This is a genomic window from Streptomyces sp. NPDC041124, assembly GCF_055592385.1.
On record NZ_JBVIYR010000011.1, the window covers coordinates 281,897 to 329,645 of the forward strand.

Annotated in this window: 37 protein-coding genes and 5 pseudogenes (1 of these 42 only partly in view); 23 read left to right on the forward strand and 19 right to left on the reverse strand. The window is 72.7% G+C overall.

All coding sequences use genetic code 11. The features are described from left to right. The 7 genes from ACZ6A9_RS27960 to ACZ6A9_RS27990 form a co-directional block, all read right to left on the reverse strand. Positions 1 to 818 carry the 5' portion of a 4-coumarate--CoA ligase family protein gene (locus ACZ6A9_RS27960; RefSeq protein WP_468990647.1) on the reverse strand. 763 nt of this gene lie to the left of the window's left edge, so the window shows 818 of its 1,581 coding nt (coding positions 1–818); it begins with the start codon at positions 816 to 818; its stop codon lies beyond the left edge, outside the window. A 34-nt stretch (positions 819 to 852) separates the two neighbouring features. Then, the gene (locus ACZ6A9_RS27965) at positions 853 to 2,016 is read right to left on the reverse strand and encodes an acyl-CoA dehydrogenase family protein (protein ID WP_468990650.1); all 1,164 of its coding nucleotides are present in this window, start codon (positions 2,014 to 2,016) and stop codon (positions 853 to 855) included. 108 nt (positions 2,017 to 2,124) lie between these two features. Beyond that, the gene (locus ACZ6A9_RS27970; RefSeq protein ID WP_468990651.1) at positions 2,125 to 3,969 is read right to left on the reverse strand and encodes an acetyl/propionyl/methylcrotonyl-CoA carboxylase subunit alpha; all 1,845 of its coding nucleotides are present in this window, start codon (positions 3,967 to 3,969) and stop codon (positions 2,125 to 2,127) included. 5 nt (positions 3,970 to 3,974) lie between these two features. Beyond that, positions 3,975 to 5,573: an acyl-CoA carboxylase subunit beta gene (locus tag ACZ6A9_RS27975; RefSeq protein ID WP_468990654.1), complete on the reverse strand. Its 1,599-nt coding sequence runs from the start codon at positions 5,571 to 5,573 to the stop codon at positions 3,975 to 3,977. Then, the gene (locus tag ACZ6A9_RS27980) at positions 5,570 to 7,252 is read right to left on the reverse strand and encodes an acyclic terpene utilization AtuA family protein (RefSeq protein ID WP_468990655.1); all 1,683 of its coding nucleotides are present in this window, start codon (positions 7,250 to 7,252) and stop codon (positions 5,570 to 5,572) included. The genes ACZ6A9_RS27975 and ACZ6A9_RS27980 overlap by 4 nt, the downstream gene beginning before the upstream one ends. Further along, positions 7,249 to 8,046: a TIGR03084 family metal-binding protein gene (locus ACZ6A9_RS27985; RefSeq protein WP_468990658.1), complete on the reverse strand. Its 798-nt coding sequence runs from the start codon at positions 8,044 to 8,046 to the stop codon at positions 7,249 to 7,251. Before ACZ6A9_RS27985 ends, ACZ6A9_RS27980 begins: the two co-directional genes overlap by 4 nt. Before the next feature lie 270 nt (positions 8,047 to 8,316). Next, positions 8,317 to 9,294, reverse strand: a complete 978-nt coding sequence (locus tag ACZ6A9_RS27990; protein ID WP_468990660.1) for an EamA family transporter — start codon at positions 9,292 to 9,294, stop codon at positions 8,317 to 8,319. Between the two features lie 234 nt (positions 9,295 to 9,528). Between ACZ6A9_RS27990 and ACZ6A9_RS27995 the strand changes: the two genes are divergently transcribed. Next, positions 9,529 to 9,981 (forward strand): NUDIX hydrolase, encoded by a 453-nt coding sequence (locus ACZ6A9_RS27995; protein WP_468990663.1) that lies wholly within the window; start codon positions 9,529 to 9,531, stop codon positions 9,979 to 9,981. A 43-nt stretch (positions 9,982 to 10,024) separates the two neighbouring features. Here ACZ6A9_RS27995 and ACZ6A9_RS28000 read toward each other — a convergent pair whose 3' ends face one another. Continuing rightward, positions 10,025 to 12,889, reverse strand: a complete 2,865-nt coding sequence (locus tag ACZ6A9_RS28000) for an FAD-binding and (Fe-S)-binding domain-containing protein (protein WP_468990667.1) — start codon at positions 12,887 to 12,889, stop codon at positions 10,025 to 10,027. 289 nt (positions 12,890 to 13,178) lie between these two features. Between ACZ6A9_RS28000 and ACZ6A9_RS28005 the strand changes: the two genes are divergently transcribed. From ACZ6A9_RS28005 to serC, 7 genes are all read left to right on the forward strand, one after another. Next, a complete protein-coding gene (locus ACZ6A9_RS28005) occupies positions 13,179 to 15,296 on the forward strand; it encodes an ATP-binding protein (protein WP_468990670.1) in 2,118 nt (705 codons plus the stop codon). After that, complete coding sequence (locus ACZ6A9_RS28010; RefSeq protein ID WP_468990672.1) at positions 15,293 to 15,700, forward strand: roadblock/LC7 domain-containing protein; 408 nt, start codon at positions 15,293 to 15,295, stop codon at positions 15,698 to 15,700. Before ACZ6A9_RS28005 ends, ACZ6A9_RS28010 begins: the two co-directional genes overlap by 4 nt. After that, on the forward strand, positions 15,697 to 16,044 hold the full coding sequence (locus ACZ6A9_RS28015) for a DUF742 domain-containing protein (RefSeq protein ID WP_190100774.1): 348 nt from the start codon (positions 15,697 to 15,699) through the stop codon (positions 16,042 to 16,044). The genes ACZ6A9_RS28010 and ACZ6A9_RS28015 overlap by 4 nt, the downstream gene beginning before the upstream one ends. Then, a complete protein-coding gene (locus tag ACZ6A9_RS28020) occupies positions 16,025 to 16,666 on the forward strand; it encodes a GTP-binding protein (protein ID WP_468990674.1) in 642 nt (213 codons plus the stop codon). The genes ACZ6A9_RS28015 and ACZ6A9_RS28020 overlap by 20 nt, the downstream gene beginning before the upstream one ends. Continuing rightward, positions 16,663 to 17,898 carry a cytochrome P450 gene (locus ACZ6A9_RS28025; protein WP_468990678.1) on the forward strand — a complete coding sequence of 412 codons (1,236 nt, stop codon included), beginning with the start codon at positions 16,663 to 16,665 and terminating at the stop codon, positions 17,896 to 17,898. Before ACZ6A9_RS28020 ends, ACZ6A9_RS28025 begins: the two co-directional genes overlap by 4 nt. Continuing rightward, positions 17,895 to 19,145: a cytochrome P450 family protein gene (locus ACZ6A9_RS28030; RefSeq protein ID WP_468990680.1), complete on the forward strand. Its 1,251-nt coding sequence runs from the start codon at positions 17,895 to 17,897 to the stop codon at positions 19,143 to 19,145. The genes ACZ6A9_RS28025 and ACZ6A9_RS28030 overlap by 4 nt, the downstream gene beginning before the upstream one ends. 114 nt (positions 19,146 to 19,259) lie before the next feature. Beyond that, a complete protein-coding gene (gene serC, locus ACZ6A9_RS28035) occupies positions 19,260 to 20,378 on the forward strand; it encodes a phosphoserine transaminase (protein WP_468990683.1) in 1,119 nt (372 codons plus the stop codon). An 80-nt stretch (positions 20,379 to 20,458) separates the two neighbouring features. Here serC and ACZ6A9_RS28040 read toward each other — a convergent pair whose 3' ends face one another. Both ACZ6A9_RS28040 and ACZ6A9_RS28045 read right to left on the reverse strand, forming a co-directional pair. Next, positions 20,459 to 21,280 carry an ABC transporter permease gene (locus tag ACZ6A9_RS28040; protein WP_468990686.1) on the reverse strand — a complete coding sequence of 274 codons (822 nt, stop codon included), beginning with the start codon at positions 21,278 to 21,280 and terminating at the stop codon, positions 20,459 to 20,461. Continuing rightward, the gene (locus ACZ6A9_RS28045; protein ID WP_468990690.1) at positions 21,277 to 22,245 is read right to left on the reverse strand and encodes an ATP-binding cassette domain-containing protein; all 969 of its coding nucleotides are present in this window, start codon (positions 22,243 to 22,245) and stop codon (positions 21,277 to 21,279) included. Before ACZ6A9_RS28045 ends, ACZ6A9_RS28040 begins: the two co-directional genes overlap by 4 nt. 89 nt (positions 22,246 to 22,334) lie before the next feature. Between ACZ6A9_RS28045 and ACZ6A9_RS28050 the strand changes: the two genes are divergently transcribed. Beyond that, positions 22,335 to 23,162: a TetR/AcrR family transcriptional regulator gene (locus ACZ6A9_RS28050; protein WP_468990694.1), complete on the forward strand. Its 828-nt coding sequence runs from the start codon at positions 22,335 to 22,337 to the stop codon at positions 23,160 to 23,162. A 15-nt stretch (positions 23,163 to 23,177) separates the two neighbouring features. Here the strand turns inward: ACZ6A9_RS28050 and ACZ6A9_RS28055 are convergent, their stop codons facing one another. Next, positions 23,178 to 24,161, reverse strand: a complete 984-nt coding sequence (locus ACZ6A9_RS28055; protein ID WP_468990697.1) for a TolB-like translocation protein — start codon at positions 24,159 to 24,161, stop codon at positions 23,178 to 23,180. An 88-nt stretch (positions 24,162 to 24,249) separates the two neighbouring features. Here ACZ6A9_RS28055 and ACZ6A9_RS28060 point away from each other — a divergent pair, with 88 nt between their 5' ends. The 3 genes from ACZ6A9_RS28060 (at position 24,250) to ACZ6A9_RS28070 (ending at position 26,669) form a co-directional block, all read left to right on the forward strand. Then, positions 24,250 to 24,930 carry an SGNH/GDSL hydrolase family protein gene (locus ACZ6A9_RS28060; protein WP_468990700.1) on the forward strand — a complete coding sequence of 227 codons (681 nt, stop codon included), beginning with the start codon at positions 24,250 to 24,252 and terminating at the stop codon, positions 24,928 to 24,930. A gap of 111 nt (positions 24,931 to 25,041) precedes the next feature. Next, positions 25,042 to 25,671: a Uma2 family endonuclease gene (locus ACZ6A9_RS28065; RefSeq protein WP_468990703.1), complete on the forward strand. Its 630-nt coding sequence runs from the start codon at positions 25,042 to 25,044 to the stop codon at positions 25,669 to 25,671. Between the two features lie 5 nt (positions 25,672 to 25,676). Further along, entirely contained in the window at positions 25,677 to 26,669 is a 993-nt protein-coding gene (locus ACZ6A9_RS28070) for an aldo/keto reductase (RefSeq protein WP_468990706.1), read from the forward strand. 133 nt (positions 26,670 to 26,802) lie between these two features. Here ACZ6A9_RS28070 and thpR read toward each other — a convergent pair whose 3' ends face one another. Next, a complete protein-coding gene (thpR, locus tag ACZ6A9_RS28075) occupies positions 26,803 to 27,375 on the reverse strand; it encodes an RNA 2',3'-cyclic phosphodiesterase (protein WP_468990709.1) in 573 nt (190 codons plus the stop codon). A gap of 113 nt (positions 27,376 to 27,488) precedes the next feature. Between thpR and ACZ6A9_RS28080 the strand changes: the two genes are divergently transcribed. Beyond that, a complete protein-coding gene (locus ACZ6A9_RS28080; protein ID WP_468990713.1) occupies positions 27,489 to 28,127 on the forward strand; it encodes a Uma2 family endonuclease in 639 nt (212 codons plus the stop codon). On the opposite strand, the gene ACZ6A9_RS28085 is transcribed toward ACZ6A9_RS28080, so the two are convergent. Together ACZ6A9_RS28085 and ACZ6A9_RS28090 are read right to left on the reverse strand one after the other, a co-directional pair. Continuing rightward, a complete protein-coding gene (locus ACZ6A9_RS28085) occupies positions 28,100 to 29,464 on the reverse strand; it encodes an MFS transporter (RefSeq protein WP_468990716.1) in 1,365 nt (454 codons plus the stop codon). The two genes, ACZ6A9_RS28080 and ACZ6A9_RS28085, sit on opposite strands and share 28 nt — an antisense overlap. Positions 29,465 to 29,514: 50 nt before the next feature. Further along, positions 29,515 to 29,952, reverse strand: a complete 438-nt coding sequence (locus ACZ6A9_RS28090; RefSeq protein ID WP_468990720.1) for a MarR family winged helix-turn-helix transcriptional regulator — start codon at positions 29,950 to 29,952, stop codon at positions 29,515 to 29,517. A gap of 110 nt (positions 29,953 to 30,062) precedes the next feature. Here ACZ6A9_RS28090 and ACZ6A9_RS28095 point away from each other — a divergent pair. After that, a pseudogene (locus tag ACZ6A9_RS28095) lies at positions 30,063 to 30,197 on the forward strand (ribbon-helix-helix protein, CopG family); the annotation flags it as partial. A 17-nt stretch (positions 30,198 to 30,214) separates the two neighbouring features. Here the strand turns inward: ACZ6A9_RS28095 and ACZ6A9_RS28100 are convergent. Beyond that, positions 30,215 to 31,660, reverse strand: coding sequence for an NCS2 family permease (locus ACZ6A9_RS28100; protein ID WP_468990724.1), 1,446 nt, complete (start codon positions 31,658 to 31,660; stop codon positions 30,215 to 30,217). A gap of 203 nt (positions 31,661 to 31,863) precedes the next feature. Here ACZ6A9_RS28100 and ACZ6A9_RS28105 point away from each other — a divergent pair, with 203 nt between their 5' ends. The 6 genes and pseudogenes from ACZ6A9_RS28105 to ACZ6A9_RS28130 form a co-directional block, all read left to right on the forward strand. Then, a complete protein-coding gene (locus tag ACZ6A9_RS28105; RefSeq protein WP_468990730.1) occupies positions 31,864 to 32,121 on the forward strand; it encodes a DUF2530 domain-containing protein in 258 nt (85 codons plus the stop codon). Between the two features lie 146 nt (positions 32,122 to 32,267). Continuing rightward, positions 32,268 to 34,670, forward strand: a complete 2,403-nt coding sequence (locus ACZ6A9_RS28110; protein ID WP_468990733.1) for an HAD-IC family P-type ATPase — start codon at positions 32,268 to 32,270, stop codon at positions 34,668 to 34,670. A gap of 138 nt (positions 34,671 to 34,808) precedes the next feature. Further along, positions 34,809 to 36,710, forward strand: coding sequence for a Na+/H+ antiporter NhaA (nhaA, locus tag ACZ6A9_RS28115; RefSeq protein WP_468990736.1), 1,902 nt, complete (start codon positions 34,809 to 34,811; stop codon positions 36,708 to 36,710). A 27-nt stretch (positions 36,711 to 36,737) separates the two neighbouring features. Further along, positions 36,738 to 37,444 (forward strand): annotated as a pseudogene (locus tag ACZ6A9_RS28120) (IS701 family transposase); the annotation flags it as partial. Positions 37,445 to 37,919: 475 nt separating this feature from the next. Beyond that, entirely contained in the window at positions 37,920 to 39,188 is a 1,269-nt protein-coding gene (locus tag ACZ6A9_RS28125) for a ricin-type beta-trefoil lectin domain protein (RefSeq protein WP_468990738.1), read from the forward strand. A 59-nt stretch (positions 39,189 to 39,247) separates the two neighbouring features. Beyond that, positions 39,248 to 39,676 (forward strand): annotated as a pseudogene (locus ACZ6A9_RS28130) (transposase); the annotation flags it as partial. On the opposite strand, the gene ACZ6A9_RS28135 reads toward ACZ6A9_RS28130, so the two are convergent. Then, entirely contained in the window at positions 39,673 to 40,650 is a 978-nt protein-coding gene (locus tag ACZ6A9_RS28135) for an alpha/beta fold hydrolase (RefSeq protein ID WP_468990741.1), read from the reverse strand. The pseudogene ACZ6A9_RS28130 and the gene ACZ6A9_RS28135 sit on opposite strands and share 4 nt — an antisense overlap. Between ACZ6A9_RS28135 and ACZ6A9_RS28140 the strand changes: the two genes are divergently transcribed. After that, entirely contained in the window at positions 40,649 to 41,128 is a 480-nt protein-coding gene (locus ACZ6A9_RS28140) for a MarR family winged helix-turn-helix transcriptional regulator (protein WP_468990744.1), read from the forward strand. The genes ACZ6A9_RS28135 and ACZ6A9_RS28140 overlap by 2 nt on opposite strands. A gap of 127 nt (positions 41,129 to 41,255) precedes the next feature. Here the strand turns inward: ACZ6A9_RS28140 and ACZ6A9_RS28145 are convergent. The 3 genes and pseudogenes from ACZ6A9_RS28145 to ACZ6A9_RS28155 form a co-directional block, all read right to left on the reverse strand. Continuing rightward, positions 41,256 to 41,411 (reverse strand): annotated as a pseudogene (locus ACZ6A9_RS28145) (IS630 family transposase); the annotation flags it as partial. Positions 41,412 to 41,792: 381 nt separating this feature from the next. Further along, positions 41,793 to 44,960: a sacsin N-terminal ATP-binding-like domain-containing protein gene (locus ACZ6A9_RS28150; RefSeq protein ID WP_468990748.1), complete on the reverse strand. Its 3,168-nt coding sequence runs from the start codon at positions 44,958 to 44,960 to the stop codon at positions 41,793 to 41,795. Between the two features lie 248 nt (positions 44,961 to 45,208). Then, the gene (locus ACZ6A9_RS28155) at positions 45,209 to 45,517 is read right to left on the reverse strand and encodes a helix-turn-helix domain-containing protein (protein WP_468990753.1); all 309 of its coding nucleotides are present in this window, start codon (positions 45,515 to 45,517) and stop codon (positions 45,209 to 45,211) included. Positions 45,518 to 46,115: 598 nt separating this feature from the next. On the opposite strand from ACZ6A9_RS28155, the gene ACZ6A9_RS28160 reads away from it, so the two are divergent. Both ACZ6A9_RS28160 and ACZ6A9_RS28165 read left to right on the forward strand, forming a co-directional pair. Continuing rightward, positions 46,116 to 46,973: an alpha/beta fold hydrolase gene (locus ACZ6A9_RS28160; protein WP_468990755.1), complete on the forward strand. Its 858-nt coding sequence runs from the start codon at positions 46,116 to 46,118 to the stop codon at positions 46,971 to 46,973. Positions 46,974 to 47,333: 360 nt separating this feature from the next. Further along, positions 47,334 to 47,749 (forward strand): annotated as a pseudogene (locus tag ACZ6A9_RS28165) (M23 family metallopeptidase); the annotation flags it as partial.

Sequence of the window (47,749 nt, forward strand, 5' to 3'; positions counted from 1 at the left end):
GCCAGCACGATGGGCGGGGCGACGTACAGGCCGGTGATGCGGTGGTTCTGGATGGCCGCGAGGAACGTCTCCAGGTCGAAGCGGGGGAGGACGACGACGGTGGCGCCCTGCCGCAGGGGGGCGTTCATGAGGGCGGTCAGGCCGTAGATGTGGAAGAAGGGGAGCACGGCGAGGATGCGGTCGCCGGGGCCGGCCGTGATGGACGGCTGGAGCTGGGCGAGGTTGGTGGCGATCTGCCGGTGGGTGAGCATGACGCCCTTGGGGACACCGGTGGTGCCGGAGGAGTACGGCAGCGCGGCGACGTCCTCGGCGGGGTCGATGTCGACGACCGGCTCGGGGGCCGTGGAGGCCAGCATGTCGATCAGGGAGCGGTGTCCGGGCGCGCTGTCGCAGACGAGGACCTCCTCGATGCCGCCCGCGAGTTCGGCGGCTCGGCGCGCGGTCCGCAGCAGCGGGGAGACGGTGACGATCCAGCGGGCCGCGCAGTCCGTCAGCTGCTTGGCGAACTCCTCGGCGGTGGCCAGGGGGTGGACGGTGGTGACGGAGGCGCCCGCGCGGGTGGCCGCGTAGAAGGCGGTGGGGAAGGCGATGGTGTTGGGGCTGTGCAGGGCGAGCACGTCGCCCTTGCGTACGCCCGCCTCGGCCAGTCCGGCGGCGACCCGCCGGTGGAAGCGGTCGACCTGTTCGTAGGTGAGGGTGGTGCCGTCGGTGCCGTCGATCAGTGCCGGGGTGTCCCCGAACTCGGCGGCCCGGGCGAGCACCGCGTCGTGGATGGGGAGGTCGACCGGGGGGACGTCTGCGTACTCGCTTCGGAACATGGTTCCTCCAAGACGGCCGGTGAGGCTGCCGGGCCTAGTACGACTTGGGCAGGCCCAGGGTCTGGTGGGAGACGTAGTTGAGAATCATCTCCCGGCTGACCGGGGCGATACGAGACACGCGCGCGGCCGTTATCAGCGAGGCGAGCCCGTACTCGCGGGTGAGGCCGTTCCCGCCGAGGGTGTGCACCGCCTGGTCGACGGCCTTCACGCAGGCCTCTCCGGCCGCGTACTTGGCCATGTTGGCGGCTTCGCCGGCGCCGATGTCGTCCCCGGCGTCGCACAGGTGGGCGGCCTTCTGCATCATCAGGCGGGCCATCTCCAGTTCGATGTGCGCCTGGGCGAGGGGGTGGGCGATGGCCTGGTGGGCGCCGATCGGGACCTTCCAGACGGTGCGTTCGCGGGCGTACTCGACGGCCCGGGCGAGGGCGTAGCGGCCCATGCCGATGGCGAAGGCGGCGCCCATGATGCGTTCGGGGTTGAGGCCGGCGAACAGTTGCAGCAGGCCCGCGTCCTCGTCGCCGACCAGTGCTGCGGGAGGCAGCCGCACGTCGTCGAGGACCAGCTCGAACTGCCGCTCGGAGGCGTTGAGTTCCATGTCGATGGCGTGCCGCTGGAAGCCTTCGGCGTCGCGCGGCACGATGAACAGGCAGGGCTTGAGGTTGCCGGTGCGGGCGTCCTCGGTGCGGCCGACGACGAGGGTGGCGTCGGCGGTGTCCACGCCGGAGACGAACACCTTGCGGCCGGTGAGCAGCCAGTCGCCGGTGCCGGCGTCGCGCCGGGCGGTGGTGGTGATGCGGTGGGAGTTGGAACCGGCGTCGGGTTCGGTGATGCCGAAGGCCATGGTGCGGGTGCCGTCGGAGAGGGCGGGCAGCCATTCCCGCTTCTGTTCCCCGGTGCCGAAGCGGGCGATGACGGTGCCGCAGATCGCCGGGGAGACGACGAGCATGAGCAGGGGGCAGCCGGCGGCGCCCAGTTCCTCCAGCACGATGGAGAGTTCGGAGACGCCGCCGCCTCCTCCGCCGTACTCCTCCGGGAGGTTGACGCCGAGGTAGCCGAGTGCGGCGGCCTCCGCCCAGAGTTCCGCGGGGTGTTGGCCGCAGGAGACGGCGTTGGTGAGGTAGTCGCGGCCGTACTTCGCGCCGAGGGCGGCGACGGCTGCGCGGAGGGCCTTGTGTTCTTCGGATTCGATGACGGGCATGAGCGCTCCTAAGGGGGAAGGGCTTCAGGTCGTCGGGAGGGTGCGGGTTTCCCCGGGCTGGTCGCGCCCACGCGGCGGCGGCCGCATATCGGGCACAGCCCCGCGCCCCTAGGGGGTTGCCTCGACGACCGCCAGGAGGGCGCCGACCTCGACCTGCTGGCCGGGGGTCACGTGGAGGGCGCTGAGCGTGCCCGTGGCCGGGGCGGTGATCTTGTGCTGCATCTTCATCGCCTCCAGCCACAGCAGGGGCCGGCCGGCCTCTACGGTCGTGCCCTCGGTCAGTCCTTCGGCGATGCGGACGACCGTGCCCGGCATGGGGGCCAGCAGGGAGCCGGGGGCGTGTTCGGTGGTGGGGTCGGGGAAGCGGGGCAGGGCGGTGAGGGCGGTGGCGCCCACGTACACGCGGTCGCCGTAGCGGCTGACGCCGAACCTGCGCCGTACGCCGTCCACGTCGAGGATCACGAGGCCCGCGTCGGCGTGGACGACCCGCACCCCGTCGGCGGCCAGGCCCTCGCGCGTGTGCCGGTAGCGGACCTCGTGCTCCTCGCCCGCCATGGCGTACCGCTTGATCTGCGGCTGCGAGTGGAGGTTGCGCCAGCCGCCGAGGCGGGAGCGGCCGTGGGCGTCGGCGAGGGCGGCGGCGAGCGGGGCGTACGGGTCGGGGGCGGGGGTGGTCAGCTCGGGCAGGTGGCGGTCGTAGAAGCCGGTGTCCATCCGGGCCGCGGTGAACTCCTCGTGGCGCAGGGAGCGGACGAGGAGGTCCCGGTTGGTGACGGGGCCGTGGATCTCGGCGCGGTCGAGGGCGGAGGCCAGGGTGCGGATCGCCTCGGCGCGGGTGGGCGCGTGGGCGACGACCTTGGCGAGCAGGGGATCGTAGTGGACGCCGATGTCGTCGCCGCCGGTGCACCCGGTGTCCAGGCGCACGCCGTCGGGGACGGTGAGGCGGTGCAGCCGGCCGGTCTGCGGTGCCCACTGGTGGGCCGGGTCCTCGGCGTAGAGGCGGGCCTCCACGGCGTGTCCGCGCGCGGGCGGGGGGTCGAGGTCCAGGGCATGGCCCTCGGCGACCCTGATCTGCCCGGCGACCAGGTCGATGCCGAACACGGCCTCGGTCACCGGGTGTTCGACCTGGAGGCGGGTGTTCATCTCCAGGAAGTGCGCCCGGCCGTCGGCGACGAGGAACTCCACGGTGCCGGCGCCGACGTAGGAGACGGCGCGTGCGGCGCGTACGGCGAGGGCGTGCAGTTCCTCGGTGAGCCGTGCCGGGAGCCCGGGGGCCGGGGCCTCCTCGATGACCTTCTGGTGGCGGCGCTGGAGGGAGCAGTCGCGGGTGCCGAGCGCCCACACCGTGCCGTGGGTGTCGGCGAGGACCTGCACCTCGACGTGGCGTCCGCCCTCCACGTAGGGCTCGGTGAACACCTCGCCGTCGCCGAAGGCGCTCGCGGCCTCCGCGCGGGCGGCGGCCAGTTCGCCGTCCAGGTCGGCGAGGCGCCTCACGACGCGCATCCCGCGTCCGCCGCCGCCCGCGGCCGCCTTCACCAGCACCGGCAGGTCGGCCTCGGTGACCTCGCGCAGGGGCTCGATGCCCATGAGTTCCTTGGCGCGCGTCTTGGACGCCATCGCCTCGATCGCCTCCGGGGGCGGCCCGATCCAGATCAGGCCGGCGTCCTGGACGGCCCGCGCGAAGCCGGCGTTCTCGGAGAGGAAGCCGTAGCCGGGGTGCACGGCGTCCGCGCCGGCCGCGAGGGCGGCCTTCACGATCAGGTCGCCGCGCAGGTAGGTGTCGGCGGGCGCCGCCCCGGGGAGTCGTACCGCCGTGTCCGCGACGCGGACGTGCAGGGCGTGCTCGTCGGCGTCCGAGTGCACGGCGACCGTGCTGATGCCCAGCTCACGGCAGGTGCGGGCGATGCGGCAGGCGATCTCGCCCCGGTTCGCCACCAGTACGGAAGTAATCATGACCCTCACATCCGGAAGACGCCGAAGCCACCGCGCGCGCCCTCGTAGGGGGCGGTGTGGATGGCCGACAGGCACAGGCCGAGGACGGTGCGGGTGTCGCGCGGGTCGATGACGCCGTCGTCGTACAGCCGCCCGGACAGGAACATGGGCAGTGACTCGGACTCGATCTGCTGCTCCACCATGGCGCGCAGCGCCGCGTCCGCCTCGTCGTCGTAGGGCCGTCCCTTCGCCACCGCCGACTGCCGGGCGACGATGGACAGGACGCCGGCGAGCTGTTGCGGGCCCATGACGGCGGACTTGGCGCTGGGCCAGGCGAAGAGGAAGCGCGGGTCGTAGGCGCGGCCGCACATGCCGTAGTGACCGGCGCCGTAGGAGGCGCCCATGAGGACGGACAGGTGGGGGACGCGGGAGTTGCTGACCGCGTTGATCATCATGGCGCCGTGTTTGATGATGCCGCCCTGTTCGTATTCCTTGCCGACCATGTAGCCGGTGGTGTTGTGCAGGAACAGCAGCGGGATGTCGCGCTGGTTGGCGAGCTGGATGAACTGGGCGGCCTTCTGGGACTCCTCGCTGAACAGGACCCCCTGGGCGTTGGCGAGGATGCCGACGGGATAGCCGTGCAGGCCGGCCCAGCCGGTGGTGAGGCTGGTGCCGTAGAGGGGTTTGAACTCGTCGAAGTCGGAGGCGTCGACGATCCGCGCGATGACCTCGCGCGGATCGAAGGGGATCTTCAGGTCGCCCGGGACGATGCCGAGGAGTTCGTCCTCGTCGTACTTGGGTGGTGCGGCGGGTCCGGGATCGGGGTGCGCCTTGCGGTGGTTGAGGCGGGCGACGACCCGGCGGGCCTGGCGGACCGCGTCCCGCTCGTCGACGGCGAAGTGGTCGGCGAGGCCGGAGACGCGGGCGTGCATCTCGGCGCCGCCGAGGGACTCGTCGTCGCTCTCCTCCCCGGTGGCCATCTTGACCAGCGGCGGGCCGCCGAGGAACACCTTCGCCCGTTCCTTGACCATGATCGTGTGGTCGGACATGCCGGGGACGTACGCGCCGCCGGCGGTGGAGTTGCCGAAGACGACGGCGATCGTGGGGATGCCGGCGGCGGACAGCCGGGTGAGGTCGCGGAAGATGGCGCCGCCGGGGATGAAGATCTCCTTCTGGGAGGGCAGGTCGGCGCCGCCGGACTCGACGAGGCTGATCACGGGCAGCCGGTTGGCGAGGGCGATGTCGTTGGCGCGCAGGGCCTTGCGCAGGCTCCACGGGTTGCTGGCGCCGCCGCGCACGGTCGGGTCGTTCGCGGTGATGAGGCATTCCACGCCCTCGACGACGCCGATGCCGGTGACGAGGGAGGCGCCGACGGTGTAGTCGCTGCCCCAGGCCGCGAGCGGGGACAGCTCCAGGAAGGGCGTGTCGGGGTCGAGGAGCAGTTCGACGCGTTCGCGGACGAGCAGCTTGCCGCGCCCGCGGTGCCGCTCGACGTACTTCTCGCCGCCGCCCGCGAGGGCCTTGGCGTGCTCGGTGCCGAGTGCGGCGAGTCTGGCGAGCATGGCGTCACGGTGTTCCCGGTACTCCGGGTCGGCCGTGTCGAGCGCGGATGCGAGGACCGTCACAACAGAGCCTCCGGGATGTCGAGGTGCCGGGACCGCAGCCATTCGCCGAGTGCCTTGGCCTGCGGGTCGAAACGGGCCTGCGCGGCGACGCCCTCGCCGAGGATGCCCTCGACGAGGAAGTTCAGGGCGCGCAGGTGGGGCAGGACGTGCCGGGTGACGGGCAGGCCGGTCGTCTCGGGGATGAGCTCCCGCAGCCGCTCGACGGTCAGTTCGTGGGCGAGCCACCGCCAGGCGTCGTCGGAGCGGGCCCAGACGCCGACGTTGGCGTTGCCGCCCTTGTCGCCGCTGCGGGCGCCGGCGAGGAGGCCGAGGGGTGCCCGTCTCGTGGGCCCGGCGGGCAGCGGTTCGGGGAGCGCGGGGTCCGGTACGCCGTCGGGTACGGCGGTGTCGTGGGGTGCGTCCACGGTGATGCGGCGCCCGTCGTGGAGGACGGCCACCTGGTCGACGTCGCCCTGGGGGATGTACACGTCCTCGAAGACCCCGTAGGGCGAGCCCTTCCCCGGTGGTGCCACCACGTGGAAGCCGGGGTAGCTCGCCAGGGCCAGTTCGACGGCGGCCCCGCTCAGCACCCGCCCGACCGCCTCCTGCCGGGGGTCGCGCACGACGAGCCGCAGCAGCGCGCTGGCGGTCTCCTCGGTGCCGGCGTCGGCCCGGTCGGTGCGGGCCAGTTCCCAGCGCACGTCGGCGGGCGGCGACTTGGCGAGCGCGTCGCCCATCTGCTCCTTCACCAGGCCGGCCTTGGCCTCGATGTCGAGCCCGGTGAGCACGAAGACGACCTCGTTGCGGAAGCCGCCGAGCCGGTTGCGGCCGACCTTGAGCGTGGGCGGCGGGGCCTCCCCGCGCACCCCCTCGACGCGCACCCGGTCGGGCCCCTCCTGGGCCAGCCGCACGGTGTCCAGGCGCGCGGTGACGTCAGGACCGGCGTAGCGGGCGCCGCCGGTCTCGTAGAGCAGTTGCGCGGTGACCGTGCCGATGGCGACGAAGCCGCCGGTGCCGGGATGTTTGGTGATGACGCTGCTGCCGTCGGCGTGGATCTCGGCGAGCGGAAATCCGGGCCGGCGCAGGTCACGGGGGTCGCGCTCGCCGAAGAAGGCGTAGTTGCCGCCGGTGGCCTGCGTCCCGCACTCCAGGACGTGCCCGGCGACGACGGCGCCCGCGAGCCGGTCGTACTCCGTCGGCCCCCAGCCGAAGTGGGCGGCGGCGGGCCCGGTCACCAGGGCCGCGTCGGTGACCCGCCCGGTGACGACCACGTCGGCGCCCGCGCGCAGGCACTCCGCGATGCCGAAGCCGCCGAGGTAGGCGTGGGCGGCGAGGCTGCCGGGGTGGCGCGCGGTGAGGTCGTCGCCCTCGACGTGGGCGACCCGTACGGGGAGGCCGAGCCGGTCGGCGAGCGCCCGTACGGCGTCGGCGAGCCCGGCAGGGTTGAGCCCGCCCGCGTTGGTGACGATCCGGACGCCCCGCTCGTGGGCGAGTCCGAGGGTCTCCTCCAGTTGCCGCGGGAAGGTGCGGGCGTATCCGGCGGAGGGGTCCTTCAGCCGGTCGCGGGCGAGGATGAGCATGGTCAGCTCGGCGAGGTAGTCGCCGGTGAGGACGTCGACCCCGCCGCCGGTGAGCATCTCGCGGAGGGCGTCGAAGCGGTCGCCGTAGAAGCCGGAGAAGTTTCCGATGCGCAGGGTCACCGGGTGTCCTCCCCCTTCGGCAGGCGTCCGCCGCCGGGCGGGCCGGCGAAGGCCTGGGCGATGTCCAGCCAGCGGTCGGCGTCGGGGCCGTCGGCGGTGAGGGCGAGGTCCGTGCGGTGGGCGCGCTGGGTGACCAGGAGGCAGAAGTCGAGCGCGGGGCCGGTGACCCGCTGGGGCGCGTCCTGGGGGCCGTAGGTCCATGTCGCGCCGTCCGGCCCGGTGAGTTCGACGCGGAAGGGTCCGGCGGGCGGGGTGAGCCCGTGCGCCCCGTAGGCGAAGTCCCGGGTCCGCACCCCGAGCCACGCCACGTGCCTGAGCCGGGCGGTGGGAGGCCGCCGCACGCCGAGCGCGTCGGCGACGTCCTGTCCGTGGGCCCAGGTCTCCATCAGGCGGGCGGTGGCCATGGAGGCGGCCGACATGGGCGGCCCGTACCAGGGGAAGCGTGCCCCGGCCGGCGCCTGACGCAGCGCCTTCTCCAGTGCCGCACGCCCTTCCCGCCACCGCGCGAGCAGGTCGGGGGGCGCGGCCCGGGCGTACTCCTCGGCCCCGTCGTCCACGAAGGTGTGCGGGGCGTTCAGGGCGCCCTCCACCAGTGCCCGGAAGCCGTCGGCGTCGGTGACGGCGAGCAGCGAGGAGTGGTCGGTCCAGGCCAGGTGGGCGATCTGGTGGGCGACGGTCCATCCGGCGGCGGGCGTCGGCAGCGCCCACTGCTCCGTCTCCAGCCCGGCCACCAGCCGGTCGGCCTCCTCGCTCTCCTCACGCAGATCGTCGATCACGGGCGTCGGATCGGACACGAGGCGCTCCCCTCGGAACACGGACACGGTGGTGTGCTGCGCGGTTGCGTGGAGCATGGCATCGGAGCCGAAAACAAGCAATCATGCTTGCATGAATTTTTCTCGCGACCGAATCCCAGGCGACGGACCACACCGGGCCCACCGCCCGGCCTTCCGCCGGGCCTTCAGGGAAGCGGATTCGGCGTCACGTGCCAGATGGTGACGAGCTCCGAGCGCGGCGTGACCATGTACACGAAGAAGCCACCGGCGACGAACGCGTGCTTGGCCCCCTCATCCGCGCCTGCGATCGCCCTCCGCTCCCCCGCCCGGAGCGAACGCCGGGCGCCCCTTCGCCTTCCCCCGCCCCACCTGCGTCCGCACCGCCCCCATGCTCGCCGCGATGACCAGGGCGATGGCGGCGGCCTCGGTGGCGGAGAGGGCCTGGTCGAGGACGAGGAAGCCGGCCGCCGCGGCGAGGGCCGGTTCCAGGCTCATCAGGATCGCGAAGGCGGAGGCGGGCAGGCGGCGCAGGGCGAGCAGTTCGAGGGTGTACGGCAGGACGGAGGACAGCACCGCGACCGCCGCGCCCAGGGCGAGGATCGTCGGGTCGAGGAGCTTCGTGCCGGACTCGGCGACGCCCAGCGGCAGGAAGAGGAGCGCCGCGACACCCATCGCGAGGGCGAGCCCGTCCGCCTGCGGGAAGCGGCGGCCGGTACGGGCGCTGAAGACGATGTACGCCGCCCACATGGCGCCGGCGCCCAGCGCGAAGGCGACGCCCAGCGGGTCGAGGCTGCCGAAGCCGCCGCCCCCGAGGAGGAACACGCCGGCGAGGGCGAGGGCGGCCCACACGAGGTTGATCGCCCGCCGGGAGGCGAGGACGGACAGTGTGAGCGGGCCGAGGACCTCCAGGGTGACCGCCGGGCCGAGCGGGATGCGGGCGACGGACTGGTAGAACAGCCCGTTCATCGCGGCCATGGCGACACCGAAGGCGATCACCGTGCCCCAGTCGGCGCGCGAGTGCCCGCGCAGCTTCGGCCGGCACAGCACCATCAGCACGACCGCCGCCACCAGCAGCCGCAGCGTCACCACCCCGAGCGCACCGGCCCGCGGCATCAGCGTCACCGCCAGCGCCCCGCCGAACTGCACGGAGACCGCGCCGGCGAGCACCAGCCCGACCGGGCCCAGTGAGCCGCGCCCGCGCGGGGCGCCGGCCGGCGTGGGCACCGTGGCGGACGCGGTGGACGGGGTGGCGGCGCTGGGGGTGGTCACGGGCCGGGCCTTCCGGGGACGTCGGGGTACACACTGCCTGCTGCACACGCGTGCACGTCTCACAGGACTGTCCGGTCCAGGGTATGGGCCCGGGTCAGTACCGTGAAACGGTTATAGACCTGACGATGCGGCCGCCGGTCCGCCCCGGTCAACTCCGTCCCGTCCCGTGGACCCCCGCCAGGTACCGTTCCCCTTGGTGCCCCCCGCGTCCGTCCCCACTTCATCCGAGGCCCCGTGCGACGAGTTCTTGTCCGTCTCTGGCGACTCCTGCGCCCCGTGCAGCCCCGCCTCATGTGGCTGCTGCACGCCAAGTTCGTGGTCGGCGTGACCGGCGTGGTGCGCGACGACGAGGGGCGGGTGCTGCTGCTGCGGCACCGGATGTGGCCGCCGGGCCGCCAGTGGGGCCTGCCGAGCGGCTTCGCCCGCAAGGGCGAGGACTTCCGGGACACCGTGGTGCGCGAGGTCAGGGAGGAGACCGGCCTCGACGTGGAGGTGGGCCGCCTGGTCATGCTGAACAGCGGCCTGCGCACCCGCATGGAGGTCGCCTTCGAGGCCCGCCTGCTCGGCGGCGAGCTGCGCCTCGACCCCTTCGAGATCCTCGACGCCCGCTGGTGCCGCCCGGACGACCTCCCGGAGGGCGTACAGCCGGTGTGCGGTCCGCTGATACGGGGCGGGACGACTCCCTGACGGCACCGGCGGGTCAGGCCGGCGGGGTGCGGGCCGCGGCTGCTCACCCGTCGTCGAGGGCCGCCGCCAGGACCTCCGCCAGGTGGCGGCCCCGGACACCCGCGAGGTGGTCCAGTTGTGTCCGGCAGGAGAAGCCGTCGGCCAGGACGACCGCCTCGTCCGGGGCCTCGCGCACCGCCGGGAGGAGCTGGTCCTCCGCGCAGGCGGCCGAGACCTCGTAGTGGCCCTTCTCGAAGCCGAAGTTGCCGGCCAGGCCGCAGCAGCCGCCCGCCAGGTCGCCGGTGAGGCCGGCCCCGGCGCGGAGCCGGCGGTCGGGGTCCTCGCCCAGGACCGCGTGCTGGTGGCAGTGGGTCTGGCCGGTGACGGGACGGTTCACCGGCGGTGGGGTCCAGTCGGGGGCGTGCCGCTCCAGGGTCTCCGCGAAGGTGAGGACGCGGGCGGCGAGCCGCGCCGCGCGGGGGTCGTCGTGGAGGAGTTCGGGGGCGTCCGTGCGCAGGGTCGCGGCGCAGCTCGGTTCCAGGACGACCAGGGGGGCGTCGGTGGCCAGCACCGGTTCCAGGAGGTCGAGGGTGCGGGTGAGGACCGCACGGGCGCGGTCGAGCTGGCCCGTGGAGAGGTAGGTGAGGCCGCAGCAGACCCGGGCCCTGCGGGCCGTCAGCAGGGACAGGGCCGAGCGGGAGCGGGCGTCGCCCACCCGGCCGCCCGGTCGCAGGGTCGGCGGGAGCGCCACCCGCAGTCCCGCCGCCTCCAGGACCCGTACGGCCGCCCGGCCCACCGACGGTGAGAGGTGCTCGGTGAAGGTGTCCGGCCAGAGGACGACCAGCGTGCCGTTCCCGCCGGGCACGCCCCGTCCCCGCCACCACCGCGTGAACGTCTCCGACGCCAGCCGGGGGATCTCCCGCTCCCCCGCGATCCCGCCCAGCCGTTTCGCCACCCGCGCCGACGGACCGAAGGAGGCCAGCGCGTTGACCACCCCGGCCGACCGCGTACGCGCCACCCAGCCCAGCCACTGCGGCAGCCGGCCCATCGCGTAGTGGGCGGCGGGGCGGCGGCGGCCCGCGTAGTGGTGGTGGAGGAACTCCGCCTTGTAGGTGGCCATGTCGACCCCGACGGGGCAGTCCGAGCGGCAGCCCTTGCAGGACAGGCACAGGTCGAGGGCGTCCCGCACCTCGGCCGAACGCCAGCCGTCGGTCACCAGCTCGCCGGCGAGCATCTCGTGCAGCAGGCGGGCGCGCCCGCGCGTGGAGTGCTCCTCCTCGCCCGTCGCGCGGAACGACGGGCACATCACCGCCGGTCCCGACACCGACGTCGTACGGCACGTGGCGACGCCCACGCAGCGGCGTACCGCCGCCGAGAAGTCGCCGGCGTCGGCGGGGTAGCCGAAGACGACGTCCACCGGTTCGCGCGGGAGGACGGAGAAGCGGAGGTCCGTGTCCAGGGGCGCCGGGCGGACGAGCATGCCGGGGTTGAGCAGGTCGTCGGGGTCCCAGAGGGCCTTCACCCGTTCGAAGAGGGCGACCGTCCGCGGGCCGTACATGCGCGGGAGGAGTTCGGCCCGCGCCCGGCCGTCGCCGTGTTCGCCGGAGAGGGAGCCGCCGTGGGAGACGACCAGGCCGGCCAGTTCCTCCGAGAAGTGCCGGAAGCGGGCGATGCCCGGCGCGGTCAGCAGGTCGAAGTCGATGCGGACGTGGATGCAGCCGTCCCCGAAGTGCCCGTACGGGGCGCCGCGCAGACCGTGGTCGGCCATGAGCGCCCGGAAGTCCCGCAGGTACGCACCGAGCCGGGCGGGCGGCACCGCGCAGTCCTCCCAGCCGGGCCAGGCCTCCGTGCCGTCCGGCATGCGCGTGGCCGTGCCGCTCGCGTCCTCCCGGATGCGCCACAGCGTGCGCTGCCGGGCCGGGTCGGTGACCACGAGGGCGTCCAGGGCGTCGGCCGCGCGGACGATGCCCTCCGCCCGGGCGCGGGCCTCCGCCTCCGTGTCCCCGCCGGTCTCCACGAACAGCCAGGCGCCCCCGCGGGGGAGGTCCGTGCCGGACGGCACGAGATCGGCCGCCATGCCCTCCACGGTCAGCGGCCGGTACCGCAGCAGGCCGGCCGCCGCCTCGGCCGCCCCGCTCTCGTCCGCGTACGCCAGCACGGCGAGCGCCCGGGCGCGCGGTGCCGGTACGAGGTCCACCACCGCCTCGGTGACCACGCCCAGCGTGCCCTCCGAACCGCAGAGGGAGCGGGCGACGTCGGCGCCCCTCTCGGGCAGCAGGGCGTCCAGCGCGTAGCCGGAGATGCGGCGCGGGAGGTCGGGGAACGCCGTGCGCAGGAGGGCGAGTTCGCCGTCCACCAGGTCCCGCAGTCCCGCCGGTGCGCCCGAGAAGTCCCGGCCGGGGCGCAGCCGCTCCCCGCGCGGGGTGAGGACCGCGAGCTCGCGCACGTTGTCGGCCGTCGTGCCCCAGGCCACCGAGTGGGAGCCGCAGGAGTTGTTGCCGATCATGCCGCCGAGGGTGCAGCGGCTGTGGGTGGAGGGGTCCGGTCCGAAACGCAGGCCGTGCGGGGCGGCGGCCTCCTGGAGGCGGTCGAGGACGAGCCCCGGCTGCACCACGGCCGTGCGGGCCCGCGGGTCGAGGGACAGCAGACGGTTCATGTGGCGTGTGAAGTCGAGCACCACACCCGTGCCGGTCGCCTGGCCGGCGATCGACGTGCCGCCGCCGCGCGGCACCACGGGGACGCCGTACGTCCGGCACACCGACAGCGCCGCCGCCACGTCGTCGGCGTCCCGCGGGGCCACCACGCCGAGCGGCACCCGGCGGTAGTTGGAGGCGTCCATGGTGGTCAGCGCCCGCGCGGTCACGGAGAAGTCGACCTCGCCGCGCACGGCGGACCGCAGCGCGGCCCGCAGTTCCCGGAGATCCGTCATGCCCTCAGGATGCCCCCGCGGGCACCGGCAGCGGGCGGCGGCGCACACGGTCCAGGCACCCCGGACACCCCTGAAACACGTGATTTACCGAATGCGACTGCAGAATCTTCCCAAGGCGATCACGAACTCTCATATAGTGACCGCGAGTTGCGCGCAGTTGTCGGACCTCGTTCGGAGAAGCGACCCCGAAATCAGGTCCGGCGTCCCCATCGAACCCGCCCGAGGGCCGCGCAGACACGACGGCGCACGCCCGCGGACCGACCGAGGACCCGACCGAGGACCCTGATTGATGACCTCCCCCCTGCTCCCCGGCGACCGCCCCACCCCCCGCAGCCTGGTGCCCGTCCCCCTGATCACCGCGGCACTCTCCGCCCTCGCCGTCCTCGCTGCCGTCTTCCTCGTCCCGGACGAGGCGATCGCTGCCACGACGGTGATCGGCACGATCGCCGCCGTGCTGCTGAGCGCGGCCGCCGCCGTCGCCACGTACGCCGTGCTCTCGGGGCGCGCGGCACGGACCCGGCTGGAATCCGTCACCCAGGACGTCGGACGGCTGCTCCAGGAACGGGCCCGGCTGGCGGAGGACTCCCGCCGCCAGCACGAACGGCTGACCGGTGAACTGACCCGCGAACGCGCCCGCCTGTCCGCCGAGCTGGACCAGGAACGGGCCCACCTCGCCGAGACCCTGGCCGCCGAACGCGACCGGCTCGCCGGGCAGCACGGCGACGACCTCGCGCGGTTGGAGCGGGAGCACGCCGAGGAGCGCTCCCGGCTCACCGCGGCGCACACCGCCGAGCTGGAACGCCTCGCCGAGGAGCACGCCGCCAAGCTGCACCTGATCACCGAGGAGCACACGGCCCACACCGCCCGGACGGCCCGCGACCACGTCGACGAGCTGAAGCGGCTGGACGAGGAGCGGACCGAGCTGACGGCCGAGAGGGAACGGCTCCGCGAGCGGAACGAACGGCTGGCCGCCAAGCTGCGCGAGGCCAACGGCGCGCGTGCCGCCGCCGTGTCCGCGACCGCCAACGCGGCCGGGCGGATGCAGGCCCTGTCCACCGGCATGCTCGCCGACCTGCGCGCGATGGAGGAGAAGCACCACGACGAGGAGGTCCTCGCCGACCTGCTCCACCTCGACCACCGCACCGCCCAGGCGGGCCGGCTCGCCGACTCCGTCGCCGTCCTCACCGGCGCCCGCTCCGGCCGGCGCTGGGCCCGGCCCATCGCCATGGAGTCGATCCTGCGCGGCGCCATGGGCCGGATCAGCGGCTACCAGCGGATCCGCGTCCACTCCGCCAGCGACACCGCCGTCGCGGGCCACGCCGCCGAGGGCGTGATGCACGCGCTCGCCGAACTCCTCGACAACGCGGCGAACTTCTCGCCGCCGACCGCCGAGGTCCACGTGTACGTCGAGGAGGTCCCGGCGGGCGTCATCGTGTCCGTCGAGGACAGCGGCCTCGTCATGGGCGAGGCCCAGCTGCGCCGCGCCGAGCGCGCGGTCTCCGGCGAGTTGACCGAGCTCGGTGGTCTGACCGGCACCCGGCTGGGCCTCGCCGTCGTCGGCCGGCTGGCCCGCCGGTACGGACTCCGGGTGTCCTACCGTCCCTCGGCCCGCGGCGGCACGGGCGTGCTGATGCTCGTACCGCAGGACATCCTCGTCCCGGCGGACGCGGCCCCCGCCGCCCCGCTCCCGCCGGCCGCCCCGTCCGGCCGCACCACCCCGCCGGCCGCCACCCCCGGTCGCGTCACCCCGCCGGCCGCCACGGCCCCGAAGTCCCCGGCCGGCTCCCACGCCTCCCCCGCGGACGCCGCGGACGCCACGGACACCGGCCTCCCCCAGCGCCGGAGCAGCAGCCGGCACGGCGACCGGGACAGCGCCCCGGCCACCGCAGCCGCCCCCGGCCGCCCGGAGCCCGAGACCACCCACGCCGCCGCGCACAGCGGTGGCACCACGACCGGCACGGGCGCCGGCACCGCGCCCGCCGAGCGGTCCGCGTCCCGCGGAGACGGCGCGCACGCCACCGTCTCCTACGCCGCGTCCCGCGCGGGGTCCGACCTCGACCCCGACCCGGTCCCCACCCACGAGTCCCCGTCCCCGGAGGGCGACGCGGCACCCCTGGTGCTGCCGCGCCGCCGCCGGGGCCGGACCCTGGCCGAGGCCGAGCGCTCGCGTTCCGGCAGCGGCAGTCCCGCCGCCCCCCGGCCCGCCCCCACGGCCGAGGAGACCAGGGCACGCACCGCGCGTTTCAGCAGTTTCCGCCAGGCCGTCCGCACCCCCACCCCGCACGAGACGGCCGACCCGGACACCGGCACCACCGCGGACGCCCCCGGCGCCACGCCCACCACCCCCGACCAGACCCCCGAAGCACGACCCACCCCCGCGACCCCGGAAGGCGACACGACCTCATGACCGGCACGACGACCGCCGACGAGAAGCTCACCTGGCTCCTGGAAGGACTGCTGGAGCGCACGCCGGGCGCCCGGCACGCGCTCGTGCTGTCCCGGGACGGCCTGAAACTGTGCCGCACCCCGGAGCTGTCCGCCGACCAGGCCGACCAGCTCGCCGCGATAGCCGCCGGCATCCAGTCGCTGTCGCACGGCGCCTCGATCGAGTTCGGCGACGGCAGCGGCGGGGTGCGGTCGGCCATGACCGAGTTCTACGGCGGCGTGCTGTTCATCGTGGAGGCCGGCGCGGGCGCCCACCTCGCCGTCGTCACCAGCGAGGACGCGGACGCCGGGCTCATCGGGCACAACATGAGCGAACTCGTCGAACAGCTCGGTGAGCACCTGACCGCGCTGCCCCGCACCGCATGAGCCGGCCTGGCAGGGACGACGCCCCCGACCGGCTGTACACCCTCACCGGAGGCCGCAGCCGGTCCGGTCCCGACAACCCCTTCGACCTGGTGACCCTGGTCGTCGCCGAATGCGATCCGGTGCCCGGCATGCAGTCCGAGCACACGGCGATCCTGCGGCTGACCGAACGCCCCACGGCGGTCGTGGAGATCGCGGCCGAGATGAAGCTGCCCGTCAGCATCACCCGGATCCTGCTCTCCGACCTCCTCGCGGCGGGCCGGGTCAGCGCCCGCCACCCCCGCAAGGCCGCCGTACCCGACCCCGACATCCTGGAGCAGGTGCTCGTTGGACTCCGCAACCTCTGACACGCGCACGGACACGGCCGCCGAGAGCCGTGCACCGCTGGGCGCGTCGGCCGACAACGGCCTGAAGATCGTGGTCGTGGGCGGCTTCGGCGCCGGCAAGACGACCATGGTCCGCTCGGTCAGCGAGATCCGTCCCCTCAACACCGAGGAGACGATGACGCAGGCCGGTGAGGCCGTCGACGACACCAGCGGGGTCAGCGCCAAGACCTCGACCACCGTCGCCTTCGACTTCGGCCGCATCACCCTCGACGCGCACAACGTGCTGTACCTGTTCGGCGCGCCCGGCCAGGAACGCTTCTGGTTCCTGTGGGACCGGCTGTTCTCCGGCACGCTCGGCGCGGTCGTGCTGGTCGACACCCGGCGCATCGACGACTCCTGGTACGCCATCGACCGGCTGGAGAAGCACGGCACGCCGTTCATCGTGGCCTGCAACGACTTCGGCGGCGCCACCTTCACCCCGCAAGCGATCCGCGAGGCCCTCGACCTCGACCCGCACGTGCCGCTGGTGAACTGCGACGCGCGGTCCCGGGAGTCCAGCAAGATCGTGCTGATCACGCTGGTGGAGCACATCCAGAGCCTGTACGCCGACCCGGCCCGAGCCCCCCGTCAGGAGCTGGTGTGAGCCCCGCCTCCCTCCCCAACGCCGTCCGTTTCCAGGGGTCCCTGCTGCAGGACGACCCGGCCCGCGTGTACCGGGAGCTGCGGCGCGAGCACGGCAGCGTCGTCCCGGTGGTGCTCGACGGCGACGCACCGGCCTGGCTGGTCCTCGGCTACCGCGAGCTGCACCAGATCACCGGCGACCCGGTGCTGTTCAGCCGTGACTCCGAACTGTGGAACCAGTGGGAGAACATCCCCGACGATTGGCCGCTGCTGCCGATGATCGGCCGCAGGCAGCCGTCGATCCTCTACACCGTCGGCGAGCGGCACCGCGAGCGGGCCGGGATGCTGGTGTCCGCGCTGGAGGCGGTCGACCCGTTCGAACTGCGCGGCTACGCCGAGAAGTTCGCCGACGAACTCATCGACGGCATCTGCACCGGGGGCAGCGCCGACATCATCGCCGAGTTCGCGATGCTGCTGCCGGTGCGGGTACTGGCCCGGCTCTACGGCTTCCCCGACGAGGCCGGCCCCGCCCTGGTCACCGCCCTGAACGACATGATCGACGGGCGGGAGCGGGCCCTGGCGGGCCAGGTCCACCTGTTCACCTCGATGACGGAACTGGTGGCGGACCGCGCCGAGCGGCCCGCCGAGGACGTCACGTCCCGGATGCTCGCCGACTCCTCCGGCTTCACCCAGGAGGAGGTCTGCCAGGACCTGATGGTGATGATGGCGGCCGGGCACCAGCCGACCGCCGACTGGATCGGCAACTCGCTGCACCTGATGCTCACCGACAACCGCTTCGCGGCCTCGCTGTTCGGCGGCCGCAACAGCGTCGCCGAGGCGATGAACGAGGTGCTGTGGGAGGACACGCCGACGCAGAACGTGGCCGCCCGCTGGGCGTCCCGCGACACCCAGCTCGGCGGGCGCCGGATCCGCGCCGGTGACATGGTGCTGCTCGGCCTGCAGGGCGCCAACTCCGACCCCCAGGTGCGCACCGACGCCTCGGCGCTGACCGGCGGCAACGGCGCCCACTTCTCGTTCGGTCACGGGGAGCACCGCTGCCCGTTCCCGGCGCAGGAGATCGCCGAGGTGATCGCCAGGACCGGCATCGAGGTCGTACTGGACCGGCTGCCGGACATCGACCTCGCGGTGCCGGCCGCGAAGCTCACCCGCCGCCCGTCCCCGTGGCTGCGCGGACTGTCCGAACTCCCGGTCACGTTCACTCCCACTCCCGCCCATGGAGGCACGCGCGCATGACGGCTGCTACGGACACCACGACGCCGGACGCCGGACAGACCCGTATCGCCCTCGACCCCTTCGTCTCCGACCTGGACGGCGAGAGCGCGGCGCTGCGGGCCGCGGGGCCGCTGGCCGCCGTGACGCTGCCGGGCGACGTACCGGTGTGGGCGGTCACGCACCACGCCGAGGCGAAGAAGCTGCTCACCGACCCGCGTCTGGTGAAGGACATCAACGTGTGGGGCGCCTGGCAGCGCGGCGAGATAGCCCCCGACTGGCCGCTGATCGGGCTGGCGAACCCGCCCCGCTCCATGCTCACCGTGGACGGCGCCGACCACCGCCGGCTGCGCACGCTGGTGGCGCAGGCGCTCACCCCGCGCCGGGTGGAGCGGATGCGGGAGCGGATCACGGAGCTGACCGAGGGGCTGCTGGACCAGCTGGCCGCACAGCCGGGTGACACGGTCGACCTCAAGGCCCTGTTCGCCTACCCGCTGCCGATGTACGTGATCGCCGACCTGATGGGTCTCGCCGAGGAGCGGCTGCCGCGGCTGAAGGAACTCTTCGAGAAGTTCTTCTCCACGCAGACCCCGCCCGAGGAGGTCATCGCGACGCTGACCGAGCTGGCGCAGATCATGACGGAGACGGTCGCGAGCAAGCGCGCGAACCCGGGCGACGACCTGACCTCCGCGCTGGTCCAGGCGTCGGAGGACGGGGACCACCTCACCGACGAGGAGATCGTCTCCACGCTCCAGCTGATGGTGGCGGCCGGTCACGAGACGACGATCTCCCTCATCGTCAACGCGGTGGTCAACCTCTCCCTCCACCCCGAGCAGCGGGAACTGGTGCTGTCCGGCCGGGCCGACTGGTCGGCGGTGGTCGAGGAGACCCTGCGGTACGCCACGCCGACGTCGCACGTGCTGATCCGGTTCGCGACCGAGGACGTACCGGTGGGTGACACGGTCCTGCCGGCCGGGGACGCGCTGATCGTGTCGTACGCGGCGATCGGCCGGGACGAGCAGGCGCACGGGCCGACGGCGGGCGATTTCGACATCACCCGGGAGAGCGCCAACCGGCACATCTCCTTCGGTCACGGCCCGCACGTGTGCCCCGGTGCCGCCCTGTCCCGCCTGGAGGCCGGTGTGGCGCTGCCGGCCCTGTACGCCCGCTTCCCCGGCCTGGACCTGGCGGTCCCGGCGGGCGAGCTGCGCAACAAGCCGGTGGTCACCCAGAACGACCTGTTCGAGCTCCCGGTGAAGCTCGGCGGCTGACCTCCGCGGGGCGGTGGACGGGCCTTCCCGGGCCCGTCCACCGCCCGCCCCCGGCCCGTCTCAGCGGACGGACGATGTTTCGCCCGGGTTTCCCTCAGCCGATAGGCTCCGTCCGTGGCTGAGATCCAGATTCCCGCTGACATCAAGCCCGCCGACGGACGTTTCGGCGCGGGTCCCTCCAAGGTGCGGACGGAGGCGCTGGACGCCCTGGCCGCGACCGGCACGTCCCTGCTCGGCACCTCCCACCGCCAGGCCCCGGTGAAGAACCTGGTCGGCAAGGTGCGCGAGGGCATCTCCGAGCTGTTCTCCCTCCCCGACGGCTACGAGGTGGTCCTCGGCAACGGCGGCTCCACCGCGTTCTGGGACATCGCCACCCACGGCCTCATCGAGAACAAGTCGCAGCACCTCACCTTCGGCGAGTTCAGCTCCAAGTTCGCCAAGGCCGCGAAGCTCGCCCCGTGGCTCGCCGAGCCCACCGTCGTCTCCGCCGACCCGGGTACGCACCCCGAGGCGACCGCCGAAGCCGGCGTGGACGTCTACGCGTTCACCCACAACGAGACCTCCACCGGTGTCGCCATGCCCATCGAGCGGGTGGCCGGCGCCGACGAGGGCGCCCTGGTCCTGGTGGACGCCACCTCCGGCGCGGGCGGCCTCCCGGTCGACATCGCCGAGACGGACGTCTACTACTTCGCCCCGCAGAAGTCCTTCGCCTCCGACGGCGGCCTGTGGATCGGCGTGTTCTCCCCCGCCGCGATCGAGCGCGCCGAGCGCGTGCACGCCTCCGGCCGGCACGTCCCGGAGTTCTTCTCGCTGCCCACGGCGATCGACAACTCCCGCAAGAACCAGACGTACAACACCCCGGCGCTCGCCACCCTCTTCCTGCTCAACGAGCAGCTGGAGTGGCTGAACGGCCAGGGTGGCCTCGACTGGTCCACGGCCCGCACCAAGGACTCCTCGAGCCGTCTGTACACGTGGGCGGAGGCGTCGAAGCACGCCACCCCCTTCGTCACCGACCCGGCCAAGCGCTCCCAGGTCATCGGCACGATCGACTTCACCGACGAGGTCGACGCCGCCGCCGTCGCCAAGGTCCTGCGCGCCAACGGCGTCGTCGACACCGAGCCCTACCGCAAGCTCGGCCGCAACCAGCTCCGCGTCGCGATGTTCCCGGCGATCGACCCGTCGGACGTCGAGGCCCTGACGAAGTGCGTCGACTACGTCATCGAGCAGCTGTAGGCAGCCGCCTCCACGAAGGGCGCCCGGTGGACGGTCCACCGGGCGCCCTTCGTCCCTGCACCCCCGGGCCGGGGCTCACCTCACCGGCTGAGCCGCTGGAACCTCCGTACCGCCAGCGGCAGGAAGACGGCCGTCAGGACGAGGGGCCACACCCCGGCCATCAGCAGCGCGTGCTGTTCGACCCAGGAGTCGCCGCCGCCGGCCGGGGTGCCGAACAGGTCGCGGGCCGCCGCCGCCGTGGAGGAGATCGGGTTCCAGGCGGCCACCCAGCCCAGCCAGTCGGGCATGAGCTGCGGGGCGACGAAGATGCTGGAGATCATCGTCAGCGGGAAGGCGACCGCGAACAGGCCGCCCGCGGCCTCCGGGTTGGGCACCAGCAGGCCCAGCCAGACGCCGAGCCAGATCAGCGCGAACCGCAGCCACAGCAGCAGTCCGAACGCCGCCAGGAAGCCCCAGCCGCCGTCCGGGCGCCAGCCCATGACCAGCGCGGTCAGCATCAGGATGGCCAACTCGGCGCAGGCGACGATCAGATCGGTCACCCCGCGCCCGGCCACCACCGCCGAGGACGCCATCGGCATCGAGCGGAAGCGGTCGATGACGCCCTTGGTGGAGTCGTGGACCACGACCGTCGCGGTGTTGATGAAGCCGAACGCCATCGTCATCACGAACATCCCGGGCATCAGGAAGTCCTTGTAGTCACCGCCGCCGGGCACCTGCATCGCGCTGCCGAAGACATAGCCGTACAGCAGCACCGACAGGATCGGGAAGCCCAGCTGCCAGGCGATGTTGACCGGCTGGCGCCGGTAGTGGGTCAGGCTGCGGCGGACGAGGTTCCAGCAGTCCGCCAGCGCCCAGTACACGCGGCCGCGGGGGGAGGGTCCGGTCAGGTCCAGCGCGCTCATGCCGCCACCTCCTCCTTCTCCGTGCGGTGTCCGGTCAGGCGCAGGAACACGTCGTCGAGGCTGGGCCTGCGCAACCCGATGTCCTCCACCCGCACGCCCTCGTCCTGCAGGGTGCGGGCGACGTCGGTCAGCGCGGCCACCCGGTCGGTCACGGGGGCGTGCACCCGCAACTCGGTGTCGTCCGACTCGGGTTCGCCGTCGGCGACCCGGGCGACCACCTTCACCACGCGGGGGATGTCCGACCGTTCGCCGACCACGACCTCGATCCGGTCGCCGCCGACCAGGTTCTTCAGCCCGTCCGGGGTGTCGTCGGCGATGGCCCGGCCCTGGTCGATGACGGTGATCCGGGAGGCCAGCCGGTCGGCCTCCTCCAGGTACTGCGTGGTCAGCAGCACGGTCGTCCCGCCGGCCACCAGCGCCCGCACGGAGTCCCAGACCTCTCCCCTGCTGCGCGGGTCGAGGCCGGTCGTCGGCTCGTCCAGGAACAGCACGGCCGGCGTGAGGATCATCGAGGCCGCCAGGTCCAGCCGGCGCCGCATGCCGCCGCTGTAGTCGCCGACGCCCTTGTCGGCGGCGCCGGCCAGGTCGAACTGCTCCAGCAGCTCGGCCGCCCGCGCCCTGGCCCGCCTGCCCCCCAGGTGGAACAGCCTGCCGAACATCTCCAGGTTCTGCCGTCCGGTGAGTACCTCGTCCACCGCCGCGTACTGCCCGGTGAGCCCGATGCGCGCCCGCACCTCGCGCGGGCTGCGGGCCACGTCGAGCCCGGCCACGGTCGCCCGGCCGCCGTCGACCCGGATCAGCGTCGACAGGATGCGTACGGCGGTGGTCTTGCCCGCGCCGTTCGGTCCGAGCAGTCCGTGCACCGTGCCCTCGCGGACGGCGAGGTCGAAGCCGTCGAGAGCGCGCTTCTCGCCGTAGCGCTTCTCCAGCCCTTCAGCCCGGACCGCGTAACCGTCGTCGTTCATGGGTCCCCCCTCTCTCCTTAACTGGGTACACCGTACCCGATTGCGCGTACGGCGTACCCAGTTTTTCGGCTCGGATCTAGACTGCGCCCATGAGCAGCGGCGGGAGCGGTACGCGGACCAGTGGCAGCGGCGACATCGCGCGCACCCTCGACCTGCTGTGGGACACCGGGCCGCGGCCCAGCCGGGGGCCGAAACCGGGCCTGACCCTGGAACGGATCGTGGAGACCGCCGTCGACGTCGCCGACCGCGACGGACTCGGCGCGCTGTCGATGCGCCGCATCGCCACGGAGCTCGGCACCGGCACGATGTCCCTGTACCGCTACGTCCCCGGCAAGGCCGAACTGCTCGACCTGATGCTGGACCGGGTGCAGCGGCCCTCGGAGAACCCCGCGGCCCCCGGCGACGGCTGGCGCGCCGCGCTGGAGTCCCTGGGCCGGGCCGCCCTCGCCCTGTACCGCCGGCACCCCTGGCTGCTGGAGGTCAACCAGTCCCGCCCGATCCTCGGCCCGAGCGCGCTGGACGGCATGGAGCGGGTGCTCTCCCGGATCAAGCCGATGGGCCTGTCCGACCCGGAGCTGGTGTCGGCGATCATCATGATCGACGGGTACGTCGTCGGGGCCGCCCGTACGCAGCTGTACCAGGAGGAGGCGGAGCGCAGTTCGGGGCTGACGGACGCGCAGTTCTGGGAGGCGCAGCGGCCGGCCCTGGAGCAGGCCATGGCCAGCGGGCGCTACCCCGTCCTCGCCGGTCTCTCCGAGGACACCTTCGGCTCCGACTTCGACCACTTCGAGTTCGGGTTGCAGCGCATCCTGGACGGCCTGGAGGAGTTCGTCGCCCGGCGGGCGGCGGGAGCGGAGGACCGGCCGGCGCCCGGCCCGGAGGAGGACCGGCCGGCACCCGGCCCGCCGGCGAGCTGACCGGCTGCTCCCGGCTCAGCGCCTGCGGCGGCGCAGGCGGCCCAGCCCGAAGAGGGCCGCGACGACCACCGCCAGCGTGACCGCGCCGATCTTGACGGTGGTCCCGTCGCCGCCGCCCGCGACGCCCTTCCCGTCCTCCGTGCGGGCACCCTTCCCACCACCGCCCCCGTCCCCACCGGCGCCGGGCGCCTCGCGGGACTCGACCGGGCTCTCGGCGCCCTCGGAGCCGTACAGGATCCGGGAGCCGTCGGCGGAGAAGGTCACCGACTCCCCCTGCCCCTGGAGCGGCACGCTCAGCCGCCCCTCGCGCCGGAGCCTGCCGCCGTTCCAGGCGTAGTGGATGCCGCCGAAGTAGCCGCGTACGGCGAGGTGCTCGCCGTCCGGGGAGAGCGCGGCGTCGGTGGCCCACAGCTCGACGGGGGCGACCGGCCGGAAGACGTTGTCCCCGGACGGGGAGAGCTTCTCGGGCCCCTCGTACAGGTGCCCGCCCTCCTCCTTCTTGTCGACGATGTAGACGCGCCCGGTCTTCGGGTGCACGACCATCGACTCGGCGTCCCGGGCCCCGTCGGAGTACTTCACCACGTACTGCGTGGCGCGCACGGTCGCGTCCTTCAGCTCCTTCGGCTCGGGCAGTTCGTAGATCCAGACGTAGGGCCACGTACCGCCGAGGTTGTCCCCGATGTCGCCGACGAAGATCCTGTCGCCCGGTCCGACGGAGATCGCCTCGACGTCCCGGGGCGTGCCGACGCCGGTGAGGGTGAGACGGGCGACGGTCTCACCGGTCGCGCCGTCGACGGCGTACAGGTAGGGGCCGTCGTCGCTGTCGTTGTGGGTCCAGTAGACGCCGGGGTGGAGGCGGGACGCGGCGAGCCCGCTGGACTCGGTGATGCGCGGGTCCCTGACCGTGAAGCCCTCGTCGCCGTCGGCGGCGGAGGCGGCGGGCGCGGCGAGCGCGCCCGTGAGGAGGGTCGCGGCGAGCAGGGCGAACGGTCTGCGCATGGGCCAAGACTGCCATGGCGCAGCGGACTTCACGGCGGGTGTCCGGTCTCACATCGCGGCCGCCGGGCCGATCCACGATGATGATCGTGTGCTCAGGTTCATGCCCGTAGGTGACTCGATGACGATCGGGAGCGCGGGTGAACACACCTGGCGCTACCGACTGTGGCAGCACCTGTGCACCGCGTACGGTGGTCCGTTCACCCTGGTCGGCCCGCGCGAGACGCTCCACGACCCGTCGACGGACGCCCCGACCTCCTACGCGTACGCCGACCCGGACTTCCCCCGCGCCCACCTGGCGGGCTGGGGCGAGGGCTGGCACCACATGACCCCGCTGATCGGCGAGGCCGTGCGCTCCTGCCGGGCGGACGTGCTGCTGGTGTCGCTGGGCCTGATCGACCTGGGCTTCTACACCAACGCCGAGCAGACGGCGGGCAACGTGCGGGCGTTCGTCGCCGAGGCGCGGGCCGCCCGGCCGCGCGTCCGTGTCGCCGTGATGCCGGTGATCCGCAACATCCGGGTGGAGGCGGACACCTCCTTCGCCGAGCAGGTCACGCACTTCAACGAACTCCTCGCGAAGACCGTCGCCGACCTCGACGAACCGCGCTCCCCGCTGCTGCTCGTCCCGCCGCCGGAGTCGTACGACTTCCACACCGACACCTACGACGGCACCCACCCGAACGAGACCGGCGAACACAAGATCGCCGGGGCCTTCGCCGAGGCGCTGTGGCAGGAGTGGGACCTGGGCGGGCCGTACGACGGAGCGGAGTGACCGTCCCGCCCGTCCGGCATGCGCGGCCCGTCCCGTGTCCTGCTCACCGTGCGTATCGTTGTACCGCGCGGCCGCACTCGTCCGTGGGCGGCCGGGGAGGAGCGCGCCACGATGACCGTCCTTGACGACAGGATCGCGATGGCCGAGAGCGACAACACCCAGAGCTTGGACGAGTGGTTCGAGCGGCTGGAGCGGATGCCCGTCCCCGAAGGGTTCAAAGTCGAGATCGTCGGGGGCACCGTCTACATGACACCGCAGCGTGACACCCATTGGACCATCATCTTCAAGATGGCGATGGCCGTTGAAGCCCGGTTCGGGAAGGACGCCCTGGTCTTCTCGGACGTCCGCATCGACTTTCCGGGGCACGAGAACGGCCTCTGTCCCGACGTGGCCGTCCTCCGTGCCTCCGCGGAGAAGGACGAGGGAAACCACTGGCGCTACGAGGACGTCAGGTTCGTCTTCGAGGTCATCTCCGAGGGCACGGCCGCCAACGACTACGGTCCGAAGAAGGCCGCCTACGCGACCGCCGAGGTCCCTCTCTACGTCATCGCCGACCCCTACCAGGGCCGCTGTTTCGTCTACACCGACCCCAAGGACGGCGACTACCTCACGCGGACGAGGGTGGACTTCGGCGACGACATCGATCTGACCGGCACCGTGGCCGACCTGACCCTCCGCACCGACGACTTCCCCCGGGACCGGCCCCTCTTGCATAGAGCGCACTCCAAGCCGTTGGCTTGATGAACATGAAGTACACGCAGCTCGGACGCACAGGTCTCAAGGTCAGCCGGCTCGTCCTCGGGACGATGAACTTCGGTCCGCAGACCGACGAGGCCGACAGTCACGCCATCATGGACGCGGCGCTGGACGCCGGCATCAACTTCTTCGACACCGCCAACGTGTACGGCTGGGGCGAGAACAAGGGCCGCACCGAGAACATCATCGGCAGCTGGTTCGCCAAGGGCGGCGACCGCCGCGACAAGGTGGTCCTCGCGACGAAGGTGTACGGGAACATGGGCGCCGACGGCGAGGCCTGGCCCAACCACGACAAGCTGTCCGCGGTGAACATCCGGCGCGCGGTCGACGCCTCGCTGAGGCGGCTGGGCACCGACTACATCGACATCTACCAGTTCCACCACGTCGACCGGGACACCCCGTTCGAGGAGATCTGGCAGGCGGTCGACGTCCTGATCCAGCAGGGCAAGATCCTCTACGTCGGCTCCTCGAACTTCCCCGGCTACAAGATCGCCCAGGCCAACGAGATCGCCGCCCGGCGCGGCGGCACCATCGGGCTGGTCAGCGAGCAGTGCCTGTACAACCTCGCCGAGCGCCGCGCCGAGATGGAGGTGATCCCGGCCGCCCGCGACTACGGGCTCGGGGTGATCCCCTGGTCGCCGCTGCACGGCGGACTCCTGGGCGGGGTGCTCAAGAAGCAGGCCGAGGGTGGCCGCCGCGCCTCCGGGCGGGCCGCCGACGCCCTCGCCGACCCGACCGCACGGGCGCAGATCCAGGCGTACGAGGACCTGCTCGACAAGCACGGCATCGAGCCCGGCGAGGCCGCGCTGGCCTGGCTGCTCACCCGGCCCGGGGTCACCGGCCCGATCGTCGGTCCGCGCACGGCCGGGCAGCTCGCGTCCGCGCTGCGGGCGGTCGAGCTGGAGCTGAGCGAGGAGCTGCTGACCTCGCTGGACGAGATCTTCCCGGGGCCGGGACCGTCCCCCGAGGCCTTCGCCTGGTAGACGGCGGGCCCGCCGTGCGGGCCGGCGTCGGCGCTACCTGCCCAGCGCCGACGCCAGCCCCACGACGACGAACATCAATACGAGCGCACCGGCCATGATCCGGTTCCGGGTTTTCGGGTCCACGCCGTCGAGCCTAACCGGCCGCGCCCAGTGCCCGGCGGGCGACCGCCTCGTAGCGCGGCTGCTCGCCCGGGACCCCGGACCTCGGCAGGTGGCTGCGCACCAGCACCAGCTCATCCACGGTCCAGGTGCGGGAGCGGAGGCCCTCCAGGGCGTCGAGGTACGGCCGCACGCCGACGCCGTCCCGGCTGCGGGCCAGCGTCAGGTGGGCCGTGTAGCGGCGGTGCCCGTCCATCGGCACGCCCGCCTTCCGCGCGGCCGCCTCGGCCCGCCCGGCCAGCAGCCGCATGGCCGCGAGGTCGCCCTCCGCGCCGGCCCACAGGGCCTTCCCCCGCCCGAACTGGCCTCCGCCGCGCAGCGCCAGCCCGAACGGCTCGGTGCGGGCGGCGGCCCGCGCCAGGCGCTCCGTCAGCCCGGGCACCAGCTCGTCGCCGACCTCCCCGTAGAACGCCAGCGTGAAGTGCCACCCGGCCCGCTCGGTCCACCGCATCCCGTCCGCCCCGGGCAGCTCCCGCAGCCGCCCGACCTCGACGGCGAGCTCGTGGACCACGTCCTCGGGGGGCAGCACGGCGGCGAAGAGTCTCATGCACCCAGTCTCACAGGGGAACGCGCGTGCGCTCCCGCGTGTCCCGGTCGCCGTGCGTATCGTTGTACCGCGCGGGTGCACGCATCGAGCGGCAGCCGGGGAGGAGCGCCACGATGACCGTCCTCGACGACAGGATCGCGATGGCCGAGAGCAGCGACGAGCTCACACTCGACACGATGTTCGAGTGGCTGGAGAAGATGCCCGTCCCCGAGGGTTACAAGACCGAGATCGTCGGGGGGCACATCTTCATGACGCCGCAGCGGGACACGCACTGGGAGATCATTCTCGACATCGTCGAACAACTGCGCGTGAAGTACCCGCGGAAGCGAATCAAGTCCGACGTCCGCATCGACTACCCGGGGCATCTCAACGGCTTCGCCTCCGACGTGACGCTGCTGGCCGAGGGCGCGGCCCAGAACGCCGAAGGCCGGTGGCGCTGCGAGGACGTCGAGTTCATCGCCGAGGTGATCTCCCGGAGCACCGCGGGGAACGACTACGGCCCCAAGAAGGACGCCTACGCCGCCGCCGGCGTGCCGGTGTACCTGGTCGTCGACCCGTACACCGCCGAGTGGCACCTGCACACGCTGCCGGAGGACGGGAAGTACCACGGCAGCGTGTGCTTCGGCTTCGGCACCGAGATCGATCTGGCCCGGACGGCCGTCGGTCTGGTCCTCGGGACCGACGAGTTCCCCCGCGACCGGCCGGGGGCGCGGCCCGGGGGCGATCACGCCACCGGCGCCAGCGCCTCCTGACGCTCCCGGGGCACGAACCGCACGCGCGGGTGGCCCCGGTCCCAGCGCACCGACAGCCGCAGGCCGCCGAGCCGGGCCAGGATCAGGCCGATGACGGACGCCGCGGCGACCGCGACCGCGCCGCCGGCCGCGAAGCCGACGCGGGCGCCGTAGGTGTCGGTGATCCAGCCGACGATCGGGGCGCCGACCGGTGCGCCGCCGAGGAACACCATCATGTAGAGGGCCATGACACGGCCGCGCATGACCGGGTCGGTGGCCATCTGGAGGCTGGTGTTGGTGGTGACGTTGACCGTCATCGAGACCAGCCCCAGCGGGACCATGATCAGGGCGAACATCCACAGCCGCGGGGACGCCGCGGCCAGGATCTCCAGCGCGCCGAACGCGATCGCGGCCATGATCAGCAGCCGCAGCCGTGCTGTGCCGCGCCGGGCGGCGAGCAGGGCGCCGGAGACGGAGCCGACCGCCATCAGCGTGTTGAACATGCTGTAGACGCCCGCGCCGCCGTCGAAGACGTCGTCGGCGAAGGCCGAGAGGTAGACGGGGAAGTTGAAGGCGAAGGTGCCGATGAAGCCGACCAGGACGATCGGCCAGAGCAGTTCGGGCCGTCCGGTGACGTAGCGCAGGCCCTCCCGCAGCTGTCCCTTGCCGCGCGGGGCGCGCTCGACGGCGTGCAGTTCGCGGGCGCGCATCATCATCAGGCCGGTGAGCGGCGCGATGAAGGACAGGCCGTTGAGGAGGAACGCCCAGCCCGTGCCGACGCCGGTGATCAGCAGGCCCGCGACGGCGGGGCCGACCAGGCGGGCGGACTGGAAGTTCGCGGAGTTCAGGCTGACCGCGTTCTGCAGCTGGCGGGGGCCGACGAGTTCGGAGACGAAGGCCTGCCGGGCGGGGTTGTCGACGACGGTGGCGAGGCCGAGGGCGAAGGCGGCGACGTAGATGTGCCAGACGTCGACCAGGCCGGTGAGGGTGAGGACGGCGAGCGCGATCGCGGTGAGGGCCATCGCGGTCTGGGTGACGATGAGGGCGGGCCGCTTGCGCAGCCGGTCGACGAGGACGCCTCCGTAGAGGCCGAAGAGCAGCATCGGCAGGAACTGCAGGGCGGTGGTGATGCCGACGGCGGCCGAGGAGCCGGTGAGGCTCAGCACCAGCCAGTCCTGGGCGATGCGCTGCATCCAGGTGCCGATGTTGGAGACGACCTGGCCGAGGAAGAACAGGCGGTAGTTCCTGATCCTCAGCGAGGAGAACATGGAGTTCCTGCGGGCGGGGGTGTCGAGGGCGGCCTGGGTGTCGCGGTGGTCAGGTGCGGGGGCGGAAGCTGCTCCGGATCCCGTCCTCAAAGGGTTCGCCTCCTTGCTGCGGCCGCTGCCCGCGGCGTGGGTGCGTGTGCTCAGATGTGCGCGAGTTTCTCCAGCACGGGGGCGGCGGCACGCAGTGTCGCCCACTCGTCCTCGTCGAGCTCCTCCACCAGCGTCGCGAGGAACGCGTTCCGCTTGCGGCGGCTCTCCTCGAGCATCGTCTCGGCCCGTTCGGTCTGTGTGACGACCTTCTGGCGCCGGTCGTCGGGGTGCGGCTCGAGGCGGACGAGGCCCTTGGCCTCCAGCAGCCCCACGATGCGGGTCATCGACGGCGGCTGGACGTGCTCCTTGCGGGCGAGCTCGCCCGGGGTGGCGCTGCCGCAGCGGGCCAGGGTGCCGAGCACCGACATCTCGGTGGGGCTGAGGGATTCGTCGACGCGCTGGTGCTTGAGCCGACGGGACAGCCGCATCACGGCGGAGCGGAGGGCGTTCACGGCGGCTGCGTCGTCGCCATGGCTGAAGTCCGGCATGTTCGTTAGAGTAACTCATTACTCTCGCTAAAGACCACCGGAAATGCGGGTCCCTCCCCGTGAGACCTGCCACTCCTGTCACGGGAGATCACCCGTACGAGTGATTCGGCCGGCTCCGGGAACATGCCGCCCAACGCGGCATGAGCGTCCAGGACCATGTCGTCCGGACGCTCATGCGCGATGACTTCGACCAGCGGTTCCAGTCCGCCGTCGAGGAGACGGAGAAGTTCTACGGGGTCACCTGAGGCCCCGCGTCCTCACCTCAGGTGAGGCCCAGTGCGGGCATCAGGTAGTAGAAGGCGAAGACCGCGGCCACCGCGTACATCGCCGGCGGGACCTCCCGGCCGCGTCCGGCCGCCAGGCGCAGCACCGCGAAGGTGATGAAGCCCATGCCGATGCCGTTGGTGATCGAGTAGGTGAACGGCATCATCAGCATCGTCACGAAGGCCGGTACGGCGATCGTGTAGTCCGCCCAGTCGATCTCCTTGATCGAGCCCGCCAGGATCAGGAAGCCGACCGCCACCAGCGCCGGGGTGGCGGCCTGGGACGGGACCATGGTGGCGACGGGCGTGAGGAACAGCGCGACGGCGAACAGACCGCCGGTGATCACGTTGGCGAAGCCGGTCCGGGCGCCCTCGCCGACACCGGCGGTGGACTCCACGAACGCGGTGGTGGCGGAGGAGGAGCTGGCGCCACCCGCGGCGACCGCGACACCGTCGATGAACAGGACCTTGTTGATGCCGGGCATCTGGCCCTCGCCGTCGGTCAGCTTGGCCTCGTCCGAGACGCCCATGATCGTGCCCATCGCGTCGAAGAAGCACGACAGCAGCACGGTGAAGACGAACAGGACACCGGTCAGCACCCCGACCTTCCCGAAGCCGCCGAACAGGCTGACCTCGCCGATCAGGCCGAAGTCGGGGGTGGCGACCGGGTTGCCGGGCCAGGTCGGCGTGGTCAGGCCCCAGGACTCGATGTCGGCGACGGCGTTGATGACCAGCGCGACGGCCGTCATGGCGACGATCGAGATGAGGATCGCGCCGGGTACCTTGCGCACGATCAGCGCCAGCGTGAGCAGCGTGCCGAGGACGAAGACGAGGACGGGCCAGCCGTTGAGGTGGCCGGTGGCGCCGAGCTGGAGCGGGACGGTGGTCTGGGCGGCGTCCGGGATGCGGGCGACGAAGCCGGAGTCGACCAGGCCGATCAGCATGATGAACAGGCCGATACCGATGGCGATGGCCTTGCGCAGTCCGTACGGGACGGCGTTCATCACGCGCTCGCGCAGACCGGTGGCGACCAGCAGCATGACGACGAAACCGGCCAGCACCACCATGCCCATGGCGTCCGGCCAGGACATGCGCGGGGCGAGCTGGAGCGCGACGACGGAGTTGACGCCGAGGCCGGCGGCGAGCGCGATCGGGACGTTGCCGATGACACCCATGAGGAGCGTGGTGAACGCCGCGGTCAGGGCGGTCGCGGTGACCAGCTGGCCGTTGTCCAGCTGGTGGCCGTACATGTCCTTCGCGCTGCCCAGGATGATCGGGTTCAGCACGATGATGTAGGCCATCGCGAAGAAGGTGGCGAAACCGCCGCGGACCTCACGCGACAGGGTGCTGCCGCGTTCGCTGATCCGGAAGTGGCGGTCGAGGACGCCGGAGCCGGACCCCGGCTGCTCGGGGGTGGGCACCTTGGCGGGGGCCGACGTGGACATACGGGGACCTCATCACCGGTGGGCTCCCCGGGAAGCCCTTTGGTGTTTTCTACGAATGAAAGCGGTCAGAGACAAACGGATTCAGTATGAACATATAACGACGTCGATGCTATCTCCGCGCGTAGACGAATCCGGCCGGACAGACACCCACTGCGGCACACCTCACTCGATACGCCCCCCGCCGGCCCTCGTAAGCTGTCCGCATGGCGAAGTGGACCCCCAAGCACGAGGCGCCGGAGCCCCTGGAGGGCCCCGTGGTCGCCACCATCACCGGCGGCACGATCGTCTGGTTCGTCCTCTTCCTGGTGCAGCTGCCCTTCTACGGCTGGTTCGACGACCACGGCCACACCTGGTGGCTGTGGACCTGCCTGGCCGGCGCCGGACTCGGCCTCATCGGCATCTGGTACGTCCGCAGGCGCGACGCCGCGATCAAGCGGGCGCAGGCGGAGCGCACCGCCTGAGACGTCCGGCACCCGCGCCCCCAACTGCCGTCCCCGCCACCGCCGTACGACCACGGGCCCACGGCCCTCCGCGGCCGTCCTCCCCTGGTCGGATCTTCCGCCGTCCGGGTGGGTGCGGCCCCTGATCCACACGTACCGTCGGATGCATGACGCATCTCGACGCGGACGCCCGGACCGCTGCCGCGCCCCCCGCCACGGTCACCCCCGCGGCGACCGGGCTGACCTCGGCGCAGGTGGCCGACCGGGTGGCCCGCGGCCAGGTCAACGACGTGCCGGTGCGCAGCAGCCGCTCGCTGACCGAGATCGTCCGCGCGAACGTCCTCACCCGGTTCAACGCGATCATCGGCGTGCTCTGGGTGATCATGCTGATCGTCGCGCCCATCCAGGACAGCCTGTTCGGCTTCGTCATCCTCGCCAACACCGGCATCGGCATCGTCCAGGAGTGGCGGGCGAAGAAGACCCTGGACTCCCTCGCGGTGATCGGCGAGGTGCGGCCCACGGTGCGCAGGGACGGCACGGCCGCCGAGATCGCCACGTCCCGGATCGTGCTGGACGACCTGATCGAGGTCGGGCCGGGCGACAAGGTCGTCGTCGACGGGGTGTGCGTCGAGGCGGACGGCCTGGAGATCGACGAGTCGCTGCTCACCGGCGAGGCCGACCCGGTGGTGAAGAAACCCGGCGACCAGGTCCTGTCCGGCAGTTTCGTCGTCGCGGGCGGCGGCTCCTTCCAGGCGACCAGGGTGGGGCGCGAGGCCTACGCGGCGCAGCTCGCCGAGGAGGCGTCCCGTTTCACCCTCGTCCACTCCGAGCTGCGCAGCGGCATCTCCACGATCCTCAAGTACGTGACGTGGATGATGGTGCCGACCGCGATCGGCCTGGTCATCAGCCAGCTGGTGGTCAAGGACAACGAGCTGAAGAACTCCATCGCCCGCACCGTCGGCGGCATCGTGCCGATGGTCCCGGAGGGGCTGGTGCTGCTCACCTCCGTGGCCTTCGCGATCGGCGTGATCCGGCTGGGCCGCAAGCAGTGCCTGGTGCAGGAGCTGCCCGCGATCGAGGGCCTGGCCCGGGTCGACACGGTCTGCCTGGACAAGACCGGCACGCTCACCGAGGGCGGCATGGACGTCACCGAGCTGCGGGTGCTGGGGGACGGCGACGAGGCGTACCTGCGCAAGGTGCTGGGCGAGCTCGGCTCGGCGGACCCCCGCCCGAACGCCTCCCTCCAGGCGCTCGTCGACGCGTTCCCGGACACCACCGAGTGGCGCCTGACCGACACGCTGCCCTTCTCCTCCGCCCGCAAGTACAGCGGCGCGACGTTCGAGGAGGAGCCGGGCCGGGCGGCCGTCACCTGGCTGCTGGGCGCGCCGGACGTGCTGCTGGACGCAGAGGACCCCGCCCTGTCCGAGACCGTGCGGATGAACGAGCAGGGGCTGCGGGTCCTGCTCCTCGCCCGGGCCCGCGACGGGGTGGACGTCGACGACCCCGCCGCCGCCGAAGGTGTGCGGCCGATGGCGCTGGTGGTGCTGGAGCAGCGGCTGCGGCCCGACGCCGCCGACACCCTGCGCTACTTCGCCGAGCAGGACGTCCGCGCCAAGGTCATCTCCGGCGACAACGCGGTGTCGGTCGGCGCGGTCGCGGCCAAGCTGGGCCTGTCCGGCGCGGCGCTGGACGCGCGCCGGCTGCCCGAGGACCGGGAGGCCATGGCGAGGGAACTCGACAGGGGCACGGTGTTCGGGCGGGTCACCCCGCGGCAGAAGCGGAACATGGTGGGCGCGCTCCAGTCGAGCGGCAGCACCGTCGCGATGACCGGTGACGGCGTGAACGACGTGCTGGCGCTGAAGGACGCCGACATCGGCGTGGCGATGGGCTCCGGTTCGGAGGCCACCCGGGCGGTCGCGCAGATCGTGCTGCTGAACAACAGCTTCGCCACGCTGCCGTCGGTGGTGGCGGAGGGGCGCCGGGTGATCGGCAACATCACCCGGGTCGCGACGCTGTTCCTGGTGAAGACGGTGTACTCGGTACTGCTGGCGGTGCTGGTGGTGATCTCGCAGGTGGAGTACCCGTTCCTGCCGCGCCACCTGACGCTGCTGTCCACGCTCACCATCGGCGTCCCGGCGTTCTTCCTGGCGCTCGCCCCCAACAAGGAGCGCGCCCGGCCGGACTTCGTGAAGCGGGTCATGCGGTACGCGATCCCCGGCGGGGTGCTGGCCGCGACGGCCACCTTCACGACGTACCTGATCGCGCGGGGGCACTACAGCGGCGAGGGCTCGCTGGAGGCGGAGACGAGCGCGGCGACACTGACGCTGTTCCTGATCTCGATCTGGGTGCTGGCGATCATCGCCCGCCCGTACACGTGGTGGCGGATCGGTCTGGTGGCGGCGATGGGCGGGGCGTTCCTGCTGGTGCTGGTGGTGCCGTGGCTCCAGCACTTCTTCGCACTGAAACTGGTGGGCATGACCATGCCGTGGACGGCGGCCGGTGTCGCGGTCGTCGCGGCGGGGGTGCTGGAGCTGCTGTGGCGGTGGGTGGACCGGCGGATCCCCGCGTAGGCGTCCCCGCCACGGGCCCGTCGTGGCTGCTCAGGCGGTGGGCCGGCGCCCCGTCCGGGGCGCCGGGAACCGCGCTTCACCCGTGCGATGCGGGACCATGGAGTCTGCCGACCCCAGTGATCGGAGACGGAAAACCTGATGAAGCTGCGCGGGAAGAAGACCGTGAACTCCCAGTCCCAGTCGCGAAGGAGCGAACTGGCGGCCCAGCTGTCCGCGCCGGTGCGGGCCTTCATGTCGACCGAGGCGGGCAGCGCCGGCCTGCTCCTGGTCGCCGTGATGGTCGCCCTGATATGGGCTAATTCGCCCTGGTCGGAGGCGTACACCTCCCTCTGGCACACCGAGGCGTCCGTCACACTCGGCGACGCCCGCCTGTCGATGGACCTGAGCCACTGGGTCAACGACGGACTGATGGCCCTGTTCTTCTTCGTCATCGGTCTGGAGGTGCGCCACGAGGTGTCCGTCGGCTCGCTGAACGACCGGCGGCGGATCGTGATCCCGGGCCTCGCCGGCATCGGCGGCATGCTCGTGCCCGTCCTGCTGTACCTGGCGATCGCGCCCGGGGGTGACGCCGCCAAGGCCTGGGGTGTCGTCATCGGCACCGACACGGCGTTCATGCTGGGCGCGCTCGCCGTGGTGGGCCCCCGGTTCGTCACCCAGTTGCGTGTCTTCCTGCTCGCCATCACCGTCATCGACGACATCGTGGCCGTCACCGTGATCGGCGTCGTCTACTCGGGCAGCATCAACGTGCCGGAGCTGATCGCCGCGCTGCTGCTGGGTGTGGTCCTGTCCGCGCTGACCCGCTTCGGCGTCTGGCGGGCCGCCCCGTACGTGCTGATCGTCCTGGTGATGTGGCTCGCCACGCTCAACGCCGGACTGCACGCCTCCATCGCCGGCATGCTCGGCGGTCTCCTCATCCCCGCCCGCAAGCCCTCCCGCGAGGGGGTCGAGCAGGCCGCGCGGCTCTTCCGCGCCTTCCGCCAGTCGCCCCGCGCCGACGTCGGCAAGACGGCACGCAAGGGGCTGCAGAAGGCCGTCTCCGTCAACGAGCGGCTCCAGACGGTCCTGCACCCCTGGTCCAGCTATGTGATCGTCCCGGTGTTCGCCCTGGCCAACGCCGGTGTGGACCTGCGCGACGGCGTCCTGACCAACGCGCTCGGCTCCTCGCTCACCTGGGCGGTCGTCGTGGGCCTCGTCGCCGGCAAGACGATCGGCATCTGGGGCGGCGCCGCCTTCGGCACCCGGTTCGGCCTCGGCAGGCTGCCGACGGGGGTGGCTCCGGGCCACGTCCTGGGCGGGGGCGCGCTGTCCGGTCTCGGGTTCACCGTCTCCCTGCTGATCGTCCAGCTCGCCTTCGACGACCCGGCTGTCCGCGCCGAGGCGACCGTCGGTGTGCTGCTCGCCGCCGTGTTCGCCACCGTGCTCGGCTGGATCGTGCTCCACCTGGCCGCCGTGCTGAAGGGCCAGACGGACGCGGACCTGCCCCGCTTCCTGGACCGCCCGGTCGACCCGGAGAAGGACCACATCCTCGGTCCCCCGGACGCGCCGCTGACGCTGGTGGAGTACGGCGACTTCGAGTGCCCGTTCTGCGCGCGCGCCACCGGCGTCACCAAGGAACTGCGGCAGCGCTTCGGCGACCGGTTCCGCTACGTCTTCCGGCACCTGCCGCTGCCCGACGTCCACCCGCACTCCGAGCTCGCCGCGCGGGCGGCCGTCGCGGCCGACGCGCAGGGACGGTTCTGGGAGATGCACGACCTGCTCTACCAGCACCAGGACGAGCTCGAGTACGAGGACACCGCGGGGTACGCCGCCGGCCTCGGCCTCGACGTGGAGAAGTTCCTCCGCGACCTCGACGCCGAGGAGACCGCCGAGCGGGTCCGCGAGGACGCCGCCAGCGCGGAGGCCAGCGGAGTGCGCGGCGCGCCGACGTTCTTCATCGGCAACCGCCGGCACACCGGCCCGTACGACGCGGTGACGCTGGCCCGCGAGCTGGAGGCATCCGCCGACACCCCGTCCGGCGCGACCCGGGCACCCTCGGAGTGACGGGGCGGCCCCGGGTTCCGGGAGGACCTGGAGGCTTTCGCGGCGGAGTTGTTCGACGGGTTCTTCCGGGCGGACCAGCGGCGGTGGGGGCAGGCGTATGTGCGCGGGTTGCTGCTGGAGGGGCGGCGCAAGTCGGTGGAGCCGATGGCGGCACGGCTGGGCGAGGACGGCAACCGGCAGGCACTGGCGCACTTCATCACCTCCAGCCCGTGGGATCCCGCGTATGTGCGGGCCCGGCTGGCCTGGAAGATGCACGAGGCGATCGGCCCGGAAGCCCTGATCGTCGACGACACCGGGTTCCTCAAGACGGGGACGCCTCGGCGTGTGTGGCCCGGCAGTACACCGGCACCGCGGGCAAGGTCACCAACTGCCAGGTGGGCGTCTCGGTGCATCTGGCCACCGACCGTGCCTCGGCCGCGATCGACTGGCGGCTGTTCGTGCCTGCGTCTTGGGACCGGCCTCACCCGAGGCCGATCCGGTCAAGGTCGCCCACCGTGGTCGCTGCGGCATCCCCGACCAGGCGGGGCATGTGGAGAAGTGGCAGCTGGCCCTGGACATGATCGACGAGACCCGCTCGTGGGGCTGGCCTCGACATCCCGCTGGTGGTCGCGGACGCCCGCTACGGCGATGCGACCGCCTTCCGCCTCGGCCTGGAGGAACGGAGCCTGCCCTACGCGGTCGGGATCTCCTCCCGGCTCACCGCTCATCCAGGCCATGCACGGCCGGCCACCCCCGGTGGGCGCCGAGGCCGTCGCGGCCCCGGTCACGCCACCGGCGGGACCCGTCGGCGTGCCGTGCGACGGCGAGAAGATGACCAGGAGGAGACGCGCGGGGGCCGGTGGGGTGACGTCCCGGACGCCTTGCCGGTCATCTGACCCCACTACGGTGCCGCAGTGGCCGTGAACCGATCCGATTCCGTCGTCGTGGAGGCGAGGACGCGGCGCCCCGCGCGCTGTGGTGCTCGGCGGGAACGGGGCCGGCACGGGGCCGGCCCATCCGTTCCCCTGCGGCCCGGAGCCGTACCTCCCCGGCCGGGCGGACAGCCGACCGCCGGGCGCTGAGGGGGCGATCGCCCCGGACCGTGTCGTGCCCGTCCCGCCGGGGGAGGCCCGGGGCGGTCCGCACCCGGCACCGCGCCCCGGCCGCAGGGCGCCGCGAGTGTGCGGCCGCCATGCGGCAGACAACCGTGAGACCGAAGGAGAACGAGCAATGTCACGGCAGAACAGGCCGGTCGGCGGCGAGTCCGCCCGTCCGGCCGGCACCGACGGCGGGTCACCGGTCCGTCGCGCGGTGGTGCTGTCCCCGGTGGGCGACGACGTGGGGCAGGCCGTGCTGCGGCCCGCCCCGCGCCGCGGCGCGGCCACCGCGAGCGCCACCGCCGCCGCCACCGAAGGCGCCGCGAGGGCCGACGGGACCGGCCGGGGCGGGACGGACACCCCCTCCGCCGCCACGGCCGGGGCCGGGACGGCCTCGGCCGCGAACGGGCCGAAGGCACGGGAAGGGGCCGCGGAACCGGGCACGGACCGCGGGGAACGGCCGGAGACGGCGGCGAGCACCGCCACGTCGGCCCGCACCGCAGCCTCCTCGTCCGGACTGGCTGCCGCACTCGGCGGCGCCCGCGGGGCCGGGAGGGAAAGCGGCGACGGCGCGCCGGGGCGGCCGAAGGCCCCCGTGCTGGCCGCCGCAGGGATTGCCGGGGTGATCCTGCTCGCCGTACCGCTGCTGGTCATGGCCGGTGACGACCGCGACGAGCGACCCGGGGGACGAGCCGACGCGGCTGCCGACTCCCGGGCGCTGCTCGACGGTCAGGAGGAACAGCAGCAGCCGGGCGTCTATGCCGCGGAGCCCTCGAAGGACGACGCTCCGGCGGACTCGTCGAAGGGCGGGGAAGGCGGCGACGAGAAGGACGGGAGGAGGGCGAAGGACGGCAAGGAGGAGGCGAAGGACGACGGCAAGGCGTCCCCGGACGGCTCCGGCTCCGTCACCGGCGCAAGCCCGCAGGCCGTCACGGAGGGGAGGAAGGAGGAGGACGCGGCGAAGGAGCCGGTCCGGCAGGCCGAGAGGAAGGCGGACACGACGGTCACCGTCGCCACCGCCCGGATCGTCAGCGCCGACACCGGCAAGTGCCTCACCGCGAGCTCCCGCAGGGCCGGGGCGGAGCTGGCCATCCAGCCCTGTGGAGCCTCGGCAGGCACCCAGACCTGGTCCTTCCACGACACCGACAGGACCCTGCGCATCGGTGAGGACCTGTGCATGGGGCTGGACGGCGGGTCGGTGGAGAAGGAAACGGCCGTCCTGCTGCAGCGGTGCGACGGGTCGAGCGGACAGAAGTTCAAGATCAACAGCACCGAGGACCTGGTGTCGCTCAAGGCCGGCGACAAGTGCGTCGACGTGTGGTGGGGCAAGGAGGCCGACGGCACGCCGGTCAAGCTGTGGCCCTGCACCGGCACCGCCAACCAGACCTGGCGGCGCGGCTGACCCCGTCCCCCGGGCGCTCCCGCGCCGGTGACTCCTCACCGCCGCGGACCGGCGCCGTACGGGGTGCCGTGAACACGCTGGCCGCGCTGAAGCCGATCCGCGCTGCTCGGCCCGACGGCGCCCCGATCTACGTGATCCTGGACAACCTGTCCGCCCACAAGGGCACCGGCATCCGCCGCTGGGCGAAGAAGAACAAGGTCGAGTCGTGCTTCACCCCGGCCTACGCCTCGTGGGCGAACCCGATCGAGGCACACTTCGGACCGCTGCGGCAGTTCACCATCGCCAACTCCCACCACCCCAGCCACACCGTGCAGACCCGGGCACTGCACGTCTACCTGCGCCGGCGCAACGCCAACGCCCGCCACCCAGGCGTCCTGGCCGCCGAACGCGAGGAACGCGCCCGCATCCGAAGCGAGAAGGGCATCCGCTGGGGCGGACGCCCCTTCGTCACTGACGCGATCGACGAACTGGTGCGGTCAGAACACTAGAGGGCGTCGATGTTCCCGATGAATTGGAGAATGGCCTTCGCCAACTCCGCGGGGGCCTCCATCGCGGCATAGTGACCCACACCGTCGAGTGACACCGAGCTCACTTCGGTTGCTGCGGCCTGGGACATGGTGCCAACCGTGAAGGGACCTCCGCCCGCGCCGACCGCGAGTACAGGCACGGTCAGGCCGTGCGTGTCGGCAAGAGCCTTGATCTCGGGACCCTCCCTGAGCATCGACTGGTAGAGGCCGATCGCTCCGCGCCAGCCGTCGGGGCGGGAGTAGGTGCGGGCGAACTCCTCAATGTCGGTGTCGGCAATGGCTCCTGGGGTCGCGTTCAGGGCGGGGAATGCGAACTGTCCCAGAAATTCTCGCTCGCGGCCGGTCAGGAGCATCTCGGGGATGCCGGGTGCCGCGAGGACACCGATGTGCCAGGCGCCGCCGTGGGTGATGTCGGCCAGCCTTTCGAGGCCGAATCCGGGCAGGCCCATCTCGATCGCGGTGAGACTACGTACGTCCTGCGGGTGGGTGACCGCCAGGCGGAAGACGGTCGCTCCGCTGATGTCCTGCCCGGTCAGGTGGACCGGGCCGACGTCGAGCTGTTCGATGAGAAGGTGCAGGTCCTCTGCCGAGGTCTTGCTGTCGTACTCGCCCGGCCCGTTGTCGGAGTCCCCGAAGCCGCGCAGGTCGACGGCGAAGACCCGGTGGTTCTCCGCGAGGAGCGGGATAATCTTGTGAAAAGTCCACCAGGTCTCGGGAAACCCGTGGACCAGAAGGACGGGCGATCCACTGGCTCCCGCCGCTGCGTAGTGCAACTGTGTTCCGTTGACCTCTGCGAGGTGGTGGGAAACACCCGCAAGCGTGGGGCCCGGATACGTGACGTCCATCAATCTCCTCAATTCGACAACCATGTTGTCCAAACTATAGACAACAAGGTTGTCGATGTCGAGTCTGTGGTCGCCGTAGTCTTCTTCCATGTCACAATCTGGCGCTGATCTCGCACTGCTCCTGCTCGGAGGTTTTCGCTCGCTGGTGGACGCCGCGACCGCCGAGTTGGCCCGCCGCGGCTACGAGGACGTGCGTCCCGTCCATGACTTCGCCATGCGAGCCATCGCCGCCGGCGCGGACAACGCTTCAGAACTCGGGCGGCGCCTGTCGGTCTCCAAGCAGGCGGCAGCGAAAACCATCACGGTGCTGCAGGAGCGCGGATACGTGGCACGAGACACGGACCCCCTCGACGCCCGCCGCAAGCGCCTGCACGTCACCCCACTCGGCTACGAAGTGCTGCGACAAGGCGAATCGATCTTTGACGAGTTGCGTGATCAATGGAAACAGCAGATCGGTTCCAGCGAGCTCGCGAGCCTCGAGACGCACTTGGCGGACCTGGTCGGCGCTCAGCCGGTGCGCCCTGACGCACCGGGCTGGATCGTGCAAGACCTCGGCGGGCCGGTCTGACACTCGTCCCGCCCAGGGCGGCGCCTGCCCTGGGGTGTCAGTGCCGTCGAGGACTTCATCCCTCCGATCGGAGAACCGTCGATACGACCGCCCACAGGCAGTCGAGAGGGACTCACTCCCGCGCCGACTGGGCGATCACCGGCACCCGGTTCCCGCCGGCCGAGGCCGGCAGCATCATCGCCCGCCGGCAGTGCACCGAGTTGGTACTGCCCCGGCGCACTGTCTGCTGCCGCTTCTGGCCCTCCTGGTCGGCCAGTCTGCGCACACGGACAGGCTCGGCCACCGCCCCGCCAGCGGTCGGACCGGACATCACCGCACATCCAACCGCCACGACCACCGGCCCGGCGAACCTATGCGGTCACAGCACCAGGTCGGTAGTGGCGCGAGAGCAAGCAACGCGGCGGCTACCCTCCGCTCCCCGCCTCCGCCCTCCGCCCTCCGGGGGCGGTCGTGCCGCAGGGCGATGGGGGTACCTCCCGCTCGAGCGAAGCCGAGAGTGGGGGAGGGCAGGCGCGACGGCACCCCACGGGCGCCGGGCTGCGCCATACCCCCGCCCGGCACCCACACCGGGCAGGTCCCAGGTGCCTGAGGTACCTGCCGGGGCCCCGGGGCTCGAAAGCCCCGGGGCCCGGAGCCGAGGCCCGGCCCGGACCCCGCCGCCGGGTCAGTCGAACCAGCGGTCGCGGGCCAGTTCCTCCGTGCGCGACGGGTCCTCCAGCAGCGCCGCCACCTCGAAGCGCCGCGGCCACTGCCCCGCCGCCCAGGCGAGTCCCGCGGCCACCCCCTCCAGCGTGGCCGCGTGCGGCACCCCGTCGTCGGCGAGCCGCCAGTCGATCTCGACACCGTCGACGACCAGCTCCTCGTGCTCCACGTACGACGCCGGCGTCCCCGGTCCGAGCAGCACCCGCACCGACTCCGGTACGTCGTGCCCGGTGCCCTCGGAGCCGACCTCCCCGGTGACGGATTCGCTCAGCCGCCGCACCTGGAACAGCTCCGCCAGGTCGGCGGCCCGCGCCGGCCGGACCGGCAGCAGCGGGACGCCCGACGTGAACGGCAGCAGGTCGGGCGAGTCGACGACCACCGCGTCCGCGGCGTCCACCACCTCGACCCGCCCGTCGACCACGGCCCGCAGCTCCTCCGGCAGGGTCACCTGCTCGGGGTCCAGCTCGGCCAGCGCCCCGTACAGGGCGTGCAGCTGGGCCGCGGTGACCGGCCGGGCGGGGTCGGCGAGCCGGTCGAGGAGCTCGGCCGCGCCGCCGGGCTCGTCGAGCAGGGCCGCCACGGACGTCCGTACGCCCAGCGCGCGCAGCACCTGTTCGTCCTCGAAGCCGGTCGCGTCGGCCTCCTCGTACAGGCCCCGCAGCAGCGGATCGCTGCCGGCGGCCCGCAGTCCGGCCGGGCGGCGTCCGCCGATCACCGGGTGCCCGCGCAGCCACCACGCGGTGTAGGGCCGTACGACCTCGTGGGTGCCGTCGTGCAGCAGGATGCGCACCGGCTGGACGAGCGCGTCGCGCAGCGGGGGCCGGGACAGCAGGGCGAGGGCCTGCGGCCAGCGGTCGTCGTCCACGAGGTCGAGGTCGCGCACGGCGACGATCTCGGTGGCGACGGGCGGCACGGGACTGTCCGGGAAGCGGTCGAGGACGTCCTCGCTCCACACGTCGACGGCGTCCAGCAGCCCGGCGTCGTCCGGCTCTGGGAAGTCTCCGTCCCGGGGCTCCAGTTCGTCGGGGTCGAGGACGACGTCGGTGGCGCGGACCAGGACGAAGTCCACCAGCACCCCGCAGGCGGCGAGCGGCTGTTCGCCCCACTTGGCGGCCAGTTCACCGTCCACGGCAGCGAGTTCGCCCTCGCGCATGACCTGCGCGAAGGGTCCGCCGGGGAGGACGAGTTCGCAGGCCGGGGAGAGTTCGCCGTCCTCGTCGGTCAGGGCGAGCGCGCCCAGCCAGGGCTCGTCGCCCGGTTCGAGGGCGGCGTCGCGCACCAGCCCGAGCACGGTGTCGGCGAGTTCCTCGGCGTCCGGGGTGTCGTCCTCCCAGTTCGTCCCGCCGTCGTCGTCCAGCGAGGCGGCGACGGCGGCCCGCACCTGCGGGGTGGTGAGGACGGCGCGCGGGGTGGCGGGGAGGGCGCCGAGCTTCTCCAGCAGGGGGTGCGCGGCGTCCGGGTGGGCGACCTTGAGGCCGAGCCGGGCGAGGAGTTCGCCGTCGAGGGAGGCCGAGTCGGGGGTGGGCAGCAGCACCTGCCGGGGCCCGATCGTCGTCCTCCCTCCCCCGGAGCCGAAAGCCTGGGAGGTGCCCCCAGCGAGCGGCACCGGCAGCCCGGACAGCCGGTCGGGGTCGACCCCGGCGAGGCTGTCGTAGAGCCGTCGCCACCAGCCGGGGGACTTCTCCAGGCCGGCCAGCCGGTCGATGGCGTCGGTGAGCGGCACCCGGGCGACCCCGAGGGTGCGCAGCTCGGCCCGGCGTTCGAGGCCGGCGGGCAGGAGCGTGGGGAGCACCTCCGCCAGGACCCGTACGGTGTCGGCCCCGGCGCCCTCGACGACCTCGGCGTCCCGGGGCCGCAGGGACTCGGGCAGTTCGTCGTCGCCCTCCTCCTGTCCCCTGCGTTCGACGGCCGGAGGCAGGAAGGACGTGCGCGGCAGCCGCTCCAGGATGGCCTGGCGCAGGGCGCCGTCCAGCTCGCCCCTGCCGAGGGGGCCGGGCACGAGGCCGATGATCCCGGCGGTCACCGGCCGCCAGTCGGCGAGCAGCCCGGCGTAGGCGTCGGCCGCGCGCTGCACGAGGAAGTCGGTGAGCGGGCCGGGGGCGGCGTGCCGGCGGGTGGAATCCAGCGGGAGGGAGGCGATGAGCAGCGCGGGCACGCCGAGGGGTTCGTCGCTCGGGGTGGGCGCGTGCACGACGGGGCTGGTGCGGGGCCGGGCGGGGCTCCCGTCGGTGTCCACGGGTACGGCCCAGGTGACCGACCAGTGCGGTCGCAGCCGCTCCTCGACGGGCCGGTCGGCGAGCAGGTCGGGGGTGAGCGGCCCGTGCGCGGCGGCGGTGCGCCAGCGGGTCACGCCGTCGCGCGAGTCCTCGACGACGGTGAGGCCGGCCTCGTCGCGCCGCCGCACGGTACGGGGCTCGGCGTCCCCGATCTCGACGACGACGTCCTCCAGGCCGGGCAGGGCCAGCACCAGCGCGTCGTCGACGGCGTTCAGCAGCCGTTCGGCGAGGTCGGCGGCGGCCGGGTCCCGTAGCGGGAGGATGACGGCCGTGTCGTACGGGTCGGGCGCGGTCCCCTCGGCGGCGAAGGGAAGCCGCAGCAGCGGTACGTGCCCGTCCCGCCGGCGGATCTCGTCGCCCAGCCCGGCGCCCTGTCCGGCGGCAGCCTCGTTCGCCAGGTCCCGCGCCTCGGCCAGCGACCACCTGACCCCGCCGTGCCGTCCGACGACGGCGGGCTCGTCGGTGACCGCGAGCACGGCGGCGAACCCGACGCCGAACCGGCCCACGGCCCGGTCCGGCGCGTCCCGCTTCGCGGAGGCCCGCAGCGTGGACAGCGACTCGACTCCGGCCGCGTCCAGCGGGGCCCCGGTGTTCGCGGCGACGAGGACCCCGTCCCGCAGGGTGAGCCGGAGCCGCCCCGGTACGCCGGCCCGGGCGGCGGCGTCGGCGGCGTTCTGCGCGAGCTCGACGACGAGACGGTCCCGGTACCCGCCGAGGACGAGGTCCTCCTCCGCGTTGGCGTCCTCGCGGAAGCGGGCGGGACTGGTGGCCCAGGCGTCCAGGACACCGCGCCGCAGCCGCGCCGTCCCGAACGGATCGGCACCCTCGGCGGCGGGCCGCACGTACTTGCTCACGTTGACTCTCCTCATCGGCCCCACATCGGCGTGAGGTCGAAGGTACCGCTCCGCCCGGCGGGGGCGCCGCCGCCCGCCGGGCAGGGCCTCCGGCTTGAGCAGGACACGGCGGTGTCCGTTGATGCGAAGCCACCGTCCGGGCTCCGCCGCGTCCCCGCCGAGATGCGCGCGAGGGAGAAGCCCTGTCGCCCGGCTCGGAGGGATGAACCGGCCCGAACGGCCGGTCCCGGGAAACGCCGTCGGACGATTCAGGCCGCGTGATCCTCGAAGCGGAACTCCGGACTTGTCCGGGGATCGATGCGCGCTCCGGCCTCCAGCGCCGTCGCCAGTCGCTCGATCAGCTCCAGTGTGGGATCGACGCTGCTCTCCTCGATGGCCTCGATCGCCTCTTCGGAGAGCTCCGCGCGCCTGGCGAGCTCTGCGGTGGACCAGCCGAGAGCGAAGCGCCGGTCGTAGACGGCCTGGGCGAAGTCCATCCGACGGCCCGCGGCACGGTACGCCGGATCCTCACGGTGCTCCGGCGGCACTGTCCAGCTGGTGTGGTATCCGCTGCTCATCGGGCCTCCTCGTCCCTACTGCAGACGGCGTGCTCACCAGCAGGGGCGTGCTCCGCCGCGCACAGTTTCCTCGCCCGCTGCGCTCTCGACACCTCGTCCCTCTCCCTCATTCTGGTCTTTCGGAAGACAGTAAGGAGGACCACTCTTCGCCCGGGGGCGAACCAGTAGGTGACGCGCACCTGCCCGATGCGTAGTTCTCGCACCGCCCCCTAGGTGGCTGGCGAGCGGAAAAGGCAGTGCGTGGCCCTCTGCGGCGAGTCTGTCCGCGAAGCGTTCGACGGCTCCGCAGTCCTGATGCGGGAGCGTTTCCAGCCATGCTCGGACTTCCGGCTCGGTTTCGATGATGTAGAGATCCGGTTCCGGTGGTGCCGACATGACCGTTCCGTTCGTGGGGCGGGCTGGTGGAAGGGAGTACGGCATCCACACAACCGGTGGGTCGGCTGTCTCGGGATCAGATGTTCCGAGGTTCACCCCATCAGGTAGGGCGCCCGGAGCGGATGAACGCGGGCAGGGTGATCAGTGGCGGGCCCTGGTGAACCGCCCTTGGACGCGCGTAGGTTAACGCCGGATCACCGATCGGCGCAGGGGGGCGGCAGATATGGGGCGGCGGGGGAAGACGAGTGACGAGGCCGCGTTCCACGCGGCGTACGACGAGGTGCTGCGGGGGTGGCCCGTCGAGGTGTTCGGCAGGGACGTGCCGACGCCGTACGGCAGTACCCGGGTGAACGTCTGCGGGCCCGAGGACGGCTCCCCGCTGGTCCTCCTGCCCGGCGGCGGAACGACCTCGGCCGTCTGGTTCGCCAACGTCGGGGAGCTGGCCGCGGCCCACCGGGTGTACGCCGTCGACCTGATCGGCGACTACGGCCGCAGCGTGCACGACGGGGCTCCGCTGCGGGGCACCGGCGACCTGACGGCCTGGCTCGACGCGCTGCTCGACGGGCTGGGCCTGGACCGGGTCCGGCTCTGCGGTCACTCCTACGGCGCCTGGATCGCCCTGCGGTACGCCCTGCACGCGCCCCGGCGGGTCGACGGGCTGGCGCTGCTGGACCCGGTGCAGTGCTTCGCCCGGATGAGCGGGCGCTACCTCCTGCACGCGGTGCTGACGTCCCTGAAGCCCGCCGCCGAGCGCCCCCGGGCCTTCCACCGGTGGGAGACCGGCGGCGATCCGGAGGACCCGGTGTGGCGGGCGTTCCTGGACAGCACGGCCGTGGCGAAGCGGTCCAAGGTCCTCCCCATGCCGCGCCCCGGGAAGGACACCCTGCGGGCCTGCTCCGTACCGACCCTGGTCTGCCTGGCCGAGCGCAGCCGCGCCCACGACACGTCCCGCGTGGCGGCCGCCGCGCGGCGGCTCATGCCCGGCGCGCGGGTCGTCACCCTCCCCGGCGCCTCCCACCACTCGCTCCCCACCGAGCGGCCCGCGGGGCTCAATCGCCTGCTGGTGGACTTCTTCGCCTGAGGGGGCGGCGGTTGGGCGAACGGCCGGAGACCCACGCCACATTCTCCGGGCCTCTGGGCCGGGCGCCCGGTGACATGCTGCACAAGCCGGACATCGCGTACTAACCGGAATAGTCGAGAAGCGGCACTCCTCGAATCGGACATTTGGTGCGCAAGGTCGATCGATCAGCTTGAAATGGGGGGTTTCGCCCTACGGAGACCCCTTCGTCAAGAGACGTGGGTCTCACGCCCGAAGTACGGCCTTTCTTCGTAGGTCACACCTTTGCGGCATTTGGGCGGCGGCGGTTACCAAGGAACAGCCAGCGCGGCACGGACCTGTTCCGCGGATGGCTTCCCCCGCCCCCTCCCCCATGAGGTTTCGATGTTCGAGCGCGTCACGTCCCGTTTCCCCCGTACGACCGCCACCCGCACCCGCGCGGCCGTCCTGGCCGCCGGTCTGGGCTCCACGGTCGTCCTGGGAGCCGGGGTCGCGGTCGCCGCCGCCGAGAACACGGCCGTGTCCGGCAGCGCCACCGCCGTCCAGGCGCAGGCCGCCGCCCAGGCCGAGGCCGCGAAGACGCAGGCCGTCACGGTCCAGAAGGCCACCAAGGCAGCCGCCAAGAAGCAGGCGTCCTGGGTCTCCCCCGTGAAGAGCTACCAGCTCTCCGCCAGCTACGCCGCCAACGGCGGCATGTGGGCCTCCAAGCACTCCGGCCAGGACTACGCCGTCCCGACCGGCACCCCGGTCGTCGCCGTGCACGGCGGCACCGTCGTCAAGGCCGGCGGCAACGGCGCCGG

Coding starts and splice junctions, on each gene's coding strand:
- ACZ6A9_RS27965 (WP_468990650.1), bottom strand. CDS start 2,016: ATGCCCGTCATCGAATCCGAAGAACACAAGGCCCTCCGCGCAGCCGTC.
- ACZ6A9_RS27970 (WP_468990651.1), bottom strand. CDS start 3,969: ATGATTACTTCCGTACTGGTGGCGAACCGGGGCGAGATCGCCTGCCGC.
- ACZ6A9_RS28000 (WP_468990667.1), bottom strand. CDS start 12,889: ATGACGGATCTCCGGGAACTGCGGGCCGCGCTGCGGTCCGCCGTGCGC.
- ACZ6A9_RS28005 (WP_468990670.1), top strand. CDS start 13,179: ATGACCTCCCCCCTGCTCCCCGGCGACCGCCCCACCCCCCGCAGCCTG.
- ACZ6A9_RS28010 (WP_468990672.1), top strand. CDS start 15,293: ATGACCGGCACGACGACCGCCGACGAGAAGCTCACCTGGCTCCTGGAA.
- ACZ6A9_RS28015 (WP_190100774.1), top strand. CDS start 15,697: ATGAGCCGGCCTGGCAGGGACGACGCCCCCGACCGGCTGTACACCCTC.
- ACZ6A9_RS28030 (WP_468990680.1), top strand. CDS start 17,895: ATGACGGCTGCTACGGACACCACGACGCCGGACGCCGGACAGACCCGT.
- ACZ6A9_RS28040 (WP_468990686.1), bottom strand. CDS start 21,280: ATGAGCGCGCTGGACCTGACCGGACCCTCCCCCCGCGGCCGCGTGTAC.
- ACZ6A9_RS28045 (WP_468990690.1), bottom strand. CDS start 22,245: ATGAACGACGACGGTTACGCGGTCCGGGCTGAAGGGCTGGAGAAGCGC.
- ACZ6A9_RS28050 (WP_468990694.1), top strand. CDS start 22,335: ATGAGCAGCGGCGGGAGCGGTACGCGGACCAGTGGCAGCGGCGACATC.
- ACZ6A9_RS28055 (WP_468990697.1), bottom strand. CDS start 24,161: ATGCGCAGACCGTTCGCCCTGCTCGCCGCGACCCTCCTCACGGGCGCG.
- ACZ6A9_RS28065 (WP_468990703.1), top strand. CDS start 25,042: ATGACCGTCCTTGACGACAGGATCGCGATGGCCGAGAGCGACAACACC.
- ACZ6A9_RS28070 (WP_468990706.1), top strand. CDS start 25,677: ATGAAGTACACGCAGCTCGGACGCACAGGTCTCAAGGTCAGCCGGCTC.
- thpR (WP_468990709.1), bottom strand. CDS start 27,375: ATGAGACTCTTCGCCGCCGTGCTGCCCCCCGAGGACGTGGTCCACGAG.
- ACZ6A9_RS28080 (WP_468990713.1), top strand. CDS start 27,489: ATGACCGTCCTCGACGACAGGATCGCGATGGCCGAGAGCAGCGACGAG.
- ACZ6A9_RS28090 (WP_468990720.1), bottom strand. CDS start 29,952: ATGCCGGACTTCAGCCATGGCGACGACGCAGCCGCCGTGAACGCCCTC.
- ACZ6A9_RS28100 (WP_468990724.1), bottom strand. CDS start 31,660: ATGTCCACGTCGGCCCCCGCCAAGGTGCCCACCCCCGAGCAGCCGGGG.
- ACZ6A9_RS28105 (WP_468990730.1), top strand. CDS start 31,864: ATGGCGAAGTGGACCCCCAAGCACGAGGCGCCGGAGCCCCTGGAGGGC.
- ACZ6A9_RS28110 (WP_468990733.1), top strand. CDS start 32,268: ATGACGCATCTCGACGCGGACGCCCGGACCGCTGCCGCGCCCCCCGCC.
- nhaA (WP_468990736.1), top strand. CDS start 34,809: ATGAAGCTGCGCGGGAAGAAGACCGTGAACTCCCAGTCCCAGTCGCGA.
- ACZ6A9_RS28125 (WP_468990738.1), top strand. CDS start 37,920: ATGTCACGGCAGAACAGGCCGGTCGGCGGCGAGTCCGCCCGTCCGGCC.
- ACZ6A9_RS28140 (WP_468990744.1), top strand. CDS start 40,649: ATGTCACAATCTGGCGCTGATCTCGCACTGCTCCTGCTCGGAGGTTTT.
- ACZ6A9_RS28135 (WP_468990741.1), bottom strand. CDS start 40,650: ATGGAAGAAGACTACGGCGACCACAGACTCGACATCGACAACCTTGTT.
- ACZ6A9_RS28155 (WP_468990753.1), bottom strand. CDS start 45,517: ATGAGCAGCGGATACCACACCAGCTGGACAGTGCCGCCGGAGCACCGT.
- ACZ6A9_RS28160 (WP_468990755.1), top strand. CDS start 46,116: ATGGGGCGGCGGGGGAAGACGAGTGACGAGGCCGCGTTCCACGCGGCG.